This is a genomic window from Shewanella sp. 10N.286.52.E4 (assembly GCF_041468785.1).
In the GTDB taxonomy this organism is placed as follows: domain Bacteria; phylum Pseudomonadota; class Gammaproteobacteria; order Enterobacterales; family Shewanellaceae; genus Shewanella; species Shewanella electrodiphila.
In genome coordinates this window covers 57,672-103,595 of the sequence record NZ_JBFRJJ010000009.1, presented here as the reverse complement: position 1 = coordinate 103,595, position 45,924 = coordinate 57,672, and the positions used below count along the sequence as shown (strand labels likewise).

Here is a 45,924-nt window from a genome sequence, read left to right as displayed (position 1 = left end):
GTGCTAGTGCTAGTGCTAGTTTTAGGTGATTTCATATGCATTGCCTTGTGAATTCAAGCTTAAACCCATAGCGGATATATAAATTCATTTAAAGTGATAACAAAGGGCATTCGTGTGAGAGAAATTAGAGCTTGCTCTAACTTTTTAATATTAATTAACAGGATTAAATATTTGTATCAGCGGGCTAGAATTAACTGTTTTGCAAGAAATTTTTGTTAACAATGGCTGGTTTTTGTTTTGTACAAAAACTCACCAAGTGACTCAATTCGCTGGGTAAAACCTGAATACTAGCGTAAGCCGCTCCTTTTTATCCTTTAATTGAAATATCGCAGGGCAGAGATGTTTACACCCCATCAACATTTCACCTGCAGTAGTGCTTTGAGGCTGGCAACCCCTACTTTGGTATAATAGGCAGTTGCTTGACCAATGACACTAAGTGAATGACACTCAATGCTATTCAAATACCCTACCAAGTATGGATGACTATAAAAAATGTTAATTTTCTTTATTTGTATTGCGTTGTTAATCCTCGCTTACAAGTTCTACAGTCCTTTCGTAGAGCGTCAAGCAGGCATTGACCCCAACGCAAAAACACCACAAAAACGTTTTGAGGACGGTGTCGATTATGTCGAAGTTCATCCTGTTAAAGCGTATCTGATTCAATTCCTTAATGTTGCAGGTGTCGGTCCAATTTTTGGTCCAATTCTTGGTGCGTTATATGGCCCAATCGCATTAGTATGGATTGTGCTTGGTAATATTATTGGCGGTGCTGTTCACGATTACTTCTCTGGTGTGCTAAGTATCAAAGAAGATGGTAAAAGTTTGCCTGAAATCGCAGGTCACTATTTTAATATCTACTTTAAAGGCGTGATGCTGATTTTCACTGCGATGTTACTGTTCTTCGTCGGTGTTGTTTTCATTATGAGTCCAGCAGGTCTTCTGAGTAATCTCGAATACTTTGAAGGGACCATTTTTGCTAATAACGTATTTTGGGTTGTATTAATCTTGGCTTACTACTTCTTAGCAACGTTATTGCCTATCGATAAAATCATTACCAAGCTTTATCCTATTTTTGGTTTATTGATGATTGTGATGACAACCTCTATCGCAGTTGCTTTATTAATTAGTGCGCCACAGTTACCTGAAGTTGGCGATATATTTGCTTACTTTGACCACAGCCATTACAACAATGATTTATTAGCGCCAAACCCTGATGGGCTACCTGTTTGGCCATTACTATTTGTAACTATTACCTGTGGTGCAATTAGTGGTTTTCATTCTACTCAGGCGCCAATTATGGCGCGTTGTTTGACGAACGAGAAATACGTGCGCCCTGTGTATTACGGTGCAATGATGTCTGAAGGTATTGTGGCATGTGTATGGGCACTAGCGGGTATTGCTGCTTTCCCTGGTGGTTATGTTGAGCTGAAAAGTATTCTTGATGCTGGTGGTCCAGGTTTGGTCGTTAACCAAGTTGCCAGTACTTACCTAGGTGTTGCGGGTGGCATTATGGCGATTATCGCCGTAGCTATTTTCCCTATTACGTCAGGTGATACCGCTTTCCGTTCACTGCGTCTAACAATTATCGATGCGTTTAATATTCCTCAAAGCATGCGTAACCGTCTATTAGTTGCGATTCCAATTTTAATCATTGCTTACTTTATGACTAAAATTGATTTCTCTTTGATTTGGCGCTATTTCGCTTTCTCAAACATGCTGCTTTCAACCAGTGTTTTATGGTTAGCCACTAAGTACTTATTTGACCGTGGTACTTTCCATTGGATTGTGAGTTTGCCGGCGATTATTGGTACCTGTGTCACCGTGTCTTACATTATGACAGCAGGTATTGGTTTAGGCTTGCCTCAGTCGTTAAGTCAGCCTGTTGGTATCGCAACTGGAATTGTCTGCTTAATTGGGCTTATCATCGCCCATAACAAGCGAAAAGCTGTGACTCAATAAGCGTTAGCTATAATCAAAAAGGACTGCATTAGCAGTCCTTTTTTGTTGCTGATATTTACAACAAGTAAAATCGAGATAAGAATGAACCGTTAGTCGCAATCAGCTGCAGTTAGTTGTGAATCAATAAAAAGCGATTGAATCACTGATGAGTTAGAGATTAAACAATACTCTTTAACGAGTGATTGCGTAGTCTGGGAATTAATTCGGCTTTTAGGGAACAACTTGGCGGACAATTGGGCTTGAACGGCAAAAGCGAGCAACTTACTACATTCTTGCCTATAAAGGATAATAATTTAAATTTGAGCATTGAGCATTGAGCATTGATTAAAGAGGCAGGGTGAGGTTGTCACCCATGTATCATGACTTAGATGGTGAGCAGACGCCTGTACCAGTCAACGCAATATGATTTAAATTGTTCTTAATCACCTTATTGCCGACGTCATAGGAAGATTCAGGGCGACTAATTAAATAACCTTGGACGCAGTGAATACCAAGGTTTTTGATCAATTCAAACTGCGAGGCAACTTCAACCCCTTCAGCCACGACTTTGAGGTTTAATGTTTTTCCTAAGCCACTGATTGAATTTAATATTTTTTCGTACTTAGGGTTAATTGTGGCTTGGTCGATAAACAACTTATCAATTTTAATCACATCCACAGGTAAGTTAGCAAGGGTGGATAATGAGCTGAAACCCGTACCAAAATCATCAATGGCAATTAATACCCCTTCTTTACGTAGATTTTCCAAATCTTGAATAATCTTTTCGGAGGCATGGAAAAGGCAAGACTCAGTTATCTCAAGTAATAAGGCACTTGGTGGTAAACCTGTTTTAGTTAAGGTGTCCATAACCCAGTCATAAATAGGTAAGTACTTTAATTGTACGCCAGAGATATTGACTGACATTCTGACTTTGTTCATTCCTGCGTTATGCCAAGCTGACATTTGGCGACAGGCTTCAAATAGTATCCAATTTCCTAGTTCAATGATGAGGTTTGAGTCTTCGGCAATAGGAATAAATTCAGCGGGTGAAATAGGGCCTTCCACCGGGTGGTTCCAGCGTACCAGCGATTCGAAGTAATCAATGCTGCAATCGTCAACATTTACGATAGGTTGAAAAGACAAAGTGAAGTTTTGACTGGCTATTGCTAAGCGAATCTCTTCGAGCAGGTAATGATAACGGCGAATTTTACTGCCCATTTCAGGCGAGTAAACTCTGAAAATACCGCGGCCATCAGTCTTAGCACGGTACATGGCAACGTCGGCCATTTGTAATAATGCATTCGGATTTGAAGCGCTGTCTGGGTAGGTTGCAATACCAATACTGGCACCAATTTTAATCACTTTATTGCCAAGTACGAAATCGCGTTCAATTTCTTGTAAGACGTTTTTAGATACCTCTACAGCTCGCAAGTTATCTTCGATGTTGTCGATAAAAATAGAAAACTCATCACCACCCAAGCGAGATAAATTAAGTTCTAGGGCAAATGATTCGCTCAGTTTACTGAGTCCATTGTTACGCACAACGGTAGTGAGTCGTTCAGCCACTTGAATCAGTATTTCATCACCAAAACTATGTCCGAAAGAGTCATTAACTTGTTTGAAGCCATCTAAATCGATGAAGAGTAAGGCTTGTTTGCAACCTGTCTGTTCAGCTTTTTGCAGTTGCGATTCAAGGTGTTCTAAATAGGCATGACGATCAATCAGACCTGTCAGTTTATCTTGGTAAATGCTTAATTGAGTTTGAATGTTATGTTCTTTTACGTGCTTATTGAGCTCATTAAGGGCGATGCTGATCTGGGAGAGTGTATTAGCTTGCTTACCTTGAGGTAAATCGATATTAAAATTAGCGAGTAACTTATCGGTTTCACTACGAATAAAATCTAATGAAGCGCTATTCTTTTTTTGAGATTTTGATCTTATATAAAAAGGGATTGCGTAGGCGAGTAGCACCATGAGTAAAAGTGGGATATTACTGAACATGATCATTTCACTGAACACATCTTTTATTTTAATCACACTGAGGCTTGATTCAGCCCTATTTAATACAGCGAAATAATATTGCTCAGATTTTACAATATCGTTTTCAAGAAAAAGAAACTTTTCCCAGCTGGCATTGACGTTGACGACATCAGAATTATTTACATCGATTATTTTATGATGAAAGTTATTGCTATGAATAGCCTGTAAACCTTGATTAAAACTAATTACAAGTAACACGTACAGCATCAAAAAGAAGCTGACAAAGGTAAAAATTAGTTTTGAAATTTTGGTCATAAAATATCTTAATGAATCGCTGTGATGTTACAACTAGGTTTAAACCTTGTTTCACCTGGTGCGAAATTATAAATCTAAATATCTACGAATACAATAATGGTAATATTAGTCATAAATATAAAGTCTAATAAATATAGATGGTTAAGTTATTTGTGTTACACCATTGATACAACTTGATACATAACTTCATAACATATGTGCTGCTGTAATAGAGATTATTTGTTTTTACAAACCGAAGTTAGTTACGCAAGGAACGTTTAGTGAATGTTGAATTAATGTTGTATTTTAAGTTGTTCGCAGTGTAAATAGTTTTAAACTTGAAGTATGTTATTTAAGTTACAGTTTATACTTTTATCATTTTAGTTTTAAATAAGTGTTGGGTGTAGCGTTTTTCTAATAGAGTTCATGATTAAATGTATGGCTCAAACTAATAAAGTTGAAAGGGCATTTCTCATCCATGTTATCAAAAACAGGCCATATAGTAGGAAGTTTGAACAGCAATAAAGAGCAATTGGCATTCCTAAGGCTACTCAATCTGCTATTAAAACTCGGGTTGATTTTATTTGGTATAGAGTTATTCGATTTAACTCGTCCGCCCAATGAACTGAGTTATGTCTTGTTCCTTGAAGCTGTGTATGTGGCTTTTTGTTATCGCTATCGGTTTCAATGTATTAATACCCCATCTATTTTATTAATAACACTGATCGTTGATATTCTGTTTTGGTCTACTTGGCTTTTTTACACCGGTGGGGCAACTAACGCCTTTGTATCACTGCTGTTATTACCTGTCGCTATTGGTGCGGTAACACTTCCGCGCTGGGCACCGTGGATACTGACCTTTCTTTCGACCAGTTTATACACCCTGATGATGTTGACTATGCCAGAAAATCGGATTCGTCATCATGGCATGGATATGAGTTCACACTACCTTGGTATGTGGTTTAACTTTGTTATTTCGGCCTTGGTACTCACGATTACGGTTGGTTATATTGCAAAGCGGGTGAGACAAAAAAATGCCCAACTAAGCTATTTACGTGAAGCGCAATTACGTCAAGAAAAACTGTTAGCTTTAGGCACCGTCTCTGCGCAAATGGCACACCAAATGGCGACGCCTTTATCCACCTTAAGGTTGCTAGTTGATGAACTTGTTGAAGATGGCACAGCAAAAGACATTGAGCCTGAAATGCAACAAGCTTTAACTCGATGCGAAACCACTTTAGCCGATTTAAGATTGGCCACCGAATCCATTCGTCAGCAAAAAGCTTACCCTCAAAAAATCGATAAACTAGTGAGTAACTTACATGAGCAAGTGCAATTACTTATGCCTGAAACTGAGCTCACCATTGAAATCGATACTTTAACTGCTTATCCCGCGGTGAATGCTGATACCAGCTTGTTGCCAGCGTTACTGGCCTTAATTGAAAATGGCGCGAGAGCCAGTTTAGAAAACATCCAAAAAGCGCAGGTGACTTTATCTGTGACTTCAGGTGACTCTGGACAATTATGTTTCAATATTCGTGATTTCGGCAAAGGCATGAATGCAAAAGAGTTGTCTGAACTGGGTAATAATGTGGTTACTAATCCAAAAGGCATGGGCATAGGTGTGTTACTTAGTCATGCAAGTTTTGAACGTTTAGGTGGTCAATTAAGTTTGTCACGCCATAACCAAGGAGGCACTATCGCATCTGTGATGTTGCCAGCAAATTATGATGAATAAATTGTTAATCATAGAAGATGACTTAGCGCTGTCAGCAGCGTTAGCAAGGCGATTGACTAAGCAAGGGTTTGAATGCGCGCAGTGTAATGATGCTAGTGAAGGCTTATTAATGGCCAGACAGTTTAATCCCAGTCATATTTTATTGGATATGAAGATTGCTGAGCAAAATGGCCTTACGTTGATTAAGCCATTGAGGGGGTTATTACCCAAGGTTAAGTTGGTACTGCTGACAGGTTATGCCAGCATCGCAACCGCAGTAGAGGCGATAAGGCTCGGTGCAGATAACTATTTAGCTAAACCTGTGGATACGCAAACCTTACTAAATGCATTGAATGTTGAACTTGAGGATGATGGACAAACTCAAGCTGATTTTACCGAGCAACCTATTAGTCCTAAAAGGTTAGAGTGGGAACACATCCAACAAGTGCTTGCTAACAATAATGGCAATGTATCAGAAACCGCGAGGTTATTAGGTATGCATCGACGCACGCTACAACGTAAGTTACTTAAAAAACCGATAGCAGATAATCGTCCAGCCTAACTCGCGCCAAAACTCATATCTACGCTCTCATCCAACATTAAAGCCTCATTCAATGAGGCCTTAATGTTCATGATACCTTGAGTTAGCAGGAGTTTGACCCAAAGCTAGTAACCCTAAGCTAATAACCCTAAGCTAATAACACTGTGCTAATAATACGGTGCTAATAACACTGTGCTAATAACACTGTGCTTAGAAACGATACTCGCCCGTTACCCAAGCTTGTAGCCCGACACCAGGCATACGCTCGCCTGGCATTAAATCGCCCCACATAACACGGTTATATCCCGCTAAGTGATCCTCATATTCAGTATCAAATAGATTATCTACACCCGCTTGAAGCCCCCAAGTATCAGCGTCATAGCCCACTGAAGCATTGAACAAGCCATAGCCTGATGTCGTTTGCTCTAACTGGGTGCTTGAGACATTGTTTTGTGCACTGAACCCCACAGCTTCCATGCGTGCACGCCAGCCATTGTGTTGATAGTTTATGCCTAGCAATATTTTAGGTGGCGCAATACGGTAGAGATTATCATCAATGTCTTTACGTTCGCCGCTGATGTAGTTCGCTAACATATCAAAAGAAAATTCATCATTGAGTTGATAATTGGCGTTGATATCTATGCCCATTAGGGCTGCATCAACGTTGGCAAATTGCATTGGGTTACTGTCGCCCATCATTGCCGCAGCCATAATCACCGCAGGATCAGTGGAAGGAATGCCTTGAATGTAATCATCAATTTGATGATAGAAAACCCGTGGGCTAATCGTGAGTTTATCTGCGTGATAATCAGCGCCAAGTTCAAACTGATAAGCGGTTTCTAATGCTAATGACAGATCACCGACATAAGTGCGCCCATCAGCTAAACCACCCGTTGACTGCATGGGGACCCACAAATAGCGTTGCTGATAACTGGCAGGTGACTGCTTATGTGCAAAACCCATAATCCAACTAAGCTGTGGGCTCACTTGATAACGGCCATTAATTACTGCATCAATGCCGGTTTCCGATTGCGCGCGATCGGCGTTATTAAACCTTTGCATCAACACATTAACTGCAGGCACTATCATCGCCATAGAGTGACTGACTTGCTCTGCATCGGATTGGTAATATTTAACCCGAGCTCCAAGCTCCCAATGCCAAGCATTAAAGGCCTGCTGCCAGTGCACAAAGGCGCTGTATTTATCATCACTGACGCCAGAAAAATTATCGACTAAAAACATTGGATTTTCAGGATTGGTAATCACAGAATCATGTTCACTTAACTGGCTGTCTACTCCCCATTGCCATTGCTCGTTACTTATTGAAAAGTGGGCATCATAACTAGTGCTATCAGCGTTGTTGTAACGTGCGCCCATAGATGGCATTAAATTGCGTTCAGAAAAGTTATCCATACCATGACGGGCGTCGCTGTACGCCAGATGCCAGTTAATTTCCCAATCATTGAGTGTGTGTATACCATCGAATTTAACTCTATCAGTACGAATGAAATCAATGTCCATTGGTAATGCGGGTGTGCCTGCATCTGTGGTTTCACTATGCAGATAGTTAATGCCTATGGATTCATTTTGACGGGTATTATCCGCAAGGTTAAATCGATATTGACCGCCAAAAACTTGTTTGTCATAAGTGGTGGGTGAAATGTCATTGCCATTACCGGTTTCGCTATTGTCATTGCCGTGCATATCATCTGCAAAGACGAGAATACCGTGACTATCATTAGCGAGATTAGCTTTACCGCTAATGGCTGTGCGAGCACCATTGGTTTGATATTGGCCTGCTAGTTCCGCTGAGTGTTGCTCAAATTGAACCTGAGTTTGAATCACGTTTACACTGCCACCTAATGTATCAATACCCGATGATACAGGTGCAATACCACGATAAAGCTCAACTCGCTCAGTCATGCTAATACTGGCATAACTTAGCGGTGTATCCATGGCATTAGGCCCTGCGCTAGCAAGACTGGCACCATCAATTTTACTATTAACACGATCGCCAGACAGGCCACGATATTGAACCATACCGGTTAAAGGCCCATTAGCATTCACTGCAGCTCCTGGTAATGCGTTAACCGCTTGCGCAATATCAACTGTTGGCGAGATATCTTTGGGGCTAACAAGCATGATAGGCGTGGCCACTGAACCGCTGATGTTAATCACTTCAATGATTTCATCAGCTTGAGCGTTACAGTGGAAGAGGGTACTTAGTGCGGCAACAGGTAAAGCAGATAACAAAGAGTACACAGATAAATTTAGCTTCATATTATGTTTTTATTGAAGAATCGTATGTTAATGCTCTGTGTTATTTAGGGGGGACACAATTAGAATGTCCTAAACTGCGACAAGATGTCGCAGGGCCATTCAGCTTTATTCCATTTTAATGTAACCAACAGAAGTTTGGGTCAGTGCATTAATTAGCTCATTACTTTTTCATAATAAAAATGTTGTTGTCATTTTGGGTTTGCATATATTGCTCAATAATAGCCCTCGCTCGAAGAAATACAGGCCCAAGATGTAATCTTCGACTCGCTAAACAGTCAATTGTATTAATCCAACCATTGGGCTCGTATTCAACATCTAACTTGACGAGTTTGCCTTCCTCTATGGCTGGTGTAACCATTTCCTCAGGTAGAATCGACCAACCGACTCCTTGTTGAGTCAGTTCATTCATAAGATAATGACTATTGGCATGCCATCGCTGTGAGCTAATCCCATAACTAAACCACAGCTCTTGCCCTGTGTTGGCGCGAAGTACGACCTGCCTGTGCTGACGTAAATCAATGTCTTTAATACGGCGCATTTGGGTTAAAGGGTGACTCGGGGCAGCAAGTGTAATGAATCGAGTGTAACCAATGGTGCTGAAATCAACTTGATCTTGGATTTTCCCGTCTGCATAAACTATTCCCATATGAGCACTACCGTTACTGACGAGCTGGCCAATATCCAGTGTTGATTCTGCGATGATCTCGATATTAGTAATCGGGAACTCATCAGCCAATTTAGCTAATTGGCTCAGTAATGCAGGGCTGATTAAGCTTTCTTCGATAGCAATGATCAATTCGTGTTCATGTTGTAATTCCAAAGAGGCTATCTTTTGATCAAAATGCAGTTGTTGCAGCATGAGGGCTTTCACTGCTGGGAGTAAAGCTTCACCTTCTTTGGTCAGTGATGGCGTATTACCACTACGATCAAATAAGGTTTGATTAATACTCACTTCTAAATTAGAAATTGCTTGGCTAATGCCTGATTGCGCTCGCTGCAGTTTCCTTGCCGCTGCAGAGAAAGAACCGGTTTCGCAAACTGTAATGAATATTTTTAGTTGCTCTAAACTGTACATTCAATTATCGCCTCATTGTGTAGCATCGCTTCGGATCAGTCATATTAAGCTATCACTTTTGGTGATGGCTGTTAACTTTTGTTAGGTGAATATGCAGGTCATAATCCAACTCGATTTAATTCAGAATCCTATGTGTAAAGTAAGTTGAGGTTGTTATGTCTACAGTAGAGCGCATATTTCATGCTGTGTTGTTTGAGTTTCTTGCCATTATTGGTTCAGTTATTGGTTTGATGATATTTACTGATTATGCGTTAGCCTCCCTTTCAGGAACTATGATAGCTATTGCGACAATAGCCATGGGATGGAATTTCATCTTTAATATTATTTTCGATAAGTTTTACACCGAACCTCGAGAGCAAAGAACTGTCATTCAGCGAATGATTTATATTGGTTTTTTCGAAGCAGGCTTATTAATGCTCACTATCCCCGTAATGGCTTATATTTTAGGGATTTCATTGATAGAGGCATTCTGGCTAGATATCAGTGTGACAGTTTTCATCACTGTTTACGCCTATGTCTATAACTATGCATACGATCATATTCGTGCTCGTGTCATGCTTAATCGCAACACGGTAGCGCTTGATACTCAATAATATCGAGCGCCTACGTAATATTTAGTCAATCAAAGCTGTGCTTGTTTTTGTCATTAATCTGTCTCATTTGTGGGTTAGGTTTATATCCTGGCCTAATCATTATTTGTTAGAAATGGACGAGGTGAATGGCAAAGTTTTCCTTCGAGCACAGTTTTGAAATTGATACTCTCAAAAGATTGATTGCTCAGTATCAAGGTCTATTTCGGCACCAGTCATTATTGGATTTACATTATCGCGGTGAACCATTATCTGTCACAGCTATTGAACTTGGTAAGCAAGATGCACCTTGCCCCACGGTGTTGTTTGTCGGAGGTGTACATGGGGTTGAGCGCATTGGTGCTCAAGTCGTATTAGCTTTTTTAGGCAGTTTGTTGAATCGTCTTTCTTGGGATAGCCATTTACAAGCATTATTAAAAGAAGTGCGTTTAGCATTTGTCCCCGTCGCAAATCCTGTGGGCTTTTTACAAGGTTCACGCAGCAATGGTAATTATGTTGACTTAATGCGTAATGCCCCTATTGATGCAGAAGAAAAAGTGACCTTTTTAGTGGGGGGCCATCGGCTCACTAACAAGCTGCCATGGTATCGGGGCAAGAAGGGGATGGAAGCTGAAACACAAGTTCTGGTGGATTATGTTCACCAATTGCAAGACTCAAGTACCAGTGTTATTGCCTTAGATGCTCATTCAGGTTTTGGTTTGTCAGACCATATTTGGTTTCCGTATGCCCATACGCGTAAACCTTTTGAAGCAATGGGCTATATTTATCACTTAAAGCAATTATTTGATCGCGGTTACCCACATCATGGTCATTACAAACTGGCCCCTCAAAGTCATTTTTATCAAACTCATGGTGATATTTGGGACTATCTTGCTCAAACAAACCCCAGTAGTAATCCCTTTATTCCATTAACGCTTGAGATGGGCTCTTGGGCATGGGTAAAGAAGAATCCTCGGCAAATTTTTAATTTCTCTGGTTATTTTAATCCGCAAAAAACACATCGACACCATCGAATATTACGCCGACACGTGGTATTAATGCAGTTCTTAATTGAAGCGGCTTACGCTAATGTGCTTGAAAACATTAACCAAGCACAATTTGAGCGTTTACAAACTGACGCTGAGCGATACTGGGCTAAAAAGCCTTAAGCATCTTGATAGCAACAGCTTAATTCACAGGCGTAGAAAGGAGTATTCTGATGGCAACTTGGGTGTTATTACGTGGATTAATGCGAGATAGTCGTCATTGGTATGGTTTTGACGCTCAGCTGCGTGATGAAGGAATAGACGTATTAACCCCTGATGCAACTGGCAATGGGACTTTAGCTTCAAAGCCAAGTCATTTAACGATTGGTAATTACAGCGATGACATTTGGCAGCAAATTGATAAAGGGCTTAACGATAACCCAGAGTTTAGCCGAGAGTTAGTGATCATTGGCGTGTCGATGGGTGGCATGATTGCTTTAGAGATGGCCAGACAACGCCATAAACAAGTACGTCATGTGGTTTTGATTAACTCCAGTGCTGGTAACTTGTCACCTTGGTATCAGCGTTTTCAATTAAGACCACTAATCAGTTCAATTTGGCATCGACATAAAGCTGCTAATCTAAGCTTTATTGAGTCTTGTGTTCTCAATTACACCACAGTAACAAAAGCCCATGACGAAAGTGTTATTAGCGACTGGGGCAATATGCGCAGTCAACTGCACACCAGTATATTTAATGGTGCGAGACAAATTTACGCCGCCGCACGTTATCAATGCACTTGGTTTGGTCATTGCCGTGTGAGCGTTATCGGAGCTAATCAAGACAAATTGGCGAACCCTAAATGCAGTAAAGCATTAGCGGAGTTTTATCATACCCCGTTACTGCAAGTGGAACAGTGCGGTCATGACGCTACACTTGACCACCCAGATCAAATAAGACAATTGATTCAAGATACGATTTCTGAATCGGCATCATAGGTTTTGTTATCCAGCACAATGCATATTCGCTTATCAACTCAATCATGCACTGGTCATGTGGGCTAGATAACGTTAAATTAATTTAGATTAGTTATAATCGAGTTTAATCAATGACGGGTGGAAGATGTTGTGCTGACACAAATTTTAGTGACGCTTTTAGTAATAGCCGGCGCTTTTGCGTATTTACGCAGTGGAAGAAGCAGTAAAGTGGCTCGCAGTGAGAAATACATTGCAGCTGATGCTTCACCATTTTTTAGCCGTATTGTTATTTACGCCATGATTGCAGTGTCAATGCTAGCGTCTGCAAGTTACTGGGGCTGGACTTGGTATGATGACAATACCGTTGTTGAGGTCACTATATCTTCTCCAATCGAAGCCATGTCGGCAAGCTACCAAGTACGTAAAAAAGACATTGAAGCCCAGCGAATTACCACTGTTGATGGTATTCAAATTCGTTTATCGAATCAGGAGCGAGTAACCGTTAAAGCCGCTGAAACTCAGTAAGCGATTTAACTTCGTTTACTTAGCTGAGATATAGTATTTGAGATATAGTATTTGAGATTTAGTAGTTGAGATTTAGTAGTTGAGATTTAGTAGTTGAGATTTAGTAGTTGAGATTTAGTAGTTGAGATTTAGTCGCTTAGTTTTAATAAAGCCACTATTTTAAAAATTTACTTTTCAGCTCAGGTGTAGGAAGCATACAAGTCTCTTTTTTTCCAAAGATACGGTAACGATTGTGAGCTAAAACACGGTAAAAGTAATCCCGAAACCCAGTGGGCAACACCTTAAATACCCTACATAAAAACCAAAGCCCTGACAGATCTTTAGTTATCTCTAACGCGGCATCACTTCTTAGTAAATACTTTCCCTCTTTTATTAAAATAAACGAATCAAATCCAATATTTTCCAATTGATACTCAGTCATTAACGCTCGCGCGGTTTCACTTTGCATTGGCGAAAAAGCAAACACATCTTTGTGGTCACGTTTAATGATGAAGTTGACTGCGCCATTGCATAGGTTACACACGCCATCAAAGATAATTATGTGTTGTGTCTTCATTTTCCCTAAGCACCCTGTTGTATGTGTTTCTCTATTGAATCTACTTTTGAGTATTTCCCCATTTCACACAAAACTCAATAAAATGCTTTAATAGCGGATTTTGGTATTTATCTTTGTGGATCAATATCCAAAACTCTCTTTGCATGTCTACAGGTACATTTATTTTACTTACTCGCAGGCTCTCTAAAGCATATTGCGCTGCAATATTAGATAAGCAACCAAACCCCAAGCCTGCAGCGACTGAATTAATCAGTGCTTCTGTAGTATTTAGCTCAACACTCGTATGCCAATTCCCTATATGAGGCGCCAGATTTTGCATAAAGCAGTCTCTCGAGCCTGAGCCTTGCTCTCGTAATACCCAGTGACTGTTATCTAATGCGCTTAACTCAATCATGCTTTTTGCTGCTAAAGGATGATTAGGCGAGCTAATCACACACATCTCATCTTGGCTAAAAGGGATGGCGATAATATCTGGGTGATGGTGCTCACCTTCAATCAGGGCAATGTCTAGCTCAAAATCCACCAGTTTTTGGCAGATATGTGCTGAGTTTGATACGAACAAACTTTGTGATTCATGGTGATATTGCTGCCTGAAAGCACTGAGTATTATGGGGGTTAAATGGTTACCTACAGTGTCACTACTGCCAATACGCAGCTGCCCAGACATGACTTGCTCATCGTTAAACATCAGACTGATATCGCCAAGTCGGTTGATTAACTCATCCGCAAGCGGCAGCAGTTTATGACCCTCCTGATTGAGTATTAAACGATTATTCACTCGATCAAAGAGCGGATGTCCTAACTGCTTTTCAAGTTCAGCTAACCCCATGCTGACGGCAGCTTTTGAGAGAAACAAATGTTCAGCCGCTGCGGTAAGAGTCTTATGTTGAGTGATCGCGCTAAAGACATTCAACTGTTTAAAAGAAATATGCGGGTTCATGGTTGTCTCATTTTAATTGGATCCGGATTGAGGCTTTTATTGAGGTTGGTATTGAGAGTCGTATTAAGGTTAGTAATAACAAATACGTTCAATTTAAATTAACCCATGTTTTAAATTGTTGGATATATATAAACAAATAGCAAGCGTATTATGGCCTTAATTAAACAATTCCTCGCGGTTGATAGCGCAATATCAGGCTAAGCAATCGCAATAATTAGCTTGAGGTTATTATGATTCAGAAAGCAAAACTTAGGTTATTAATGGCGCCTACACCTATGGCAGGGCTCGCGTTAGGAATCGCAAGCCTAGGTTGGAGCTGGGAAAGTTTGGCCAATTTACATGGGGTAGGTCAATGGCTCAGTGCAGCGATAGCTAGCGTATTATTATTGGTACTGACGTTTAAATTTCTAATCCATTCTCATACCTTAAAGCAAGATTTATCGCACCCTGTGGTGGGGAGTGTCGTGCCCACTTTTGCGATGGCAACCATGGTGGTGTCTAACTCGTTAGGCCAATTTTCAGCTATCGCTGGCGATGCATTATGGCTGTTAGGTTTAGTGCTCCATATTGTGTTTTTAGTCAGCTTCTTATATCACCGCGCTAAGGATTTTGAATTACATCACATGGTACCAAGTTGGTTTGTACCACCTGTTGGGATTATAGTTGCTGACGTTTCATTTTCAGGTAACCCTCAATTAGCTTTTTTAGCGCATCTCGCATTAGTGTTTGGTATGTTTGCTTACGCGATTATGTTACCAATGATGATTTATCGTCTTATGTTTACCCATGAAATTCCAGATGCTGCTAAACCGACACTGGCTATTCTTGCCGCACCAGCCAGTTTATCCTTGGCCGGTTACATAACGGTTACTGCGGATCCTTCTCCAGTGATTATCGCGTTGTTGTTCGGCATTGCAGTGTTAATGACCGCAATAATCTACCTGGCATTTTTTAAATTACTGCAATTACCATTTAGCCCAGGTTATGCCGCTTTCACGTTCCCTATGGTGATTGGTGCCACTGCGTTATTTAAAATGGTGACCTGGATGGAAAGCATTGGCATGGCAGATGAGTATGTTCAACAAGTCAGGTTACTGGCTGGCGTTGAGTTAACTATAGCCACAGTGGTCGTTGCATATGTGGCTTTTCGATATGCTCACTTCTACCAAGGTGGGACAAAGGTTAGCGTTTAAAAAATACGTTTAAGGCAGGTGTAGCAAAGCCAATAAAAATGAGTCATTGGCTTTGCTGTCATTTACTTTAGCGCTTGTTGGTTTAGCACCATTTGCTTTAATGACTATCCACGAAAGGGTTTATCACTAATTTATGTTCAATTTCAGTTGGTAATAAAGGCGTTTGCTTTTGCTTGGCATATTGCTCATAACCATTGCGGTAATAGGGGGACAAGGGATGACCTGATTGACCGCCAGGTATCGACATAATGGCATCTTGCTCAGCCCCAGGTTGCACAATAAAGCGTTGTGAAGCGCCAAAAGATTTACCTTGTACAGCGGGCATAAAGCTATCTCCAAAACCTTCAATTGTAGGCATATCTAGCCAACGACTTAATTGCGGCAATTGTTTCGAAAAGGGATGTTGAATGGTCAGTTGGTTGACCTTGCCCCAGCGTAAATCGGTTAGTTTTTTCTTTGGACTATGTTTTTTAAGTAAAGCTGCAGTGGAATCTTGATAAGCCGAGACAGCAAAGGATTGCCAATTAGCATGATTTTTAGGTAGCCATGTTGCTGGTTGCTGATTCAATATTTGCCACATAGGTGTTTCTAAATAACGCTTGATAGCCGATAAGCCACTACTACGCTGTTTCAGCTCGGTTTCAATAGGAGCAAAGGTTTGATCGATTAACGCAGTTCTAAATTTTCTAACGAGGGTATAACCCACAGAGTCAGCACAGGCACACTCGCCCCAACTGGAAATATGTTTAATATCTTCAGCAAATAACACAGGTTGCTCACTGAGCACCAAAAGTAAATATTGCTGCCAAGGCGCTAAAAATCGCGCTTCATTATCCAGTTGTAACTGATAAAAATCATCTTCAGTAAAGTTATTTTTAGCCAGTAATCGGTCGCGGATTTGCGCGGCGCGAGCGCCAAGGGCATAGCCGCCATCGCCATATCTTAATTGCGCTTCAGCAGATAAAACTCTTGAATTAGCAGTCCAGATACGATGATTGTCAGGATTAATCATTTCAGGCATTACTGCTTGTTTTTGCTGCCAATTATCTTGTTGATAACCATTAGTGGATTGGGCTGTATCGGAAGGATTATCACGTGCAGGAACTGCTCCTGCGATTTTCCAGCCGGCGTTCCCTTGAGCATCTGCTAACAGCATATTTTGCGCTGGAATGCCGATTTGTGTAGCCAGCTCCGTTGCTTGCTCAACACTTTGTGCATTCTCTAAAGATAACAATGCCATGTTAACGGCATAATCAGTATGTCCGACCCAAGATAAGGCATAGTCGATACCGGCAACAGTTTTGACTGGGCCATATTTGGATACTTGAACGGTATAATTAACTTGGCCTTCGGGTAAATCAATGGGTTCGTACTCAAGTTCTATTTCAGTGTCTGAGCTGATCTCTATCCAATCTGCAGTATCGATATAACTGTTGGTAAAGCCCCAAGCTAACTTTCCGTTAGAGCCAACAACAATGGCGGGTGCGCCAGGCAGAGATACCCCTGTAATTTGCTTTATGTTATTTGATTTATCTGCATCTGAGCGATGAGTGCTAGGGTAGTTGAGTTGAGCGCGATACCAAATAATCGGCACAGCAAAAGATAAGTGCATGTCATCAGATAACATGGCGCGACCAGTACCTGTTAATTGGCTAGTCACTGCCCAGTTATTACTGCCCACTTCTACTGGCTCTTCAATATCTTGATTTATCGCGCTAATGAGAATTTGTTCTTCAAGTTGTGGAATACTGCCTTGGTAAAGCGCTATTTGGCTATTATCTAATGCTGCTTGATGATGACTAGGCTGGATTAAAAATGCGAGCATATCATTGCCAAAAGCTTGCTGTAATTGGGTTAATGCCATATCGCGTTTGATCGTGTTGCCTTGCAAATCTAGGTACATGCTGTAAATCACTAACAAACTGTCTGTTTCATGCCACTCACGGGGAGATGAATTTGTTAAAAGATATTCAAATGACAATACCGTTTGGTCGGCAAGCGCTTGGTTAACGCCTTTTGTGTATGCCGTTAAGGAGGCTTTATCTTGGTCTGGAAGTTGTTCAAAAATATGTTGGGCACGTTTTCTAAGCTGATGAAAACGGCGACTCTTATCTAGGTCTAATGCAGCTTTACCGAAGATTTCAGAAAGTTCGCCCGCTGAGTTTCTACGCAGTAAATCCATTTGAAAAAAGCGGTCTTGGCTATGGGCGTAGCCGATGGCGTAAGAGGCATCAATGCGACTATTAGCCGTTATGATTGCTGTACCTAAGGTATCACGCTCAATGGTGACTGGTGCTGAAATATCTTCACTGATAATAGTGTTGGATAGACTTGGCATACTCAGCCTTAACACGCAGTATACGGCTAAAATAATGGCTGAAGAAAACAAAAGCAGCGAGGCAAGTGTGTATTTGGTTATCTTGGATTGTAAAACCTTATTAAGGCTGACTGACATGTTTAATTACCCATTGGAGTGACCTGCCTATCATAACCAAGGTTATTGAAATGTTAAAAGTAGTTTTTGAAGTTTTACAGATAAAAGCAAATAAAAATGAATCAGTTAGCTCTGCATCGCTGAGTTTGAGCTAACTGCACTTGTTTTGAGTTGGCTTAAATTAGGTTTATTGATTGATTTTGGCTTTAAATTTCGCCTTGGTGTCATCATTAGCTTTGTTATACCAGTAATCAAGCATTTCGCCGATTTCGGCTTGATCTTCAGCAATGGTTTTAGGTTTAACGGCAAGGTTTGGTGTGACAGGTTCAGCTGGATGATTGATAGGTGGAGCTGACGCCGCCGTTGCGGCAATAGGTACTACTGCTACCTGAGCGGCAGGTGCGAAACGTGGCACTGAAGCAATGTGGCCAGCTTGGTTGTAGGCAATCATTTCTTCTGGGTAATCACGACCAATTTGTAAGCCAGCTTTAATCAAAGCTTCACTTTGAAAAGAAACAGTACTTCCTTGCTTGTTGGTGAGAGTCATACTGGGGGTTTTATTGAACTTGTTGGCAGCATTTTTATTGCGAATTGTTGGCAACGTTAACTCATATCGGTCATTCTGAGCATTAAACGTTAACACTACAGCATTGGAGTTAAATTGGGTTTGCATGCCATTATCGCGATAGTTGACCACATAATTAAATACAATTTGGTTTTCACCTTCAGAAAGCTTTATATCTCTATCACCGCTATAAACTTGGCCATTGAGCACTTTAACTTCAACACTTGTTGGGAGCTCTAACACGCTGGCAGCATATGCTAATGGAGTAAGGGTTAATAGTAATAGGCTAAAAAATAAGGATTTTGAGTTCATTTTATTCTCATTAGAGCTAAGGGCCGCTTCATAACACTGATTGCTGCGACTTTGATGTTTATGGGATTACCTGCATTCACGAACAGCCAAGTATGCAAGATTAAGTTATAGCAAACCTAACAAGAGTTACATAATGCAGAGGACTTGTTTTTAATTGATCAAGCCTTGTTGCTAACCCATTAAACCTAACTTTTGATAATCAAAGAACTTACGGTGTTCAACACCTGCTAAATTGGTATTTACTTTGTTTGGGTGTTTATACTCGCCCCAGCTTGCCACATGACTGCCGACATTTAATACAGGGAAATCTGTAGTGTTATTGTCAGCAATGACGTTGTCACTGACACCAATAAAGCGCAATAAAGTGTGTAAGCTATTTGGTTCATTAAGCTTAATCGTCAGTAAATCATCTCTGTCAGCAAAGTAACGGTATACAGCTTGCTGATGAGATAAATAACATTGCTTTAAGCGAGCCTCGTCCAGTAAATCGTCGGCACTTAAGTCGCCGAAAGTCTGCTTAAAACACCGCTTCAAAATGGGGTGAAAGGTACCTGTTTTATCGGCCAGATTAGGCACCATTTTTGTCAGCAGCATTTGAATTGAATTAATCCAAGGCTGTATAGGACGATCGATATAGATGAATTTGGATCCAGGGAAAATCTTATCTAATTGCGGGTAATCACAAAAACAAGGCACATCAGAAACCACATCAGCCACTTCAAAGGCTTTTTTAGTTAGCCCAATATGTGCAACCTTAAAACCATGCTCTAACAAGGCGACACTGACGCTGGTGGTGCCTGTTCTTGGAAGGCCGATAATAAAAACTTTATTCATAGAAGCTAGATAGAGCCTTAAATTGGTGTGAGTGCTTAGATTCAACTATTTATTTTAAATAATTTGTTCAATTTAAGTGCGGTATAAGACTTTAATCACATGCCAACCGAATTTGGTTTTTACAAGATGGGGAGTGATTAGTTCGCCGGTAAAGCAGACTTTGTCGAACGGAGGCACCATTTGGCCTTTTTTGAACTCACCGAGGTTACCGCCACTTTTACCAGAAGGGCATGAAGAGTGCTTTTTGGCGAGTACGTCAAACTTAGCGCCTTTCTCTAGTTGCTTGATTAAATCTTCAGCTTGCTGTCTATGTTTAACTAAAATGTGCAATGCAGCCGCAGTTCTGGCCATGTTGATACTCTCCAATAATATAGCCGCTAATTATAACGTGAATCATAACTTGCAAGCCAGAGTAGCAGTTGGGGGCGATGATGATTTTTTGTGATTAATCTGAGTTTATATAGCTTACGTATTCGTTATAACAGCGTGATATGGGTTAATATGAAGGATGAATTTTTGCAAACTAGCACGTTAATATGCTCGTTTAAGAGCCCTAGTTAAGCTCGCTGATTGAGAGAACCTGATGATGACAGCCTCCGCAAGATTGATTTATGTTTATGATCCTATGTGCAGTTGGTGTTGGGGCTATAAACCTACCTTACTTGCATTAAAAACGCAGTTAATCGAACTGTTCCCAACCCTTGCAATTGACTATAAAGTGGGTGGTTTAGCGCCTGATTCAGATATGCCGATGCCTGCAGAAATGCAGCAGTTTTTAGCTCAAACATGGCATAAAATTGCCCAGCAACTCGGTACGGAGTTTAATCATGCTTTTTGGCAAGAGTGTCAACCAAGGCGTTCAACTTATCCAGCTTGTCGAGCGTGTATAGTTGCTAGAGAATTTGCTCTTGAGTCAGAAATGATGCTTGCGATTCAACAGGCTTATTACTTACAGGCAAAGAACCCATCAGATCTTGATACGCTTATTGAAGCAGCAGAAAGTGTAGGTATTGATAAAACGGTTTTTGTTGAACGTTTATCGTCAGCAGAAATAGCACAAGCATTTATGAAAGAATTGGATTTTGTGCATCAATTACCGATTAGAGGTTTTCCATCATTGGTATTGCAAGTGAATGGACAAAATATCGGGTTACCCTTGGATTACCATGATCCCCAAACGACGATAGATGCGATAACTAAGGCCTTATAATGAATAAGAAGATTAGCTAACTCAAGAATACCATCTGTGTTGGTCTTTATATGGACTTTAGGGTATTAACAAATTACAGATATAAAAAAACCAGCTGAGCGATCAACTGGTTTTTATTCTCTTTCAGAGAGGTTAACGCTTGATTTAGTGAACTAGCTTGGCCAAATCTGGTAAATGGTCAATCTGCATTAAGCAGTGCTTAAATCAAGGTTAAAGGACTTAAATACCCAAGGGTATTAGTCTACACCGTGACAATCAGCACATTCAGTGATTGTTAAATCTGGTGTATGTAGATCAGCATCTAATTCGTGCGCATCAGCAAAGCTGTGACAATCATTACACGTTTCGATGTTTGCTTCCATTTCAGCATGTTCTTCAACATTGATTGCTTCATGACAATCAACACAATCAACAGCAAAAGCAGAACTTGCAAACATAAGTGCAGCAATCATAGCTAAATATTTCATAGTAACTCCATCATCAGTTAAGGGGCTTTATCGCCCATGCTAGGTGTTAAACCTGAGCAATTCGCGCTGACTCAATGACCGCATCTCTTAATGCAAATAAATCCGTTACTTTATAACTAAGGACACTGAATATTGGTTAGCACATTTTAATTTAGTATTCGTAATGCAATGTTAAGCAGAAGAGTGAGCTCTTAAACTTAAATTACTCTACCTACGATACCATCTTATTGATTTATGTTAATTAAAACTTAAAAGAGCGCTTAAAGCCACTTTTTTACATCTTCTAGCATAGTTAAATTTCAAGGTTGTGATCTGCTTAATAAAATTCTTAAACATTTAAAATGTGTTTTGAGGCTCGTATCTAAGCATCAATTATCTGTTTATGTGCAGTATATTGTCACTAAGATGAACCCAAGATGAACGAATTGTTATTGTTGAAATTACAAGCTTTGAAATTACAGGCATAGACATTCCAGGCTTTTGAATTTACGGGCTTTTGAATTTACAGGCAAGAAATCACAGACATTGAAACTCTTGGTTGTGAAATCTATTACGACTATATAGTTGACTCATGAGTTCATGCTGCTGACACTTTGATCCACTCGTTTGGTAATGCCTGCATCAAATCGCTGACTTGCTCTGGGGTATTGTTGAGCCAACTGCTAATCGCTGTTGAGGGGATAAATAGCGGCATGCGGTGATGATATTGGGCGCACTTATCATTAGGTTTAATGGTTAAGGTGACTAATTGTTGGAGATCTGGATAAATGACACCAGCCATGAATAAAGGTTTATTAGCCGCATGGGAAAAGCGGTACTTTTGCTTTTTCGCTTGGCCTTCATCGCGCCATTCAAACCAGCCACTACATGGGATCAGGCATCGATGTTGATTAAAAGCCTCGGCAAATGTGGGTTTGTCTGCGACAGTTTCAGCTTGGGCATTAATGATGAGTTTTTTGGACCATTCAGGTTGTATCCCCCAACTTTGCTGAGTAGCAATAAGTTTACCATTTGTAGAACTCAGCACTGTAACTGGATCTGTCGGCCTTAAATCAAGATTCGTTTGAATACTCAATGGCTGGTCAAATAGTGGTTCGAGTAGTCCTTTCATGCCATCAAGTAAGACCTCCAATCTGCCACACATAATGTGTCCCTTCCATTTCAGTTCTTGAACAATATTGTCCCGTTAACGTTAGCATTATAAAGCTATTTTTTTGAGATTATTTTCATAAAAAAAAGTCTCGTTAATTGGTCAATTTTTATAAAAATTCAAACGAGCGTATAAATTTTTAAATTATTTTTATCTTCAGCGTACACGTGTAAGTTCATGAATTGGCAATAATTATTTTTAACGATGGCTTTGTTACTGTAAATATTAGCTTTATTTGCCAATTAGAATATTTGATCTAATTTAATTTTTGTGACGTAATGCACACTATTATTCTGGTCTGATGAGTGTAGAACTATGAGCATAAGAACAACATTTAAGAAAGTATTGCCGAGTATTTCAACGACTGAACAAGAAGCATTAGATGCGGGCGATGTTTGGTTAGAAGGCTCAATTTATCAAGGTATTCCTGATTTTGCTGCATTACGTGATATTCCCAATGCAACCTTATCGCTTGATGAGCAAGCTTTCTTAGATGGCCCTGTGCAGACATTGATTGAAATGGTCGATGATTTTGATATTCAAAATGGTAAGCACTTGCCAGACGATGTACTGACTTTTCTAAAAGAGAATAAGTTTTTCTCGCTGATTATTCCAAAGTCTTACGGTGGATTAGAGTTTAGTCCTTATGCTAACTCAACTATCGTTGCGACTATTGCTGCTAAAAGTTCTGCAGTGGCAGTTACTGTAATGGTGCCTAACTCGCTAGGTCCTGGCGAATTGTTAATGCATTACGGTTTAGAGAACCAACGTAACTTCTGGTTACCTCGTTTAGCTAACGGTTTAGAAATTCCATGTTTTGCACTGACTAGCCCTGAAGCTGGTAGTGATGCTGGTGGTATTCCTGATATCGGTACCGTCACTATGGGAGAATACGAAGGTAAAGAAGTGCTTGGCCTTTCAGTGACATGGGACAAACGCTATATCACTCTAGCGCCTATTGCGACGGTACTAGGGCTTGCATTTAAAGTCGAAGATCCACAAGGCTTGTTGGGCGGAAAAGAGCAACTGGGTATTACTTGTGCGCTTATTCCAAAATCACATCCTGGTGTACAACTTGGTAACCGTCATGATCCTATGGGCTGTCGTTTCTATAACGGTACGACTCGTGGTGAAAACGTGTTTATCCCTATGGACTTCATCATTGGCGGTCAAGAGAAAATTGGCCGCGGCTGGCAGATGCTGGTTAGCTGTTTAGGTGCAGGCCGTGGTATTTCATTACCTGCATTAGGTGTATCAGTCAGTCAGTGTTCATTTAAGTCTTCTGCTGAATACGCAGCAGTGCGTGAGCAGTTTGGGTTATCAATTGGTAAGTTTGAAGGTATCCAGGAGAAGCTGGCTGATATCGCAGGTAAAACTTACCTACAAGAAGCCATGCGCGTATTGACTACTGAAGGCTTAGGTCTTGGCTTAAAGCCATCAGTGGTAACGGCGATTGCCAAATACCATATGACAGAGTTAGGTCGTGATATTCTTGATTCAGCTATGGATATTCAAGCGGGTAAAGCGATTCAGCGCGGTCCACAAAATACCTTAGCGTCAGGTTATGTGGCTCAACCAATCGCAATTACAGTTGAAGGTGCCAACATCCTTACCCGTAACCTAATGATATTTGGCCAAGGTGTGATGCGTTGTCATCCTCATTTACAAAGCATGGTTGAGTCTATTCATAGTGACGCCAGTGATGCTGATAAAACCTTTAATCGTATCTTTAGACAAACAATTGGTTACAGTGTTGGTAATAGCTTGCGTGCATTTAAATTGGGTCTTTTACCCTTTACCGCGCCTGCGCAATCATCATTACCTGAAGTCATAGGTTACGAAAAATCTGTACATAAATTGGCATCAAAATTAGCCGTTTATGCTGATTTCTCACTACTTGTACTAGGCGGAAAACTAAAGCAAGCAGAAATGCTGTCAGCTCGTTTAGGTGACGTAATGAGCTACCTATATGCAGCAATGGCATCGATTCGTTTTTACGAGCAGAAAGTGTCAGCTGGTGAGCGTAGCCAAGCAAAACCGTATTTTGAGTACGCGACTCGTTGGTCTTTATGTAAAGCTGAAGAAGCCATATTGGCATTTTTAGAGAACTTCCCGTCTAAGCCTACGCGTCAGTTTATGCGTTTAATTACCATGACTTACTCAGGTAAAATGGTAAAAGTGAATGATGATTTGGTGCGTGAATTAGCAGAGCAAGCTCAGCTTGATACTGCATTTAAAAAGCAATTAACACACTTGATTAAACCGGTTGCTGGTGATGGTAATTACATTAATGAGCAAGCTTATCTCGCTAAAATGGCTTGTTTACCACTGTTGTCAAAAGTGAAAAAATCACTTAAACAGCGTGTATTTAAAGCAGGTGTTCGCTTCTCAATTACGCTTGATAATGCACTTCAAGCTAATGTCATTACAGTGGATGAGCACAAGCAATTACAAGACTACAATCTTAAACGTGAGCGAGCGATTCGAGTTGATGAGTTTGATTTTGATTTGAATCTAATCTCAGACAAAGCAAACTTAAAAATCGCTAACTAAAGATATATTTAAGTCGCTTACTGTTTAAGTAAACCAATTTAAAAGGCCGCTATTAAGCGGCCTTTTTGTATTTAAAAAGAAATGGAACTAACAAAACATATAATTAGTTCGAATTTTAAGCAGATCACAGATTGAACAAAATTTTACCTTATAGGTATTTCATTAGGTGAAAATTTGAGCTTGGCAGCATTTTTCTTAGCTTAGTTTGGTAAATAATAAAGTACTTATTACTAGGGCCTGTTGAACTTTCAAGGTTGTTTTTGCAGCGAATTGTTGGTCATTTATACAAGGCAGAGACTTTGTGGTGTAGTTATTCTACATAAAAAGTCGATAACGCAGTAAAAATGACCAACAAACGCTGCCCGAAGGGGTCGACTAAAAGCGTTTTACTCTTTGTTGAATACATCTTTGTAAATAAAAGGTGCTTAGATGACTAGGCATCAATTCATCCGCCTTGATTAAAACGCTTTTATTTCGAACAAAACTTAACCGGCAAAGATCAACTGGCCCTGAACTAGGAGGCAAAATGGCACGATTATCTTTGATGGTAAACGTAATTGTGATGTGTTTACTTCCTGGGTTTTCACACGCTGCAGATATCATTATTGGTGGAACTGTGGGTTATCAAACTCACAGTACTTCATCTTATTCAGGTTTATCTAGCAGTGAAGAACGGGGGATTAATTATCAAATAAGAAATAGTGTCGACATTGGTGATGCGAGTCGCTTATACGGAACGTATTCTTTTAACTCTGACGACATGACGTATCATGAAGGTGTGCTTATTTCTTATGATAAATTATTTTTTCTAGAGCCATCGAATCAAGTGAGTTGGTTTATTGGTGCATCAGTAGGGCTAAGCGGTCATGAGTTTCAAATCACGGATATAGATCAAACTTACTATGATTCAAATAGTTGCTATGTATTTGGCGCTCAGACAGGATTAATGTTTGATTTTGGTAATGCATTTACATCTGAATTAGGATTTCGTTATTTGAAGCATAATGATACTTCTTCGGTTCAAAACCTAGGGGCGCTTTCTCTGTCTGTAAATGATACGGAGCAAGTGTATTGGGGAGTCGATTTGAGCTTTTGAGAAGGATTAAAAGTATCAATTTATCTTAAGAAAAATAAAAGGCTGCCACGAATATGTCGGACAGCCTAATGATAGTAATGTGATTATATTAGCAATTAAGATGCTTTAATCGCGTTACCTTCAGAATCTTTAAAACTACCGACTGCAATCATGATGAAGTCGATTAATGTCCAAATACCTAAACCACCTAAAGTAAGTAGCATTAAGATACCAGTACCGATTTTACCTGTGTAAAAGCGGTGCACACCTAAAGAGCCCAAAAAGAAGCATAAAAGTAGTGTTGGTACGAAACCTTTTTCGCTTAATTGAACAGGTGTTTCTGCTGTTTGAACTTCTGACATAATAAATCCTTTAATTATATTTTTTGTCCTGGATAGGTAATTAATTTACCTTTCCCGTCTCTGTAGCTTCCAACAAGAAGCATAAATGTCACTACAACAGTGTGTATAACATCAATAAGAATAAGACCTGCACCGATGAGGGTGAGCGTAACATCTCCAAACTGTATTAGGATAATGCCAACAATGGCTAACGTTAAATCGAAAAAACCATGTAAAACTCTGCCACAATAAAAATGGTGAATTCCTAAAACGCCAAAAATACCCGATAAAATAACCGCAGTAGCGTATTTTTTATCAGACTTGACTGATTCAGTCACTTTCAACCTCCTTGATGAAAATCTTAAATCTTTTATATAGCAAAGAGTTAGCTTAAGCAATTACAAATGTTAAATTTAACTTAAGAATGTGTCTCAGATCTTATCGTTAAGGTGCTCGAGTGTGGCTTTTTAGCGAGTATTGAAATTGAGATTTGTATATTGAGTATGAAATTTTATTTTATATTCAATGTTTTAATGGTTTGGTAAATGAAAGGGTTATTGTAATTGTTGTTTTAATTAGGCATGTTAAGACTTGGTTTAAAATGACTGCTTTGGCAATGGGCATAAGGGAATCAAATGTTGACAAGAACACAACACGATACGAGACATGACAGTTTAACAAAGCGCCTAGGCTATTCATCAATAGCTATACTAGTTTGCGCAATATCTCCCTTTGTAAACGCAGCTGATTATAAGGTTATTCATGCCGGTGAGCTGTTAACCGTTGCCAGTGAAAAACCATTGCAGCAATACTCATTGATCATTAGAGATGACAAAATTGCTGAAGTAAAAAAGGGCTATGTCACTTTATCAAAAGATAAGGTAATAGCGACTGATACCGTTGAATATATAGATTTAAAAGACAGTTTTGTCATGCCAGGTTTGATGGATATGCATGTGCATTTACAAGGTGAAATAGGGCCTAAAAATGACAGTGAAGCGCTTCGGATGTCAGATGCAGATGTGGCAATGAGAAGTGCATATTTTGCAAATAAGACCTTACAGGCAGGCTTTACTACAGTACGTGATTTAGGCGCCAAACCAGAACAAATTTATGCACTGCGTGACGCAATCAATAAGGGCTGGTTGCCTGGTCCAAGAATTGTTGCATCAGGCGGTGTGTCGGTCACAGGTGGTCATGGAGATGTGGACGGTAAAAGCCCAGATTTATTGGATATGCTGACCTCTAAAACCATTTGTGATGGCCCTTTTGATTGTCGCCGCGCGACTCGCCGTGCAATTAAATATGGTGCAGATGTCATTAAAATAACCTCAACAGGTGGGGTGTTGTCTGATACCAATACTGGTACAGGTCAGCAAATGGCCAATGATGAATTAAAAGAAGTGATTGATGCCGCTCACGCATTAGGGCGCAAGGTTGCCAGTCATGCTCATGCGGCTGAAGGTATTAATGCTGCGCTACGGGCGGGTGTTGATAGCATTGAACACGGCAGTTATGCCAATAAAGAGTCAATTAAATTATTTAAAAAGTCTGGAGCTTATTTAGTTCCGACTTTATTGGCTGGTGATACTGTAGTGCAAATGGCGAACTCGAAAGGCAACTTTATGTCTGATGCGATTAAAGCGAAAGCGATTCGTGTGGGTAATGACATGCAAAACAACTTTGGCAATGCGTATAAAAAAGGCGTAAAGATTGCTTTTGGAACTGACAGCGGTGTGTCTCGTCATGGTGAAAACGCTAAAGAAGCGGTACTGATGTCTCAAGCAGGTATGTCGAACAAAGATATTTTAATTTCTGCCACTATTAATGGCGCTGACTTAGTGGGGATGTCAGAATCAATCGGCACCTTAGAGCAAGGTAAACAAGCTGATGTTATCGCGATGAAAGTGAGTCCATTAACCCAAATCGATGCATTACTTGATGTGCAGTTTGTGATGAAGTCTGGCGAGATTCATAAACAATAAATCAGTGTAGATGACGTAGAGGTAATGCTGACTTAACCCGTAATTCAGCATTAACTCTAACTCTCATTCTCAATTACACTCTCAATTACACTCTCACTTACACTGCCAGCTTCGGTAAGACTAACGTTGCGATACAACCCCTAGGTTGGTTTGAAGCAAGTGTAAACTGCCAATTGTAGCGCTGGCATAAAGTATCGATTATTGTCAGCCCTAGTCCGTGGCCTCCAGAATCACTTCTTTGATGACCTTTTTCACTATCCGATAAGCCTTGGCCATTATCTTCAATAATAATTTCTTTATCGAAGACTGCAATATTAATCCAACTTTTTTCTCCCTCTGGTAACTGCTCGCAACGGGCATTTATCGCATTGTTGACTAAATTGGTTAACAGCATCTTTATTACCGCTGAATTTGGTTGAACAGTAGGCGAACTGTGCCACTCAACAGAGATTTTAATGGCTATTTTTTTTGCCTGATTGACTGTGGTTTCAAGTGTTTGAGTAAACTCTTGTTCTGTTAATAGTCGCGGCGAGTTTTCATGGGAAGACTTTTCTTGTTTAACAATATTCAATAAAGCTTCTACGGTATTCTGCATATCTTGAGCCGCACGGGTAATACGTTCCCGCTGTCGAAGTTGAAAGTCTTCATCAGGTTTTTGAGCAAGTAATTTGGCCGAACCTAGAACAATACTAAGAGGGGTTCTTAGCTCATGACTGGCATACCTTGCAAAAGCTTGTTCTTGTTTTATTAAGGTTTCATTTTGCTGACGGTAACGATTGAGACTGTCAGTCAAAATACCAAATTCTTTGGCAGCACTTTGACTGACATTGAAAGCTTCAGGAGTAGTGCTACTACCTAACTGCAGGCTCAATTGGTTGATGGGCTCAATGAGTCGTTTAAACAATTTTATGATCGCGTAACTAAATAGCAGTATTAACCCAATAGTAAAACCAATAACAAAGGTATTGATACCTGTCCATTGGGCGCTGCTGAGCTCAATGTTTTCAGCAGGCATAGTGATATAAAGCTGGGACATTTGGCCATTTAATACAAACTCAGAACGGTATAAAAATAACTCTGAAAGGTCATCATTAATTTCACCATTAAAGCCCAACGGATAATTTTGCAACTCCCCGTAGTGAGAAGGAATAAAGTCGCTGCTGTAAAAAGCAGTAATATTGGGCGGTAATACTAAAGGCTCTGGGACGCCTTTTTGAAATTGTTTAATAACGAAAGGAGCACTGTCACGTAAAGTATTAAGACTGACCTCATCCTCAACCCACTGCAGCATATATATCATCATCAGGTAAATCATCCCAGATGCTAACAGACCGATTAATACAAAATAGACTGACAGACGACCAACAAAAGATTGAGTTGAGCTATTACTAGTGGTTGCGTGGGCACTTGATATGCTTCTTGAATTCAAGGTTATTCTCCTTGGCTTAACCGTAAACCGACTTTGGGTACGGTCATTAGCATGGGCTGCTCAAATGGTTTATCGACTTGATTTCTTAATTGATAAACATGACTTCGTAAAATGTCATTTCCCGGTGGGTGCTGTCCCCAGATTTCATCGATAAGCTGCTCGCGAGTCACGACATTAGGGGCATTTTTGATGAGTAATAATAAAATTTGGTACGTCGTTGGCGTTAACGCCAATTTCATGCCTCGGCGCTTAACCTGATGCTGGGCAATGTTGAGTTCAAGCTCACCAAACCTAAGCGTTGCTTGAGCCACTTTACCTCTATGCCTTTTAATCAATGCTTTTATACGTACATCAAGTTCATCTAAATCGAAAGGTTTACCCAAGTAATCATCAGCGCCACTATCAAAGCCGGTCATGAGGTCAGTTTTATTATCCAGTGCAGTAAGCATCAGTACTGGCGTCGTGCAGCCTTGTTCTCGCAGTGAACGACATAAGGTTAGTCCATCCATTTTAGGGAGCATTAAATCTAAAATGATGGCGTCAAAATCTTCCTCAAGTGCGAGACTGAGCCCAAGTTCACCATTAGTCGCGTAATCAAGAACAGCATCTTGAGCTTCAAAAAAATCGCCTAAAATACCTGCGACATCGTGGTTGTCTTCAATGATAAGTAGTTTCATTGGCGGCTAAGTTCCTGCTTGAGCTTGTCTATCATGAGTGGCACTGGCAATAAAGAGTGAATAAATCAGCGCTATTGTTACAAATTTTTTGTCGAAAAAATGTCAATGACATTTTTTACACTATCACTACTTCAAGATGTTGGCATATTTTGTTCTGTAGGAATAGCGCATGCATCATTCAAATTATGATAAAAACCCATCTGAAATCTGTGTTTCGATCATCATTCCCATGTTTAACGAGTCAAAAAGTCTTGATGTATTGATGACACGCCTTAATAGCGTGCTATCACAAATAAACGACCGCTGTGAATTAGTCTTTATTGATGATGGCAGCACTGATGAGACATGGGCATTACTTCAACAACTGCGCTTAAGTGATTGTGAACATCAATGTATAAAACTAAGCCGTAACTTTGGCAAGGAAGCTGCGATGTCAGCGGGGCTTGCACAGGCAAGAGGACTCGCTATCATTTTGCTGGATGCAGATTTACAAGACCCACCAGAGCTTATTCCTCAAATGCTGCAAGCATGGCGAGCCGGCTATGAAGTTGTCAATATGCGCCGTAAAAAGCGCTTGGGTGAAACTTGGTTTAAACGCTTTTCAGCAGCTTGTTTTTACCGCTTAATGAATTGGATGTCTGACTCTCCTGTGCCTGAGAATGTAGGCGACTTTAGGTTGCTGAGTAGGCAGGTTATTGATCATATCAATGCCATGCCTGAACGTAACCGATTTATGAAAGGCATTTTAAGTTGGCCAGGGTTTACCCAAACTACCATAGAGTTTGATCGCGACCCTCGTAGTGTCGGTGAAACAAAGTGGAATTACGGCAAATTAGTGGGGTTAGCGATGGATGGGATCACTTCATTTAGCTTTAAGCCGCTTAGATTAGCTACTTGGTTTGGTGTGACTATTGGGCTGAGCTCTTTAGTTTATGGTGCTTGGATCGTACTAAAAACTTTAGTCTATGGTGAAGCCGTTGCAGGGTATGCTTCAATGATGGCAGTTCAGTTATTTTTAGCAGGCATTCAGTTATTAGCACTGGGGGTAATTGGCGAATACTTAGGTCGAGTATTTATGGAAGTGAAGCAGCGCCCAGTGTTTATTGTTGAGGATGTCTATTATCAGCAGAGTATTCCCCATACTGTTTTTTCATTTCAGCACGCTTCTGTAAATAGTAAGTTAAACAAACCGGGTAATCAGTTTGCTTTGCAAACGCCTAAAAAAGGGAATTTAGTAAAGTCTAAGTTAGCACCTACATCTAAATTGGCTGAGGGCAAAAGAGAAAACACACAAGGTTTCCAAGATATTGTTCTAAGTAGACAACAGCAATTTGTGCAGCCTAAAAGTTTTAATCAATATCAGTTTAACTTGGAAAATGTCAAATGAAGTCAAAGTTGTTAGCCCTACAATATTATCCCAAGATCGCAGTGGTGCTGGTTGCTGCATTATTGATCCGTTTATTGTCATTGGCATTATATCCGTTGATGGATACCACTGAAGCACGTTATGGGGAAATGGCTAGATTAATGTCTGAAACGGGCAATTGGTTAACCCCACAATTTGACTATGGTGTGCCTTTTTGGGGCAAACCTCCTTTACAGAATTGGTTGAGTGCCAGCTTTATAGAATTGTTTAGTAACAATGAATTTTTTCTAAGGTTACCGCATTTTTTAGTTGGACTAGTTGTTTTATTGCTGGTGGTAAAGCTGGCAAAAACATTCGCGATTAATGGTTTCAAAGTAGCGACTATGTTAACCACAACCGTTGCATTTTACGTTTGTATGGGAACAGTGATGACCGATATGGGATTATTACTGGGACTAACGCTAGCATTTGTCAGTTTTTACTTGGCTTGGCAAGGTCAGTATTTGTGGGGCTATTTGGGCTTTATTGGATTGGCCATTGGTTTGATGGCCAAAGGGCCGGTTGGTATCGCCATTTTTGGTATCGCCACTTTTTTGTGGCTGTTGTGGACCCTTGGTCCAATTAAGATGTGGGCTCAATTATGGCTGCGAATTCCATTGTTCACAGGGCTATTGTTATTGCTCGCATTGACCATGCCTTGGTATGTGATGGCGGAACAAGCAACTCCAGGATTTATTCAATACTTTATTGTTGGCGAGCATTGGTCTCGATTCGTGGACAGTGGGTGGAAAGGAGACTTATACGGCAGCGCACATGATGAAGTCCGCGGTACCATCTGGATTTACTTTGTAGCTGCTTGTGTGCCTTGGTCGTTATTTATACCTCGCGGTTTATATCGACTCTACCAGAAGGCGAATGTGTTAATTGAACAAAAGGCTAGACAAGAAACTGGGCATGAAGCTAGTCAAGCAACTGAAGAGTATCAGAAAAAAGGTTTTGATGACTTTACTAAGTTTTTACTGTGTTGGATGGCAGCACCACTGATTTTATTTACCTTTGCAGGCAATATTTTACCTGCGTATGTTTTACCTGCTACACCAGCACTGGCTTTGCTTATTGCTTATGCCTGGCGTAATCAACAGATTAGCCAATTTGTGATGATTTCTAGCAGTATTCCATTGTTATTAATTACGGCGCTAGTGGTACTTAATTCTGGTGTGAGCAAAGAGAAAAGTGATAAGTGGCTGTTGAATCAAAGAGTATTTGATTTACCCGTATATTACTGGTTCAAACAACCATTCTCTTCGCGCTATTACAGTGAGGGCAAAGCGGTAGTCGTGAATGATGAAGAGCAACTACAGCAGTTAAATCTACGTCCTTATTACATTGTTGTGAGCAAACAGCAACTAAAAGAACAAGATGTCTTAGAAAGTTGTTTGCTTGAATCTGAAACGCGCAAAAAAGTACTCATGTTATGTGGTGAGCATTAATGACTGGCTCATCCATATCAGCAGTAAAAATGAACCCTCTGGTTTCATTTTTACTGGTGGGTGGTGGAAGCTTCATTGTTGATTTATCTATTTATTTAAGCTTGATTGAACTTGCTGCTTGGCAGCCTTTTGTAGCCAGAACTTTAGCATTTATGGTTGGGCTAGGGTTAACTTGGTTTGGGAATCGAAAATTTACATTTAGCGAAAGAAGTCAACTAAGCACTCTTAAGCAATGTCGCTGGGTCATTACGATTGCAGCAATATCAGCGCTGGCAAACCTGGGGGCTTTTCATCTGATGCGTTTGTATTTACTGGCGTCAACTTTAACGTTAGAGGATCTAGAGTTTGTAATATTTACATCGAATACTCTAACTGGCATACAAGTTGAAATCATTAGTTTTGCAGTGGGAGTCTTAGTGGGGCTGATAGTGAATTGGCTTGGCTCTAATCACTTTACCTTTAAAAACCAACCAGCCTAACATTGTCATTCATTGAGTCTTAATAACTCTGTTAGGCTTGGTTATCTAAATAAGGGCTCAATTAGCATTAATTGGTTCAAGTTGCTTACTCGACCCAATGTAAAACATCTTTGATGACCGACCAACGAGGCTTTTTAGGTTGGGCATTTTCACCTAAAATCCAATAGCCATAAAGTGTGTCGACATAACCTGAGGATTGTTGGATGGATAGCCAACTGTTTAAGAAGGTATGCAGCGAGTGATTACCTTTAGCTACAGCGTATGAAGCTGGGAAGGATTTAATTTCTTCACGGTTATACATGGCAGTATATTCGGGGTATAAAATTGTCCATGTTTTGCCAGCTTCTAAACTAATTAATAAGGCATCATAGTTTTCACCATCATCTTCAAAGAATAACTTGTCTGAGTCGATAGAGCTAAACTCAACATTATCAAACTTTTCTTGAATGTGCGGAATGATGGAGTAGTCCCCGACAGAGGCCACTCTCACCTTTTCAGCTTCATGGATTAATTGATCTGTTTTAAATTCATCAGCACGGTAATCCTTCACGACAAAGGCGTAGTGTAAATCGAGTACGGGATTAGTGAAATCGACAAAGCCAATACGGAAGGTGGTCATTTGTAGCCCTGAAATGGTGATATCAAATAAGCCACTGTTGATCCCATCCAGCACATTGGCTGAGTTATAAGGAATGAATACCACTTTAATTTCAAGTTCAGCGGCAAGTTTTCGCATCATTTCAATATCAAATCCCACAAGATCCTGACCAGCATTGTAGTAGGAAAAAGGCACTTGAACAGGGTTATAGCCAACGCGTAATAGCCCGCTTTGTTTTATTTGCTCTATGGTTCGTGGGCCATTCACTTCAAGTTCTTCTGACCAGTTAAAAGCCGTGATTTCTTCAGGCACTTCTGCAGCAGAGCTCATTTGAGCAACAACTTCATCCATGTTGTATTCAGTATCAACGATACTACTCAATACCCAACTGGTGCCTAGCAGCGTGATTCCGAAAACAACTGGGGTAATGGCACTACAAAGAATGAGTCGCTTCATGCTGATTTTAGCAATACCTGCCAGCATGGCTGTGCCACCGATGGCGAGAATAAATATATTCATTGCGGCTAATAGCGAAGTAAATCGACTGGTGAACAAACTAGACACCATATAAAGCTGGAATAGATCAGATGATAATTCTAATGAGTCAAGAAGCATTGGAATAGTCAGATAGACACTACCAAATAAGCTAATCAGCCCGTTAACAGACATAGGGAAATAACTGAGGAAATCGAGTTCTTTACCTGAAAACCAAGCAGCAAATAACACAAATACAATGGTGAGGAGCTTACCTAAATTAGGAAAGCTAAAGACCACAGGGATAATGATATTGGCGTAATCATCGGTTTGCTCATCACCGATATTGTACTTATGGAATAGCTCTTTAGTGCGTTGAATGAGTAAAGGTAAAATAATGAAAATATTACCTGCCGCAAATGCAGTGATCATCGCGTCTTTAGCAATACCTGTAATGTCTCGGTAGGAAAATGGGGTGATCACCATAATTATTGCCGGTAACACCCAATAGGTCAAAATCACCGTCATTACCACATGAGCGACAAAGTACACCTGCAATTTTTGAAACTCGTCAAAATCCATGGTGCCAGCGGTGGCCGCTGTCATGGCGAAAATGCCAATGGGCATGAGCATCACAATGCTTTGTGTGACCTTATTAAAAGACTCACCTAATAATTGCAAAGGACGCATCAAAGACTCTTTGTCTTTAATCGAAATAAGCGCGATGCCTGTGGCGACACAAAATAATACAATGGCTGGGATGTAACTATTCGATAATGAAAAAAATGGGTTAGATGGGATATATAAGTCTAATAAATTGACTGAATTAGGGTCTTGGAGCGCAGTTAAGCTAAAGAACTCTCCCGCTTGCCACTCAGGAAATGTGTATTTGATCAAATACATACTGAGTAAACCCAATAGCCAAATGACTAGCATCAATTTACCCACTTTAACGCCCAGAGATTTTGCTTGCTCTAAGGTTAAACTGCCTAAACTCGAAATAAGCGACACGATAATATAAGGGATGATGGTCATTTGTAGAAGCTTGATAAAAGCATCACCAATTACAGACATCCACGCGAGCATTTCGCCAAAAAATAGCCCTGCAATGATGCCGCCAGCAAAGGAGAGTAACACCCAACTCGACATGCTGAGTTTGTTCTTTTTAGGTTCTTTATTGGCGGGCGAAACCGCCTGTGCTTGCTCTGGGCTTTGTGCAGTATTATTAGTGGGATCTGCTTTATCATTGTCTGGTGTGGCCGTTGCCATATGAATCCTTTTATATGCTCTATTTCGCGAATGGTGATATTGCTATTGCTTGCGACTAATACACTAACTGAATGAGTTAGCTGCAACTAACAAGCTGTTGCGCTTGGCCATGAATCGCGAGTGTTTGGTGGTAGCAATCGACATACTGATTAACTTTAATTTCAGTATTAAAGTGCTGAATCGCTCTTGCACGCCCAGCTTTTCCAAGTTGCTGTTGGTACTGGTTATCAGCAAAAATCTTGCTAATGGTGCTAGCCATACTTTGCGCATCTTCAGGTGGATGCATAAAGCCAGTTACACCTTCTTCGACGACCTCAGGAATGCCATCAACATTGCTACTAACCGTTGGCACCCCACAGGACATTGCCTCTAGAATAACCATACAGAAAGACTCGCGGTAACTTGGCTGAATTAAACAGTCTGCATTAGCAATATAGCGTTCTACCTTGTTCACTGAACCAGTAAAACGGACTCTATCTAAGATGTTGAGTTGACTACATTGCTGTTTAATTTTTTCGATATCCGGACCGCTACCAACCAGCACTAGCCTGACTTTTTCATCGCAGTGTAATTGACTAAAAGCATTAACGACGGTTTGGGTGTTTTTTAGCGGCCTGAAATTTGAAACGTGCATTAAGATTTTTTCGTCATCATTTGCCAATGTTCGTCTTAGGTTTTGGTCAACTAACTCTGGGGTAAAATCGTTGGCATCAATAAAATTATGCACCACATTAATGGGTTGGTTTATTTCAAACTCTTGCTGAATATATTGGCGCTGGAAATTGGATACTGTCGTTAATAAGGTACTTTGATTCATGCTGAAGGTATTTAAACGCTTTATCGCATTATCTTGACCGACAATCGTGACATCAGTTCCGTGAATAGTGGTAACAATCGGGAATGAATATTGGCAGATATTACTGGCTAGAAATGCACATAAAGAGTGAGGAATAGAATAATGAGCGTGGATCAAATGTAATTGATATTGTTCGACGACTTCGACAATTTTGGCGGTTAACGAATAGGTATGTAGTGGACCTTCAAATAAAGGATAATTTACTTCGTCTACTTCATGAAAGTAAACATTACTATAATTTTGGATAAGCTTAAATGGTCGTTTATGGGCAATAAAATGCACTTCATGACCTAATTTTGCTAAGCCAATACCCAACTGAGTGGCCACTAACCCAGAACCACCAATGCTTGGGTGGCAGACAATACCTATGCGTAACTTATTCATCATTTTTCACTCGTATCCTTACTAGCGTGCTCAGCGCAATGAAATGGCAATTATGAATAATAATCGTAATGTTATTTTTAGGTTAACTTTTTGAATATTGCAATATTTTTCTATCTAACTGTATGGGGCATCTGTTCAGCGAGATAATGACAATGCACTATTCACTATTCACTATTCACTATTCACTATTCACTATTCACTATTCACTATTCACTATGGCATAAATAAAAAACCTTCGCTTTATACTGTAATTCGACAATATGACAATTTAAGGTAAGGGAAAATAAGCACTTTTAAGAGACTAAAAAGCCTAATGTATATTGATACATTAGGCTTTAAGGCAAACTAATTGGGTTCAAATGTTGATTGAGAAGTTAATCAACCCAATGTAAAACGTCTCGGATAATTGACCAGCGAGGCTGAGGTGTAGTGGCACCTTTACCTAACATCCAATAGTCATAAAACTCTTGTTGATGACCATCGACCTTACGCAGTTTTTGCCAATTATTAATATAGTTCAGTAATGACTGGTTCGATTGAGCCACCGCATAAGCCACAGGATAACGATTTTTACCTTCTAAAATCGCAATGCCGTAACCTGGGAAAAATAGCGTCCAGGCTGACCCTGCCTCTGCGCTGATAACCACAGCATCGTACTTGTCTTTTTTCTGCCTGAAGAAATCTTTGTAACCTTCAATTTTGACAAATTTAAGATGGGGCAACTGCTTCTTGGCTTCTTTGATTTTGTCATCATGTTCAACATAAGCCACGGTGACATCTTCCATGGCCAGAATCGACTCATTGGTTTTAAAGCTATTGACGCGGTGGTCTTTAGTGGCAATGGCGATATTGAGTTCTAATACTGGATCGCTGTAACTTAAGCGATCCATTTGTTTGATATCCATGGCAAGCCCTGACATAGCCACATCAAAAAAGCCTGCTTGCAATGACACAGCAAGCTTATCTTTATGAAAAGGAATGAATTCGATATCAACATGTAAATCTTCGGCTAGTTTAGTGGCCATCGCAGAATCAAAGCCCACCAATTGGCCTGAGTTATTGTAATAACTAAAGGGCACATTACTTGGAATATAACCGACTCTTAACACGCCACGCTTTCTGATCGTTTGTACATCGACTATTGGCTGAGAGGGTGTTTTACCTACTTCAGGAAACTGTCGGGTTACTTTAGTAGGCACTTTGTCAGCTACTTTCATGTTGGCAATCACGCCACTAGTGATTTCAGGGCTAGTAATAAATACCCCCATCCCAATTCGACACACTAATATGGTGACTATGGTACTGGCCACTAAGCCACCAGACATTTTAATTAATTGCGGCGCACGAATTTTAAGACAACCTTGGAATAAACAAACTGTCAGTAAGGTTAATGCGAATAAATTCATTACCGCAGCAATAGAGTTAAATTTACCCGTTATAAAGCCTGACATAACAAATAATTGGAATAAATCAGAAGGTAAATGCACTAAGTCGAGCATAAAGGGGATTGCAACATAAACGCTGCCAAATAGTGATAACAGGCCACTAATCGATAAGGAAGGAATAGCACTGATATCAACAGGGGTACCATTAAACCAGCCAGCAAAATAAACAAACAAAATAACCGTGAGTTTACCGATATTTGGGAAGGTAAAGGCAATAGGTACAAGAATTTCAATTAGGGTTAAGCCGTCTTCACTAAGGTTATTATGCTCACGCATGATCTGCTTACATTCTTCAATAATCACGGGAATGACAATAAAGATATTACCAGTAGCAAACGCAGTTACTAGGCTTGCCTTAGTAATGCTGACGGTTTGCATATATGTAATTGGTGTTAGCGAGCAAACAATCCAAGGTAAAATCACAAAGGTGAGCAATAAGCACAAAACAAAGTAGCTGATTAAATACACCTGCATACTGGCAAATTCATCGACCCCCATCGTTCCTGCCGCCGCTGCGGACATAGCGAAAATACCAACCGGTAATACTTTAACTAAGCCTTGAGTAATGCGTGAAAACGTTTCGGTAATGGTGTGCATGAAAGAAAGCACTTGGTTTTTATTATCACCTTCCATGCCGATGAGTGCCAGCCCCATCGCAATACTAAATACCACCATAGCAGGTACATAACCTGCAGCCATGGATTCAAATGGGTTTGATGGTATGTAAAGCTTGAAGTAATTAATCGGTTCTACAGGTTCAATAATGCTGGTACTGAAAAAGGAGGCGGATTCTACAAATGGGAATGACAATGGCATTAATGCAGTAAGCACCAATCCGACCAACCACAACAGCAACATGATAAGTCCCGCGCGACTAAAAATTAAGATAGCAGTACTTTTTTGCAGTTTCCCAATACCGCCAATCAGCGATACAACAATGTAGGGTAAAACCGTCATCTGCATTAATAAGATGACACCATTACCTATGGTACTTAGCCAGCCAACGGATTCGCCAAAGAAAATACCAACAGCAAAACCGACAAACATGGCAATTAGCATTTGTGTTGAACTGGTCATTGAAAGTAATTTTTTAACCACGTGTCGTATCCATTTATTATGTTATGCCTGCGGCGTTTGAGTCTTAAGGCTCATTAAGCGCTTTATTTATTGCATAGTAGGTTACTGAAAGTTTATCAATTGTCAGGTTTTAAGTGGTGAAGCTGTTAATTTAAATCAATATTAACAGTCTTATTAATCAATAGTCAGACTTTAACGAATAAATTTTAGCGATAAAATAGGTTAGTAAATGCTAATAAATTGGCGAGGAATTGGGGGATGTTGGTGATAGCTATTGGCTCTAACTTTAGTTATGGCCATAAAAATAGCCAGAACAAATGAACTGGCTATTAGATGTAAATGGATTTGCTAAGGGGGTTTATAGTGGCTTTAGTTTGCCTTTTGCATCAGCAATACATTGATAGTTTTTAGATTGCATAAACTCAGCAAGCTCAGACTCAATACGCTCGAAACAAGCTTCGCCTTCTTTTTCAAAACAAGTAGCAATTTGTACCGCGTCCGCGCCTGCTAATAAATATTCAAACGCATCGATACCGGTTTTAATGCCGCCAACACCGATGATTTGAACATCATCATCTAACAGTTCACGAAATGCGCGCACATTGGCAAGGCCAATAGGCTTAATGTAATCTCCACATAAACCACCAAAGCCGCCTTTAGGTTTAATGATAGGTTGCTCTGTGTGTGGATCAATCACTAAGGTGTTGCCGATAGAGTTAATGCAGGTAATGAACTTTACTGGGTATTTCTTGATGATATTGGCCACTGCAATAAAGTGTGACATATCAAAATACGGCGCTAATTTAATCCCAATAGGTTTATTGCCTAAGGCGGTAATCGCGGCAAGTGCTTGGTCTGTCTGTTCAAAGTCATAAGCGACTTGAGCTTTACCAGGGATATTAGGGCAAGAAAAGTTTACTTCAATTAAATCGACGTCACTGTTTTGAAACGCGGTGACCATTTCAATATTATCTTCAACGCTAAAGCCCGAAACACTGACAATGACAGGTTTCCCCAAGGCTTTTAATTGCGGCACCATTTCTAAATACGCTTTGTATCCAAGGTTGGGGAGCCCCATAGACTGGATAGATCCTAATGGCAGGTTTTGATATCTAGGTTCAGGGTTTCCTTCGCGCGATTCAATTGTACAAGACTTGGTTACCACGGCTGCCGAGTTGGATAGTGCAATGGTGTGCAACTCATCCCAAGTGGTACATTTAGGGCCAGAGGCATTCATCAAATAACTGTCTAGCTGTGTTCCAGCAATTTGAGTGGATAAATCGATGTTCATGAAGCGTCCTCTTGACTGAATTAGTATGGATAAAACAATACGACCGCTTTGAGGTGATTAAGGTTTTTGAAAGGTTTTAAATTATTCACCGCCAAATTGCGCCATAGTTTATTCAGCAAGACAATATAGACATTGATTAGAAACAAGAAAAAAGCAAAAGAGACAATAAATTTGTAATAGTGTTAACTAGAGCAAACAAACAAGAAACTCAAAGTGACCTGCAGCGGCTAGGTCACCAGTTCATAAGGGTTTATTTTAAGCGATAAATAACTTCTACACGTTCTTCAACGCTCACCTCACCATATTGATAACTTTCTGCCATATCGCTTTGCATTGCGCTCATTCTCATCATTACGGGTTGCACTGGGTGCTGTGTTAAGTAACGTATTTCCCATACGCCATCGAGTTCACGGTCAAAACCTTGCGCTAGAGAGTGCGCTTTGTGCTTTGCATCTTTAATGGCTGCTTGTCTTGCTTGCTCAATAGCTTGGGTTTCATCGGATGATTTTAAAGCAATATTTTGCACTCGGTTAATGCCTTCTTCTAGAGCTGAATCCAGAATGTCGTTTAACTTAGCTAACTCTTTAACGCTAACCGTCAACTGTCTGCTAGCACTATATCCGGTTAATTCTTTAGGTTGGTTTGATGGGTAATGATATTGCGGTTGAATGTGCAAGTTTGCACTTTGAATGTCCTGTTTACTGACACCAGCCTGTTTAAGGCGTTTGATAAACTTAACGACCGCTGCATCAACCGCTGTTTTAGCTTCTTTGGCGTTATCTTTGGTTAAGCTTACTTGTACTGAAATCTCTGCCATATCAGGGGCTACTTTAACTTGGCTGGTGCCAACGGTTTCTAAGTGAGGGAAATCATAGTTAGCGGCTATTGCGGTATTGGTTGTTAAACCGAAAACGAGCCCAGATGCGATTAATGTACTTAACAAGGTTTTTCTTAGTGTGTTCACATTGATTAATTGAGTCATAATTGCTCCAGCAATAATAGAAAGTAAATTCGTTGTTATTGCTATAAACGCAGACAATATAGAAAAGGGTTATTTTTTTAAAAATATTGTTAGAACGTTGAATGGATTGTGCTGGCTAACAGGTTGCTAGCTTTATGAAAGGTTCACTGAATTGACTGAAACAACAGAGGTTGAACACAAGGACAGATAAAGGTTTATCTGCCCTTAGCATTTCAATTAGATGTAACGACTTGAATAAGTCGAGCTTAGTTGTATCAATGTACTCGTTGTCCATTAACCCAGGTTTCGCTGACTTTAGTTTTCCAAATATCTTCAACAGGGGCTGAGAAAATATCGGTTTCGATTAAGATAAAGTCTGCTTTCAATCCTGGTTTTAGCTGACCAATCTCTTTTTCTTGATGACCAGCAAAAGCGGCATTAGTGGTAAAGCTGGCGAGCGCTTCAGTGAGTGTCATGCTTTCTCTACGGTACCAACCATCAACCGGCTGATTGTCATGGTCTTGTCTGGTCACAGAGGCATGAAGGCCATAAAAAGGGTTAGGGGACTCAATGGGAAAGTCAGAACCAGCTGCAATAACAGCGCCCGCATTGATTAATTTACGCCAAGCGTAAGCGCCCTTTATTCGCGAGTTGCCCACTCTATCTTCTGCCATATTCTTATCGCTGGTGGCATGTGTTGCCTGCATAGAAGCAATCACATTGAGCTCAGCAAATCGAGAAATATCACTGAGCTGCAATACTTGTGCATGTTCAATACGGTGTCGTAAATGGCGACTGTTACTGTTTGCAATTAATGATTGGTAATGATCTAAAACAATTTGATTGGCATTATCACCAATTGCGTGGGTATTAACCTGAAACCCTGCTTTCATGGCTTTTTCAATCTTATCACCTAAGGCTTGGGGCGAATATAGCAATAACCCCTTGTGGCCTTTTAAGTCACTATAATCTTCAATTAACGCAGCGCCGCGACTGCCTAATGCGCCGTCAGCAGAAATTTTAACACTGCTAACACGGAATTTATCGGTATCGATACGGTATGGTCCAGCAGCCATTAATTGATCAAACTCAGGATCTTCAGCGTCAATCATGCCGTAAACGCGAATAGGCATTTTACTGCGTAAGTCCAAGGCTTGATAAGCCGCAATGGTATCAGACTGAATCCCAGCGTCATGCACACTGGTTAACCCTAATTCTGCTAATGAGGTTAAAGCTGTTTCTAGCACTGCTTGTTGCTCTTCAATCGACAGTTTAGGGATATTGTTGGTAATTAAGCTCATGGCATTATCAATAAATACGCCAGTAGGCTGACCATTTTTATGGCGAAGGATCTCGCCGCCTGCAGGACTGATTGAGTTGATATCGACTCCAGCAACTGCCATTGCTGCTGAATTTGCCCAGCCAGCGTGCCCATCAATTCGTACTAACCATACAGGCGTGTCAGGAAATATCTTATCGAGAGAGGCGGCAGTAGGAAATTGCTTGCTTGGCCATAATACTTGGTTCCAACCTCTGCCTTGTACCCAGTTTAGTGATGATTGTTGCTGCCTAAATTTATCGACAATATTAACAGCGTCGTATTCTGATTTACTGTCGCGTAATTGAGCACGCATCAAGCTCAAACCGTAACTCAATACATGCCCGTGAGCATCAATTAAGCCCGGAAGTAAGGTTCGACCTTTACCATCAATATGATTGATATTAGCTTCGGTTTTATAGGGTAAGTTGTCTTGTTCGGTATATATTTTTTCGATGGTGTCACCATCAAATTGCAAGGCTCTAAATTCGATGAGGTTGCCATCTTGAACAGTATATCCATGAATGTTACTGATCAATTGACTCTGGCTAAGCGCGGGGAAACTGACTAAACAGATACAAGTGATAAGCAGCTTTTTGTAGGTATTTATCATGTGTTAATTCGTTCCATGTTCTTATTGTTTTGTCTTTTAGCTATTGAACAATATTTAATTTTTGTTGTTGATTTTATGTTAACTGGTTTTTTGTAGAAAAACGAGAGTGAAATAAACATGTTAATGCGTAATCGACAGATTCATTAAGCAGGTGAATGGCAAGCAACTAACGTGATAACTGCTACACTAGAAATGTCTTAAACGACTTGCTACTAATGTTACTGGTGTAATATTCAAGCGAGTGACTATTTAAGTACAATAACGGTATTTTGATTTAAATCATGATGTTTAGGCAAAAAGTGTAAACAAAAAAGATTTAGACAAAAAGTTGAGAAGCAGTATTAAGCAAAGGCAAGTGGAGAGGTTATGGGGTTAAGCGCGTCAATATTAGTACTTTTAGGGTTAATTGGACTGAGTTTATCCTTAAAGCCTGCATATCAAATTTGTGCTTATTCTCAATTTAGCAGCAAAGGTTGGCTAACCCTGTTGATGCTAATCGCATTGTTTATTGTGAGTTATTTTAGCTATTTATCATTATTATTGAAGGCTCAGGAAACCGTTAATTTTATTCAATTGGTTGTCGCAGGGATCTTTTTTGCCGGAGGTTGGTTTGTTTATTTGGTGACACGTTTGAGCAAGCAAACAATCGAGAATATGGATAATTTACTGCAAGAAAAAAACCATCAAGCTAATCATGATTTGCTTACAGGGCTACCTAACCGTCAACAGTATTATCGTAGTATTGATCAATTCATTGCAAAAGAACCTGAGACGTTTTATTGCATGATGTTAGACATTAATAATTTCAAAATGATTAATGATACTTTTGGTCATTCAGAAGGTGACAGAGTTTTACAGATTGTGGCTGAACGTATAGACAGCGTGTTACCAGCAGATGCACTTGCTGCAAGAATTGGCGGTGATGAGATTGCCATTATTATTCCTGATGCTCAGGATCGCAATATCTCAATAATAGCCAAACAAATCGAACAAGCTCTACTCGTTGATATTCCATGCTCTGGGCACATGATTGTTATTGGTGCTAGCATTGGGATTGCCCAATTTCCCAAGGATGGGCAGGATAGAAAGTCGCTGATGAAAAATGCCGATATTGCGATGTATTCTGCTAAGCGTAATGAAGTTTCACATCAGTATTTTCAGCCACATTTAACCTCATCACAATTTCCCAAGTATGCTTTAGATATTGATAAGTCTAGTTTTTAGTAGGACCTGAATATGATAAAATTCAAGTTCTCTAGAGGACTATTTAAGTGACTAGACTAGCGGCTATACAAGTGCAAAGTCAGTTGTTATATACTGTACAAATATAAGTGTTACAGAGACCACTATGACAACAGAGCAACGACTCCTGAATGCAGCAAAAGAATTAATCAAACAGCATGGTGTGATTAACTTTTCAATGTCGGATGTCCCTAGGGCTTGTGGGTTATCTAGAGCCTGTTGTTACCAAAATTTCCGTGATAAAAATGAAATTTTAGCCGCGCTTTGTATCGAAGAAGTTCAAATGAATATCACAGCCATTAATGAGCAACGTTTTGAAGACTTTGCAATGATTTTCAGTATGGTATTAAGACCGCTGATTTTTAATCATTTAAAAGACAAAGACCGATTAGCACTTGAGCATATTTTTGCTGAGTTAACATCATTGATAACACTATTACCTGAAAAAGAAGAATTCA

The 45,924-nt window shown here is 40.1% G+C and carries 38 protein-coding genes (1 of these 38 cut by a window edge); 17 read left to right on the top strand and 21 right to left on the bottom strand.

What is annotated here, in order from left to right:
- Nucleotides 1–492 precede the first annotated feature (492 nt).
- On the top strand, nucleotides 493–1,959 hold the full coding sequence (locus AB4153_RS05160; RefSeq protein ID WP_229370688.1) for a carbon starvation protein A: 1,467 nt from the start codon (nucleotides 493–495) through the stop codon (nucleotides 1,957–1,959).
- 357 nt (nucleotides 1,960–2,316) lie between these two features.
- On the opposite strand, the gene AB4153_RS05155 is transcribed toward AB4153_RS05160, so the two are convergent.
- A complete protein-coding gene (locus AB4153_RS05155) occupies nucleotides 2,317–4,233 on the bottom strand; it encodes a bifunctional diguanylate cyclase/phosphodiesterase (RefSeq protein ID WP_102528131.1) in 1,917 nt (638 codons plus the stop codon).
- A 457-nt stretch (nucleotides 4,234–4,690) separates the two neighbouring features.
- Here AB4153_RS05155 and AB4153_RS05150 point away from each other — a divergent pair, with 457 nt between their 5' ends.
- Nucleotides 4,691–5,950, top strand: coding sequence for a sensor histidine kinase (locus tag AB4153_RS05150; RefSeq protein WP_371996579.1), 1,260 nt, complete (start codon nucleotides 4,691–4,693; stop codon nucleotides 5,948–5,950).
- Nucleotides 5,943–6,491, top strand: a complete 549-nt coding sequence (locus AB4153_RS05145) for a response regulator transcription factor (RefSeq protein WP_371996577.1) — start codon at nucleotides 5,943–5,945, stop codon at nucleotides 6,489–6,491. Before AB4153_RS05150 ends, AB4153_RS05145 begins: the two co-directional genes overlap by 8 nt.
- 189 nt (nucleotides 6,492–6,680) lie before the next feature.
- On the opposite strand, the gene AB4153_RS05140 is transcribed toward AB4153_RS05145, so the two are convergent.
- Nucleotides 6,681–8,750: a TonB-dependent receptor gene (locus AB4153_RS05140; protein ID WP_371996576.1), complete on the bottom strand. Its 2,070-nt coding sequence runs from the start codon at nucleotides 8,748–8,750 to the stop codon at nucleotides 6,681–6,683.
- Between the two features lie 160 nt (nucleotides 8,751–8,910).
- On the bottom strand, nucleotides 8,911–9,825 hold the full coding sequence (locus tag AB4153_RS05135) for a LysR family transcriptional regulator (protein ID WP_371996574.1): 915 nt from the start codon (nucleotides 9,823–9,825) through the stop codon (nucleotides 8,911–8,913).
- Nucleotides 9,826–9,980: 155 nt separating this feature from the next.
- Between AB4153_RS05135 and AB4153_RS05130 the strand changes: the two genes are divergently transcribed.
- From AB4153_RS05130 to AB4153_RS05115, 4 genes are all read left to right on the top strand, one after another.
- On the top strand, nucleotides 9,981–10,418 hold the full coding sequence (locus tag AB4153_RS05130; protein WP_248954365.1) for a PACE efflux transporter: 438 nt from the start codon (nucleotides 9,981–9,983) through the stop codon (nucleotides 10,416–10,418).
- Nucleotides 10,419–10,543: 125 nt separating this feature from the next.
- Nucleotides 10,544–11,563, top strand: a complete 1,020-nt coding sequence (locus tag AB4153_RS05125; protein ID WP_303514936.1) for a M14 family zinc carboxypeptidase — start codon at nucleotides 10,544–10,546, stop codon at nucleotides 11,561–11,563.
- 50 nt (nucleotides 11,564–11,613) lie between these two features.
- Nucleotides 11,614–12,378: an alpha/beta fold hydrolase gene (locus AB4153_RS05120; RefSeq protein WP_371996572.1), complete on the top strand. Its 765-nt coding sequence runs from the start codon at nucleotides 11,614–11,616 to the stop codon at nucleotides 12,376–12,378.
- 129 nt (nucleotides 12,379–12,507) lie between these two features.
- Entirely contained in the window at nucleotides 12,508–12,882 is a 375-nt protein-coding gene (locus AB4153_RS05115; protein ID WP_248954368.1) for a hypothetical protein, read from the top strand.
- A gap of 154 nt (nucleotides 12,883–13,036) precedes the next feature.
- On the opposite strand, the gene AB4153_RS05110 is transcribed toward AB4153_RS05115, so the two are convergent.
- Both AB4153_RS05110 and AB4153_RS05105 read right to left on the bottom strand, forming a co-directional pair.
- A complete protein-coding gene (locus tag AB4153_RS05110) occupies nucleotides 13,037–13,438 on the bottom strand; it encodes a thiol-disulfide oxidoreductase DCC family protein (RefSeq protein ID WP_371996570.1) in 402 nt (133 codons plus the stop codon).
- Nucleotides 13,439–13,478: 40 nt separating this feature from the next.
- Complete coding sequence (locus AB4153_RS05105) at nucleotides 13,479–14,378, bottom strand: LysR substrate-binding domain-containing protein (protein ID WP_371996568.1); 900 nt, start codon at nucleotides 14,376–14,378, stop codon at nucleotides 13,479–13,481.
- 230 nt (nucleotides 14,379–14,608) lie between these two features.
- On the opposite strand from AB4153_RS05105, the gene AB4153_RS05100 reads away from it, so the two are divergent.
- On the top strand, nucleotides 14,609–15,571 hold the full coding sequence (locus AB4153_RS05100; RefSeq protein ID WP_371996567.1) for a TDT family transporter: 963 nt from the start codon (nucleotides 14,609–14,611) through the stop codon (nucleotides 15,569–15,571).
- Between the two features lie 97 nt (nucleotides 15,572–15,668).
- Here AB4153_RS05100 and AB4153_RS05095 read toward each other — a convergent pair whose 3' ends face one another.
- From AB4153_RS05095 to AB4153_RS05080, 4 genes are all read right to left on the bottom strand, one after another.
- The gene (locus AB4153_RS05095; RefSeq protein ID WP_371996565.1) at nucleotides 15,669–17,909 is read right to left on the bottom strand and encodes a penicillin acylase family protein; all 2,241 of its coding nucleotides are present in this window, start codon (nucleotides 17,907–17,909) and stop codon (nucleotides 15,669–15,671) included.
- A gap of 283 nt (nucleotides 17,910–18,192) precedes the next feature.
- Nucleotides 18,193–18,882, bottom strand: coding sequence for a DUF2057 domain-containing protein (locus AB4153_RS05090; RefSeq protein ID WP_229370672.1), 690 nt, complete (start codon nucleotides 18,880–18,882; stop codon nucleotides 18,193–18,195).
- A 171-nt stretch (nucleotides 18,883–19,053) separates the two neighbouring features.
- On the bottom strand, nucleotides 19,054–19,716 hold the full coding sequence (locus AB4153_RS05085; protein WP_371996564.1) for a sulfotransferase family protein: 663 nt from the start codon (nucleotides 19,714–19,716) through the stop codon (nucleotides 19,054–19,056).
- Nucleotides 19,717–19,788: 72 nt separating this feature from the next.
- Entirely contained in the window at nucleotides 19,789–20,067 is a 279-nt protein-coding gene (locus AB4153_RS05080; RefSeq protein ID WP_102528118.1) for a peptidylprolyl isomerase, read from the bottom strand.
- A gap of 232 nt (nucleotides 20,068–20,299) precedes the next feature.
- On the opposite strand from AB4153_RS05080, the gene AB4153_RS05075 reads away from it, so the two are divergent.
- A complete protein-coding gene (locus AB4153_RS05075; protein WP_248954374.1) occupies nucleotides 20,300–20,926 on the top strand; it encodes a DsbA family protein in 627 nt (208 codons plus the stop codon).
- 236 nt (nucleotides 20,927–21,162) lie between these two features.
- Here the strand turns inward: AB4153_RS05075 and AB4153_RS05070 are convergent, their stop codons facing one another.
- Entirely contained in the window at nucleotides 21,163–21,393 is a 231-nt protein-coding gene (locus AB4153_RS05070; protein ID WP_102528117.1) for a cytochrome c3 family protein, read from the bottom strand.
- 577 nt (nucleotides 21,394–21,970) lie between these two features.
- Nucleotides 21,971–22,537 carry an SOS response-associated peptidase gene (locus AB4153_RS05065; protein WP_371996562.1) on the bottom strand — a complete coding sequence of 189 codons (567 nt, stop codon included), beginning with the start codon at nucleotides 22,535–22,537 and terminating at the stop codon, nucleotides 21,971–21,973.
- Nucleotides 22,538–22,858: 321 nt separating this feature from the next.
- Here AB4153_RS05065 and AB4153_RS05060 point away from each other — a divergent pair, with 321 nt between their 5' ends.
- Together AB4153_RS05060 and AB4153_RS05055 are read left to right on the top strand one after the other, a co-directional pair.
- Nucleotides 22,859–25,096 carry an acyl-CoA dehydrogenase gene (locus AB4153_RS05060; RefSeq protein WP_248954376.1) on the top strand — a complete coding sequence of 746 codons (2,238 nt, stop codon included), beginning with the start codon at nucleotides 22,859–22,861 and terminating at the stop codon, nucleotides 25,094–25,096.
- Between the two features lie 526 nt (nucleotides 25,097–25,622).
- Nucleotides 25,623–26,192 (top strand): hypothetical protein, encoded by a 570-nt coding sequence (locus AB4153_RS05055; RefSeq protein ID WP_371996560.1) that lies wholly within the window; start codon nucleotides 25,623–25,625, stop codon nucleotides 26,190–26,192.
- Nucleotides 26,193–26,287: 95 nt separating this feature from the next.
- On the opposite strand, the gene AB4153_RS05050 is transcribed toward AB4153_RS05055, so the two are convergent.
- Nucleotides 26,288–26,533 carry a TM2 domain-containing protein gene (locus AB4153_RS05050; RefSeq protein WP_102528113.1) on the bottom strand — a complete coding sequence of 82 codons (246 nt, stop codon included), beginning with the start codon at nucleotides 26,531–26,533 and terminating at the stop codon, nucleotides 26,288–26,290.
- 14 nt (nucleotides 26,534–26,547) lie between these two features.
- Nucleotides 26,548–26,850 (bottom strand): NINE protein, encoded by a 303-nt coding sequence (locus AB4153_RS05045; RefSeq protein WP_102528112.1) that lies wholly within the window; start codon nucleotides 26,848–26,850, stop codon nucleotides 26,548–26,550.
- A 297-nt stretch (nucleotides 26,851–27,147) separates the two neighbouring features.
- Here AB4153_RS05045 and AB4153_RS05040 point away from each other — a divergent pair, with 297 nt between their 5' ends.
- Nucleotides 27,148–28,497: an amidohydrolase family protein gene (locus AB4153_RS05040; RefSeq protein ID WP_371996559.1), complete on the top strand. Its 1,350-nt coding sequence runs from the start codon at nucleotides 27,148–27,150 to the stop codon at nucleotides 28,495–28,497.
- 97 nt (nucleotides 28,498–28,594) lie between these two features.
- Here the strand turns inward: AB4153_RS05040 and AB4153_RS05035 are convergent, their stop codons facing one another.
- Both AB4153_RS05035 and AB4153_RS05030 read right to left on the bottom strand, forming a co-directional pair.
- Nucleotides 28,595–29,926, bottom strand: a complete 1,332-nt coding sequence (locus tag AB4153_RS05035) for a sensor histidine kinase (protein WP_371996557.1) — start codon at nucleotides 29,924–29,926, stop codon at nucleotides 28,595–28,597.
- Between the two features lie 2 nt (nucleotides 29,927–29,928).
- Nucleotides 29,929–30,603: a response regulator transcription factor gene (locus tag AB4153_RS05030; protein ID WP_371996556.1), complete on the bottom strand. Its 675-nt coding sequence runs from the start codon at nucleotides 30,601–30,603 to the stop codon at nucleotides 29,929–29,931.
- Nucleotides 30,604–30,772: 169 nt separating this feature from the next.
- Between AB4153_RS05030 and AB4153_RS05025 the strand changes: the two genes are divergently transcribed.
- The 3 genes from AB4153_RS05025 to AB4153_RS05015 are packed head-to-tail and all read left to right on the top strand — an operon-like array spanning nucleotide 30,773 to nucleotide 33,938.
- Complete coding sequence (locus AB4153_RS05025) at nucleotides 30,773–31,990, top strand: glycosyltransferase family 2 protein (protein WP_371996555.1); 1,218 nt, start codon at nucleotides 30,773–30,775, stop codon at nucleotides 31,988–31,990.
- Entirely contained in the window at nucleotides 31,987–33,459 is a 1,473-nt protein-coding gene (locus AB4153_RS05020; RefSeq protein WP_371996554.1) for an ArnT family glycosyltransferase, read from the top strand. The genes AB4153_RS05025 and AB4153_RS05020 overlap by 4 nt, the downstream gene beginning before the upstream one ends.
- On the top strand, nucleotides 33,459–33,938 hold the full coding sequence (locus AB4153_RS05015; protein ID WP_371996552.1) for a GtrA family protein: 480 nt from the start codon (nucleotides 33,459–33,461) through the stop codon (nucleotides 33,936–33,938). Before AB4153_RS05020 ends, AB4153_RS05015 begins: the two co-directional genes overlap by 1 nt.
- Before the next feature lie 85 nt (nucleotides 33,939–34,023).
- On the opposite strand, the gene AB4153_RS05010 is transcribed toward AB4153_RS05015, so the two are convergent.
- From AB4153_RS05010 to AB4153_RS04985, 6 genes are all read right to left on the bottom strand, one after another.
- Nucleotides 34,024–36,279 (bottom strand): cation:dicarboxylate symporter family transporter, encoded by a 2,256-nt coding sequence (locus AB4153_RS05010; RefSeq protein ID WP_371996550.1) that lies wholly within the window; start codon nucleotides 36,277–36,279, stop codon nucleotides 34,024–34,026.
- Between the two features lie 76 nt (nucleotides 36,280–36,355).
- Nucleotides 36,356–37,522, bottom strand: coding sequence for an N-acetyl-alpha-D-glucosaminyl L-malate synthase BshA (bshA, locus tag AB4153_RS05005; protein WP_229370655.1), 1,167 nt, complete (start codon nucleotides 37,520–37,522; stop codon nucleotides 36,356–36,358).
- Nucleotides 37,523–37,893: 371 nt separating this feature from the next.
- Entirely contained in the window at nucleotides 37,894–40,062 is a 2,169-nt protein-coding gene (locus AB4153_RS05000) for a cation:dicarboxylate symporter family transporter (protein WP_102528109.1), read from the bottom strand.
- A 337-nt stretch (nucleotides 40,063–40,399) separates the two neighbouring features.
- A complete protein-coding gene (locus AB4153_RS04995) occupies nucleotides 40,400–41,332 on the bottom strand; it encodes a dihydroorotate oxidase (protein ID WP_102528108.1) in 933 nt (310 codons plus the stop codon).
- A 250-nt stretch (nucleotides 41,333–41,582) separates the two neighbouring features.
- Nucleotides 41,583–42,314, bottom strand: coding sequence for an oxidative stress defense protein (locus tag AB4153_RS04990; RefSeq protein WP_102528107.1), 732 nt, complete (start codon nucleotides 42,312–42,314; stop codon nucleotides 41,583–41,585).
- Between the two features lie 254 nt (nucleotides 42,315–42,568).
- Nucleotides 42,569–44,224 carry an amidohydrolase gene (locus AB4153_RS04985; RefSeq protein ID WP_102528106.1) on the bottom strand — a complete coding sequence of 552 codons (1,656 nt, stop codon included), beginning with the start codon at nucleotides 44,222–44,224 and terminating at the stop codon, nucleotides 42,569–42,571.
- Between the two features lie 366 nt (nucleotides 44,225–44,590).
- Here AB4153_RS04985 and AB4153_RS04980 point away from each other — a divergent pair, with 366 nt between their 5' ends.
- Nucleotides 44,591–45,448 carry a GGDEF domain-containing protein gene (locus AB4153_RS04980; RefSeq protein WP_102528105.1) on the top strand — a complete coding sequence of 286 codons (858 nt, stop codon included), beginning with the start codon at nucleotides 44,591–44,593 and terminating at the stop codon, nucleotides 45,446–45,448.
- Nucleotides 45,449–45,572: 124 nt separating this feature from the next.
- Nucleotides 45,573–45,924: the 5' portion of a TetR/AcrR family transcriptional regulator gene (locus AB4153_RS04975; protein ID WP_102528104.1), read on the top strand. 59 nt of this gene lie beyond the right edge of the window; 352 of the gene's 411 nt are visible here — the first part of the coding sequence; it begins with the start codon at nucleotides 45,573–45,575; the stop codon falls past the right edge of the window.

Coding starts and splice junctions, on each gene's coding strand:
- AB4153_RS05160 (WP_229370688.1), top strand. CDS start 493: ATGTTAATTTTCTTTATTTGTATTGCGTTGTTAATCCTCGCTTACAAG.
- AB4153_RS05155 (WP_102528131.1), bottom strand. CDS start 4,233: ATGACCAAAATTTCAAAACTAATTTTTACCTTTGTCAGCTTCTTTTTG.
- AB4153_RS05150 (WP_371996579.1), top strand. CDS start 4,691: ATGTTATCAAAAACAGGCCATATAGTAGGAAGTTTGAACAGCAATAAA.
- AB4153_RS05145 (WP_371996577.1), top strand. CDS start 5,943: ATGAATAAATTGTTAATCATAGAAGATGACTTAGCGCTGTCAGCAGCG.
- AB4153_RS05140 (WP_371996576.1), bottom strand. CDS start 8,750: ATGAAGCTAAATTTATCTGTGTACTCTTTGTTATCTGCTTTACCTGTT.
- AB4153_RS05135 (WP_371996574.1), bottom strand. CDS start 9,825: ATGTACAGTTTAGAGCAACTAAAAATATTCATTACAGTTTGCGAAACC.
- AB4153_RS05130 (WP_248954365.1), top strand. CDS start 9,981: ATGTCTACAGTAGAGCGCATATTTCATGCTGTGTTGTTTGAGTTTCTT.
- AB4153_RS05125 (WP_303514936.1), top strand. CDS start 10,544: ATGGCAAAGTTTTCCTTCGAGCACAGTTTTGAAATTGATACTCTCAAA.
- AB4153_RS05120 (WP_371996572.1), top strand. CDS start 11,614: ATGGCAACTTGGGTGTTATTACGTGGATTAATGCGAGATAGTCGTCAT.
- AB4153_RS05110 (WP_371996570.1), bottom strand. CDS start 13,438: ATGAAGACACAACACATAATTATCTTTGATGGCGTGTGTAACCTATGC.
- AB4153_RS05105 (WP_371996568.1), bottom strand. CDS start 14,378: ATGAACCCGCATATTTCTTTTAAACAGTTGAATGTCTTTAGCGCGATC.
- AB4153_RS05100 (WP_371996567.1), top strand. CDS start 14,609: ATGATTCAGAAAGCAAAACTTAGGTTATTAATGGCGCCTACACCTATG.
- AB4153_RS05095 (WP_371996565.1), bottom strand. CDS start 17,909: ATGCCAAGTCTATCCAACACTATTATCAGTGAAGATATTTCAGCACCA.
- AB4153_RS05090 (WP_229370672.1), bottom strand. CDS start 18,882: ATGAACTCAAAATCCTTATTTTTTAGCCTATTACTATTAACCCTTACT.
- AB4153_RS05085 (WP_371996564.1), bottom strand. CDS start 19,716: ATGAATAAAGTTTTTATTATCGGCCTTCCAAGAACAGGCACCACCAGC.
- AB4153_RS05080 (WP_102528118.1), bottom strand. CDS start 20,067: ATGGCCAGAACTGCGGCTGCATTGCACATTTTAGTTAAACATAGACAG.
- AB4153_RS05075 (WP_248954374.1), top strand. CDS start 20,300: ATGATGACAGCCTCCGCAAGATTGATTTATGTTTATGATCCTATGTGC.
- AB4153_RS05070 (WP_102528117.1), bottom strand. CDS start 21,393: ATGAAATATTTAGCTATGATTGCTGCACTTATGTTTGCAAGTTCTGCT.
- AB4153_RS05065 (WP_371996562.1), bottom strand. CDS start 22,537: ATGTGTGGCAGATTGGAGGTCTTACTTGATGGCATGAAAGGACTACTC.
- AB4153_RS05060 (WP_248954376.1), top strand. CDS start 22,859: ATGAGCATAAGAACAACATTTAAGAAAGTATTGCCGAGTATTTCAACG.
- AB4153_RS05055 (WP_371996560.1), top strand. CDS start 25,623: ATGGCACGATTATCTTTGATGGTAAACGTAATTGTGATGTGTTTACTT.
- AB4153_RS05050 (WP_102528113.1), bottom strand. CDS start 26,533: ATGTCAGAAGTTCAAACAGCAGAAACACCTGTTCAATTAAGCGAAAAA.
- AB4153_RS05040 (WP_371996559.1), top strand. CDS start 27,148: ATGTTGACAAGAACACAACACGATACGAGACATGACAGTTTAACAAAG.
- AB4153_RS05030 (WP_371996556.1), bottom strand. CDS start 30,603: ATGAAACTACTTATCATTGAAGACAACCACGATGTCGCAGGTATTTTA.
- AB4153_RS05025 (WP_371996555.1), top strand. CDS start 30,773: ATGCATCATTCAAATTATGATAAAAACCCATCTGAAATCTGTGTTTCG.
- AB4153_RS05020 (WP_371996554.1), top strand. CDS start 31,987: ATGAAGTCAAAGTTGTTAGCCCTACAATATTATCCCAAGATCGCAGTG.
- AB4153_RS05015 (WP_371996552.1), top strand. CDS start 33,459: ATGACTGGCTCATCCATATCAGCAGTAAAAATGAACCCTCTGGTTTCA.
- AB4153_RS05010 (WP_371996550.1), bottom strand. CDS start 36,279: ATGGCAACGGCCACACCAGACAATGATAAAGCAGATCCCACTAATAAT.
- bshA (WP_229370655.1), bottom strand. CDS start 37,522: ATGATGAATAAGTTACGCATAGGTATTGTCTGCCACCCAAGCATTGGT.
- AB4153_RS04995 (WP_102528108.1), bottom strand. CDS start 41,332: ATGAACATCGATTTATCCACTCAAATTGCTGGAACACAGCTAGACAGT.
- AB4153_RS04990 (WP_102528107.1), bottom strand. CDS start 42,314: ATGACTCAATTAATCAATGTGAACACACTAAGAAAAACCTTGTTAAGT.
- AB4153_RS04985 (WP_102528106.1), bottom strand. CDS start 44,224: ATGATAAATACCTACAAAAAGCTGCTTATCACTTGTATCTGTTTAGTC.
- AB4153_RS04980 (WP_102528105.1), top strand. CDS start 44,591: ATGGGGTTAAGCGCGTCAATATTAGTACTTTTAGGGTTAATTGGACTG.